The organism is Vibrio sp. J2-3(2022), from assembly GCF_021725735.1.
In the GTDB taxonomy this organism is placed as follows: domain Bacteria; phylum Pseudomonadota; class Gammaproteobacteria; order Enterobacterales; family Vibrionaceae; genus Vibrio; species Vibrio diabolicus.
In genome coordinates, this window is record NZ_JAKKCK010000003.1 from 498,556 (window position 1) to 556,226 (window position 57,671).

The following is a 57,671-nucleotide window of genomic DNA, read 5'->3' on the forward strand; positions in this document are numbered from 1 at the left end:
CGCTTTGATTGGGCCCCTTCCCGTGCCGAAATGGCACGAAAAGGACCAATACTCCACCTAACTAGCCATTTCTTCGACGTAGCTATCCGCTAGTTTCATTTTCTGCTGATCGGTCATCACCTTACCGGCCAATTGGAAAAAACGCTGCTCTTCTTCTTCGAGGTGGTGCAATACTTTGTGACGCAAAGTTTTCATGAGGTTGAGCCATGCTGGCGAGCTCATGTCGGTTGCATCAAGCTGTGCAATCACTTTATCAATCTCGTGGTGCTCTGCGATGCCATGACGAGTAAGATCGATGGTTTTATCGCTCTCGATTAAAGGCGCGTAGAAAAAACGCTCTTCTGCGGCGGCGTGCTGTTCGAGTTCATCCTTCAGATTGTGGTAAAACTCTTCGCGTGCAGGGGAATCTCCAGACGTTTCCATCAGAGCATCGAGTAAAAGGCGTTGCTTTTCATGACTCTCTTTTAGTACATCAAATATGTTTTTCATCTTTGACTCCTCATCTGATTGTAAACACTTGGGATAAAAGGAAGGGCGGTGATTGACCGCCCTTCTCTTACATTGCTGTGAACAAAAAGCTGACCTGACTCGACTAACAATCTTGGTCTTCTGCGTTCAAGTTCTCTTTAATATTTTCACACTCATCTTCAATCGCATTTTGAGTTTCTTCGGCGGCTTCATCTATCTTCTTGCCTGCCTGTTCCATTGGCCCTTCTTCACTACAAGCAGCCAGTGCGAACACCAAACCAAATACTGCGGCGATACGGTAAATTAATGACGTAAGTCGCATGAAATCTCCTATCTATTTACGTTTTTTCTTCCTAGCAGAACAATCACTATTGATACAATTAATGACAATAGGAATAGGTAAAATATCACTTGCGCGATAGAGGCCGCCGCCCCTGCAATACCAGTAAAACCTAGTAGTGCAGAAACCAGTGCCAAAGCCAGAAAAATAAACATCCAACGAACCATAGTGTTACCTCCTAATAAAAGTGGGTTAGGTCACTCGGCTCGTTATTATTGAACCACTTCTAGCTTATCAATCACCTTATTTACATCATTGGTATTATTTGCAATTGAAAGTGCAAGATCATGCTCCGCATCTGAATTAACCTTACCTGCCAACGTTACCGTTTTACGTTCCGTCGTTACATCAATGTCCGTACCACTTACATTGGTATCCATCAGTAGGCGCGTTTTAACTATAGTCGTGATTTTAGAGTCGGTCAGTGTGGCTAATGCCTCTGAATCGGTTTCTTTCTTACCTTCATTCACCACTGACAATTCGTTGTTTACTTTTTTCACACCATCAAGACCTGTTACAAGCTCTTCGGCAAGCGATTTTTCAAGGTCATTGTTTACCGAACCAGAAAGGGTAACTACCTGATTTTCAACATCGGTGTTGATATCAAAAGAGTTAAGGTTACTGTTTAGCAGCAGCGTAGTTTCGGCTTTACCATCTAGCCAAGCGTCCATGGATTCTTTTTCCCATTTATCACTCGCTAAGACTGCTGTAGATGAAGTAGCAAGAACTGACGTAAGTACAATTTTAGCTGCGATGTTATTCATGGTAATTCTCCTTTATTGACGTTGTATTTCCATAGGAGCAAACCATGTGCCAAGTTTTTAACCAATTGTTTTTAAAGGAATAATAAAAACAAAAGATAAAAATAAGACAAACAAGAAAATATAAGCATGAATTATTTACACAGAAGAAATGTAATTTTTAATCGTTAATAATTTCGCAATCAATTACATAATACGCCAATAAAAGATGAGACATTATTTCTTCAACTTTACTTAATCGCAGAATTATTATTTAAAACGTGAGATACCCGAATAAAGAAGCAATATTTATCAGAATTATTACTGATATATACCAAGATAGGTTCAACAACATTAAAATAGCCTACAGACCCTTAAATCTCTGCTGACAATATTTTGTCTTGTGCACTTAGAATAATCCACGTACATTGTTTCTGTCATAGTAAAGAGGACATTTCTATGTCGTTGCCAAGCCTGTTTCTACGAATACAAGACCCGACACTTAAAGATGCTATCGCCTCTTGCCAGGAACTGAACAAATTTCGTCTGCATAATACCGATGCCGCAGATGGTTGGATTGAAGATTTCCTACAACTCAAACCGGAAGTTGCGATTGTTGAAGTCGCCCACTTTACTAGCGCAGATTACCAGCGCCTTTCTAATATCGAAGACATCTACGATATGGACTTGATCATCATTAGCTCTGGTGCTCCAAACGAAAATTTGGATAAGCTAATGAACTTAGGTGCAATTTTTCACTACAGAAAACCCGTCGATATTGCCATTTTGACGGACACCCTAAGCGAAGTCAGCCAGTACTATCAGCAAAAACAAGATCAAGGACGTAAAGTGTCCACTAGCGATCTCGACCAATTTGGCCTTTTGGTGGGGTCCTCATCGCCAATGCATCAGCTCTATCGCATGATCCGACGCGTCGCAAAAACAGAAGCCAACGTCCTCATTGTCGGTGAAAGCGGCTCAGGTAAAGAGTTAGTCGCACAGACCATTCATTTAGCCAGTGATCGCAAGCAACAACCCTTTATCGCGATTAACTGTGGTGCGATTAGCCCAGAATTGGTCGATAGTGAACTGTTTGGCCATGAAAAAGGCGCCTTTACCGGAGCGAATAAAACTCACCAAGGTGTATTTAAACAGGCAGAAGGCGGCACGCTGTTTTTAGATGAAATCACCGAGATGCCTATCGAGCATCAAGTGAAGCTATTGCGTGTGTTGGAAACCGGAGAATATCGCCCAGTGGGCAGTAATACGGTACATATCGCCAACACTCGCATCATTGCCGCCACCAACCGTGATCCTAAAGTCGCCATTGAAGAGCAGTTCCTGCGTGAAGATCTGTTTTTCCGCTTATCGCACTTTCCATTAACGATACCGCCGCTGCGAGAGCGAGGCGGTGACATCGTCGGTCTGGCTAAGCACTTTATCGCGCACCGCAACGCAAATGAGGCTAAAACCAAAACCATTCTTGATTCTGCCATCCAAAAAATCGCCGTGCACGATTGGCCAGGTAATGTCCGTGAGCTCAAACACACGATCGAGCGTGCATTTATTTTGGCTGATGACACCATCCGAGATGAACACCTGATATTCGATACACCGCCATTGGAAACAGGCACCAGCATCGAAGACCTTGTTCCAGCGGGCGTTTCGCTAGAAGAGCTAGAAAAAGCCGCCATTCTCAATACGCTTGAAGAGAATCAAGGCAATAAAACGGAATCTGCGCAAGAGTTAGGCATTAGCGTTAAAACGCTCTACAACAAACTCGAAAAGTATCAAGACGAGTAACTCGCAGTGGGAATACAAAAAAGAGCACGGAATACGATTCAGTGCTCTTTTTTTATCTTATCTTTTATGCGGATGTGTAGCGTTTGATTACACCCACTGACCCGCGACAAAGCCGCTCGACCAGCACCACTGAAAATTGTAGCCCCCTAACCAGCCAGTCACGTCCATGACTTCGCCAATGAAGTACAGCCCTTTGATGTCTTTGCATTCCATGGTTTTCGAAGATAAGTGATCGGTATCCACACCGCCTAGTGTCACTTCCGCGGTTCGGTAGCCTTCAGTGCCATTCGGGGCGATATCCCAATGCTCTAAACGATCCACAATCGCCGCAAGCTCCTTTTGATTGAACTGCTTTAGCGGTTTATCGACCAGCTCTTTACGTTCAATCAAGACTTCAACCAAGCGCTTTGGTAGCACTTTAGCGAGCGTATTTTTGAGCGACTGATTCGGATGCTTTTCACGGCTGCGTTCTAATAACTCGGCAACATCATCGTTTGGCACCAGATTAATCGACACCTTTTGCCCCGCTCGCCAGAATGATGAAATCTGTAAAACGGCTGGGCCAGATAAACCACGATGTGTGAACAACAGGGCTTCTTTGAACATGGTGCCATCTTCAGCTGTAATTTCCGCAGGTACCGCGATACCAGATAACTCAGCAAAATCTTCTTTGTCTTCTTTATGCAACGTAAATGGTACAAGCCCTGCCGTAGTTGGGATAACTCGAAGACCAAATTGTTCCGCGACTTTATAACCAAATGGTGTCGCCCCCAGTTTTGGCATCGACAAGCCACCGGTTGCGATAACTAAAGACTCACACTCGACAATCTCAGTGCCAGCATGAAAACGAAAGCCTTCATCGATTTTCTCAATTGAGTGAACATCGCATTGGTACCGCTGCTCGATATTCGGCATATCACATTCAGTCAACAGCATCTTCACGATGTCTTTCGCCGTAAACGCATCGACACAAAACAGCTGACCGTGATCGCGCTCTTCAAATTCAATACCATGCTTACACACCATCGAGATAAAATCCCAGTTAGTGTATTGGGAAAGCGCCGACTTAACGAAATGCGGGTTTTGGCATAGGTAGTTGCTGGCTGAGACGTCGTAATTAGTGAAGTTACAACGGCCACCGCCTGAGATAAGGATTTTACGTCCTGGCTTTTTAGCATGATCGAGCACCAAAACACTGCGGCCTCGCTTGCCGGCTTCTGCAGCACACATCAAACCCGCTGCGCCTGCGCCAATTACAACAACATCAAATTTCTTACTCATCGGTAGCTCTTAGACTGATTGGTATCGAATCGAAATAAAAAAGGATGTGCACATTGCACATCCTTGCTTTCTAGGCGCGACATTCTACCGACAAATCTCGAAGGGGAAAAGCGCTTAAACGGTAAGCGCTATACATGCCCGTGCAGTCCTAGGAGATTAACTCGCTAGATTATTGTTCGTTAAAGAATGAAGGCCGCGAGTAGGGTAACACCGAGCAAAGCGGTCGATAAAACAAATAGCTCACGCACCCTTTCGCACTTACCAGTAAAAATCTCATCGTGGTGATGGTGATATTCTTTACTCTTGATGTAGTGGAACAAACGCACCTGTTTGGTGACATTTCCATGGGTGGTAAAAAAGCCATTGCCATCAACTTGCTGATATAACAACGGATGCGCTTCACGCATGATGTAAATTAGAGAACGAAGAGCGGTAAGATACCGGATCATGTTGACTCCAGTTACCACCATTAGCGCAAATAAGATTGTGTCTCCACTGATCATCTTTTCCTCCCTACATCTTCAACAATGCTCAAGAGAAAAAGACGATCAATGCTTCGTCTTTACCCGCTACTTATAGCGTCAAAAAACGCGCTTACGCAGCTGGAGCATCCATGATTGAAGATGAACCTTCTTTCGCCATTTGTGCTAGATCTTTGTCGATGAAGAACAATGCTTTACCATCTTCACCTACTAATTCGATCTTATCTAAAATCCCTTTAAACAACTTCTCTTCTTCGTGCTGTTCAGACACGTACCACTGTAGGAAGTTAAACGTTGAGTAGTCTTGGCTAGTAAATGCAACATGTGCCAATTTATTGATTTTTTCCGTGATCATTTGCTCATGTTCGAAGGTCTCGCGGAAAACATCACCTAAGCTAGCAAAATCATGCTTTGGTGCATCAATAGCGCCCAAAATTGGCATTGAGCCAGTTTCACTTACGTAGGTGAATAGGCGTTGCATGTGCTCCATTTCTTCTACGGCGTGAGCGCGTAAAAATTCAGCCGCACCTTCAAAACCTTTGTCTTCACACCAAGCACTCATTTGTAAGTATAGATTGGATGAGAAAAATTCTAGGTTAATTTGCTCATTCAATTGTTCGACCATAGTTTGAGACAGCATGTTAACTCCTATTAATGTGCATGCAATATACCCAAGTAACCTCGAGATAAACGACGCCGCGAGATTGACTTGCTCTACATCAGAGGCAAGGTTTTACTTGAACTATAGTCAGTAACGGAGCGCTGAACTCCGCATCTCAAAGTCACTTGGGTATAACGCCACTATAACATGATTACTGAGACAAGACTTTGTACCTACGACACTGATATGAGATCACTTCAGCAAATTTTTTTGGGGGTTAGTGCTAATCTAAAACTATGACCTTACAAGGAGATAGCAATATGAGTTACAAACACATACTTGTGGCAGTCGACCTGTCAGACGACAGTAAAGTGTTGATTAAAAAAGCCGTATCACTGGCTAAACCTCTGGATGCGAAAGTCTCTTTTATTCACATCGACGTGAACTACGCAGAGCTCTACACCGGGCTTATCGACATCAATATGGCAGAAGCGCAACATCAAGCAATGGAAGCGTCGCGCACACAATTGGCGAATTTCGCAGAATATGCGCAATACCCAATAGCCCATACGTTGGTCGGTAGTGGCGATTTGAGTAATGAGCTGTGCGATACCATTCAAGATTACAGTATCGACTTGGTGGTTTGTGGTCATCACCAAGATTTCTGGAGCAAGATTCTGTCTTCGACTCGACAACTGATTAACTGCTCTCCAGTCGATATGCTGGTCGTACCGCTAAAAGACTGATTGGCGCGACGTTAAAACTTGGTTAGACTGCGGGCACATTTGTTGTTGATAAAGATTCTCATCCATGGCTTATCTATCCGCAGTTACCCTACTTTGGGCATTCTCATTTAGCCTGATCGGCGTTTACCTCGCTGGTCAGGTTGATTCTTGGTTCTCGGTGTTCATGCGCGTGGCACTGGCGAGTCTGGTTTTCATTCCCTTTTTAAAATTCCGCGGCGTTAGCAAATCCCTAATCGCGAAACTGATGACGGTCGGTGGCTTTCAGCTCGGTCTGATGTACTGCTTCTACTACCAATCTTTTTTGCTCCTTTCCGTGCCAGAAGTATTGCTGTTCACCGTATTCACACCCATTTACGTCACGCTGATCTATGACTTCTTGAAAGGTCGCTTTTCACCTTGGTATTTGGTTACCGCGGCAATTGCTGTATTTGGCGCAGCCTGGATTAAGTTTGCAGGCATTAATGAAGACTTCCTGCTGGGCTTTTTGGTCGTACAAGGAGCAAACCTCTGTTTTGCCATTGGTCAGGTAGGCTACAAATACATCATGGAAAGTGAGCCGGTTGATTTGCCACAACACACCGTGTTTGGTTACTTCTACTTAGGTGCGCTTTGTGTAGCAACCGTGGCTTTCGCTCTGATGGGCAACCTCGACAAACTACCCACCACCGCAACGCAATGGGGCATTCTGACGTACCTTGGTTTAATTGCTTCTGGTTTTGGTTACTTCGCGTGGAACAAAGGCGCAACCATGGTGAACGCAGGAGCACTTGCAGTAATGAACAACGCATTGGTTCCGGCGGGTTTGATTGTGAACATTGTGATTTGGAACCGCGATGTTGATGTCATGCGACTCGCCATTGGCGGTGCGATCATCATGCTATCGCTATGGATTAACGAAACCTGGGTGAAAAAGCGCGTCGAAATGAGCTACGCCAAGAAGTAAAGCGACCGCTCCCAACACACATACTGACAATAAAAAACGCTCTCCAACTGGAGAGCGTTTTTTTGGATTAGATTAATGCACTTTGACTTGCGAGCTTGTGCTCATCAACGCATTAGGTGGCGTTGATAGCAACACCTCTAGCTTCGCATTGCGCGCTTCAAGCTTGCGCTGACGCTTAAGTAACTTTTGTTGTTTTTTCGCTACTTTTAACAACTTCTTCTGCTGCTTATAATACTTTTTCAGTGCTTTTTTCGCTTTCTTAAGCGATTTTTTATCCGCTAAATCAAACCATACTGGTGCGTCGGTTCTTACTGGCTCCAGGGATTTTTCGGCTTGCTTTTTCTCTTTCACGCGCTCAACAACACGCTTCACAATCGCTGCTTTTTCGTTGCTTTGTTTTGTTGTCATAGGAATCGGTTGTACTGGCAGCGCTTCAGCCAATAAGCCACATGATTGTTGCTCGTTCAATGGCTTGTCTTGGCATTTTTGCGGCGGAATAGCGGCTGGCTTACACAGGGTATCTTTGGCCGCTGAAGAGCGTGCGCAAGAGCGACAAACAAACTTTGGTGCGACAACTAAACGATGGATATCGCCAAGCTCCGCCGCGATCTGTTTACGACTCATTTTACATAAGCGTTTAGCCATTCTACTACTCCAGCTTCCCAATTATCAACCGCATCACAACAAGTGAAATAATAATAATTCTTAGTTAGATATACAGTCAGGGAGGAGAATTAGCAAGAGAAAACTATCAGTAACGATTCAGAAAGAGAGGCTTGATCACAGCACGATACACCGTACTGTGACAAGAAAAGTTGAGCGGTCAGGAAGTTATGCCATTGAGGCTTTAACATAGACGTCAAAGCGATTTTTTTTGGTTTCAATCGCCATAGTCGGCTTTTGCTCGTTCAGCCAGTTTGCATAGTCTGGGCGCTTCACCACCACGCGTTTTGTGGCTAACGCCATGGCAGGATCTAGCAAACCATCGGCGTCCAAATCGGCGCCAACCAACGATTGGAAAACGCGCATCTCTTTTTTTACGAGCGCCGATTTCTTCTTGTTTTCTGGGTGCGGATACATAGGGTCGAGATACACCACATCTGGCTGAACAAAGTCTTCATCTTGTGCCAGCTGTTCCAATGCATCATGACTGGAGGCATGGATCAGCGACATACGCTCTGATACCCAAGTTCCAATTTCAGGGTCTTGTTTCGCACGCGCTAAGCCGTCATCCAGCAACGCTGCGACTACCGGGTGTCGCTCCACCATCTGTACCTTACAGCCGAGCGAGGCGAGCACGAACGCATCACGTCCCAGCCCCGCCGTGCCGTCTAGAACGGTTGGCGTTGCCCCTTTGTTCAAGCCTGCGGCTTTTGCGATGGCTTGGCCCTTACCACCACCAAATTTTCGGCGATGTCCCACTGCGCCACCAATTAAATCGACAAAAATAGCGCCCAACTTTGGCTCATCCACTTTACGCAGCTCTAAACGCTCGGTGGTCAGCACCAAAGCAAAATCGCTCTCGTCAGTGTGAGAAAGCTGCCAGCGCGCAGCCAGTTCATCCAGATGAGGTTGTTGAGACGGGTCTTCACAGATCAATTGCAGTTGCAAAAGGAGGCTCCAATAAAAAATCGCGGTAACTGGCGCTGAGTGTATACCTAAGTTACCTCTCAATGCTAGGTTGAGCTTGATATGACAGGACTACTCAGCCGTCAGTCGCTCAACTAACTCAGAAAGCGGTTGAGGATGCCCAATACCGTAGCCTTGGCCATAATCCACACCAAGATCGATCAAATGCTGCATGACTTGTTCGTTTTCGACAAACTCCGCCACCGTCACTTTGCCTAGCTGTTTTGCCAGATCATTGATCGAGCGAACCATCACACGGTCCATTTCATTTACGTTGATATCTCGCACGAAAAGACCATCAATTTTCACGATATCAACGGGAAGTTTCTTTAAGTAACCAAATGAAGACAAGCCCGAGCCGAAATCATCCAATGCAATCATGCAACCCAACGCTTTGAGCTTGGTGAAGAGCTCAATGGCTTGCTCAAGATTACTCATCGCTGCTGTCTCGGTGATTTCTAGACAGATTTTTTCACACGGCATGGACGAACGTTCCAGTCGTTCCAATAAGAAATCGATAAATTCTTGATTCCCCATAGATTGACCTGAAAGGTTTATCGAACAACGGCCGAGTTTTTCAACCACCTCCGGGCGTTGCTCAAACCATTCTAGCGTTTGAGTAATGACCTGTTTATCAATCCAATGCGCAATGTTGTAGCGCTCGGAAGCCGGAATAAACAGTGCAGGAGAAACATAATCACCATATCCATTGCGAATGCGCACTAAAATCTCAAAATACATCTGAGCATCGTGCTGTTGTAAGCTTTTGATCGGTTGAGCAAACAACTCTAAACGCTGATTCGACAATGCCTCATGCACCAAATTGACGCTCTGCATTTCCATCTGGCGACGTTGTAGCTCTTCGTTATCTAAGCTGAACAGATTGTAGCGGTTACGGCCTTGCTCCTTGGCGGCATGACACGCAGAGTCTGCTTGAGCGTGCACCATTTGCGGCGTCTCTGCCGTATGGTCGATGATACGAATACCAATAGAACAACTGATGAACAAGCGTGTATCTTCCCAAATAAAGAGATGTTCACTCAACGTCGAGATGATCAGTTTGGCGATATTAATGGCGCCGTATTCGTCGCAATCTTTGAGTAGTACCGCAAACTCATCGCCTCCCATTCGAGCCAAGATGGAATTGTATGGCAGCACTTCCTCTAACATGCTGGCGCAAAATTGAATCGCCGCGTCACCCGCATCATGCCCAACCGTATCATTGAGGACTTTTAGCTGATCTAAGTCGAGGTATAGCATGGCGTGGACGCGACGATGGCTGTCCACCTCACGCAGTGCAGTCTTGAGCTCTAGTTCAAAGTGGTTTCGGTTATAAGTCCCTGTCAGTAAGTCATAGCGCGCTTGATATTCCAATTTCTCGGAAAGCTGTTTGGTTTCTGTAATATCTTCACCCACAATCAAGAGCTGATCAGATTCACTCAGTGGACGAATGTTCTCACGTACCCAAACACGATGACCATTTGCATGGCGATACTCGACTTCACGTCGCCAGACCCCATGCACCTGTTGATTGGGTTGCAATAGCACTTGGCGAGGAAACAGTACCTTGTCATCAAAATAAAACTCCCTTAGGCGGTGTCCGAGCATGTCCATCGGTTTGTAGCCGAGGAGTAGCTGAGCAAATCGATTCACTTCTTGAATGCGGTTATTGCTGTCGAGTGTCACCATCATGACAGGCTGTTGTTCATAATAGTTACGCAGGGTTGATTCACGTTGATAGAGCTTATCTTCCATCAACTTACGACTAGTGATATCGCGCGCTTCAAACAAGTATTGCTTTTGATTTCCTACTTGCTGAGAAAAAGGCTTGAGTGAAATTTCCAACACCAATGTACCGTGCTCTTTACTCCAAATTTCAGCCTCAAACGTCGACACTTGATGGTGAGGCGCGTGGAAATACGCCTCAAGCAACGCTTGCGCTTTCTCACTCCAATTGGGATGAAACCAAAGTGGTCGGTCTAAACGCAGCCCTTGGTGATACAGCAAAGATTGCAGGTGATCGTTGCCCGATTTAAGTACACCGTTGGCATCCAGAATGCCCATATACTGCATGCTCTGATCAAAAATCGACTCTAAGATGGCTTGGCTTTCTCGCGCGGCACTCTCGCTGCGACGCATCCGCTGTAAATAGTAACCCATCAACAAAATGACCACCGACATCACCACAAACAGGCTACCAAACAAGCGAATTTCTTTGGCAAAACGCTCAGAAAACTTCATCGGTTTATTAAAAAATACCGCAGAGACCTCTTGCTCAGCACCCAACCCCCAGCGCACTACAGCTTGATAATCGAGCTTGATTTCAGAATCACTTTTCTTCACGGCTGGCAGAGATTGGTCAGGGTTATCCAATACAAACTCAAGTATCTCAGCACTCTCTATGCCATGCCGATAACCACTTTGGATCACGCCACCAACCGCACCGTGCCCTAAGCCAATGTCGTGCACCATAAACAGCGGCGCATTTGAGGCTCTGTTAACGCCAATCCAGTCACGTTCACTGCCAACCACACCCTGTTTATCTCGGTAATAAGTCCAAAACAGGACGACTTTATCTTTATTCAGCTTCGCCACTTGTTGCTTTAAGTCAATGATACTATCGGGAATAACTTGCACAATTTTGTCGCGATATTGCGGATGTTCATGTACAAAATCGTCGATTTGATAGCGTAATACCTCTCCCGTTACGGAATGGTCACTGACAATAAGAATTTGGGTGTAATCAGGGTGTAGGCGCTCTATGAGGGCTAAATTTGCCTCCAAATCGACATCTTCTGTTACTCCTGTTGCGTTCAGAGATTGGTGCAAAGAAGGATGATAATTATTGATGCCATTAAATATAACCGGGGTGTCTTTGATGATTGGCGCCAAACGCTGCATCAGTTCAAGCGCGTTGTTATCACTCACTAAAATGGCATCGAATCGTTCTTTGCTTAATTTCGTACGATATAAGGATTCAAGCTGAGCGAAAAACTGCTCACTCTGGTTACGTTTCGAGTCTAAATAGAGCACGCGCATATCCAGCGATCGATCACCCAATTGCTGCTCGATACCTCGCTGTATGGAATCCGTCCAGAAAAAACCTTGATGATAGGAGTGCACGACCAAAACTTTCGGATCTGAGGCCGCGGCAAACGCGCTCCAACATAGCGCGACAATAACCAGAAAACGCTGCACATTATCTCCATAGCTCGGAGTTAACCCGCAGTTACTCCTGCCAAACCTTGTGAATCCTATCCGCTATGAGTATAAAAGGGAGGTAAAACTCTATCCCTAACGGAAATAATAGTATGAATGCGAGCCTGCCGAAACTCGACGACCTTGACCGCGCAATATTAAAAACACTGATGGCTGACGCCAGAACGCCCTACGCAGAAATGGCAAAGCAGTTCGATGTCAGCCCTGCCACTATCCATGTGCGTATTGAGAAGATGAAATCGGCTGACATCATCGAAGGAACGGAGGTGATCGTAAATACCAAAAAGCTCGGCTACGATGTGTGCTGCTTCATTGGTATTAACCTAAACGCAGCTCGTGATTACCATTCCGCGCTAGAAAAACTCAACGCGCTCGACGAAGTCGTTGAAGCTTACTACACCACGGGCGCGTATAACATATTCGTCAAATTGATGTGCAAATCGATTGAAGAACTGCAATTTGTGCTGATTGATAAGCTGCAAGCCATTGATGAGGTTCAGTCTACGGAGACATTGATATCGCTGCAGAACCCAATTAACCGCAGTGTGAATCCGTGAATTTTTTATAAAAAATGGATAAAAAAAGGCCAACCGAATGGTTGGCCTTAGTATTTTTGGAAAGACAGCGTACGCTTACGCTGCAATACCAGAATGGCGCAAGAGCGCATCAATTTGTGGTTCACGACCACGGAAGCGCTTAAACAGCTCCATTGGCTCTTCACTGCCACCCATTTCTAAGATGTTGTTCAGGAAGCTTTGACCCGTTTCTTTGTTGAAGATACCTTCTTCTTCAAAGCGAGAATACGCATCTGACGACAGCACTTCCGCCCACAGATAGCTGTAGTAACCCGCGCTGTAACCACCAGCAAAGATGTGACCAAAGCTGTGCGAGAAGCGCGCCCACTCAACGGCTGGAACCACCGCGACTTTCTCTTTCACTTTCGCCAGCGTTTCCAAAACGCGTGCACCCACTTCTGGGTCGTATTCGGTGTGCAGAGTAAAGTCGAACAAACCGAATTCTAGCTGACGCAAAATACCCATCGCCGACTGGAAGTTTTTCGCCGCGAGCATCTTATCTAGCATCGCTTTTGGCAACGGCTCGCCTGTCTCATAGTGACCAGAAATGAACGCCAGTGCGTCTTCTTCCCAACACCAGTTTTCCAGGAACTGACTTGGTAGCTCAACCGCATCCCAAGGTACGCCATTAATCCCTGATACCGCGCCAGTTTCTACTTGCGTCAGCATGTGGTGGATACCGTGACCAAATTCATGGAAAAGTGTCACAACTTCATCGTGCGTAAACAGTGCTGGCTTGTCGCCCACTGGACGGTTGAAGTTACACGTTAGGTACGCCACCGGCGTTTGCAGTTCGCCAGAGAGCGTAATACGACGACCACGACAGTCATCCATCCACGCGCCACCACGTTTGTGCTCACGTGCGTAGAGATCTAAGTAGAAACTGCCACGCAGTGCGCCTTCAGCGTCAAAGATATCGAAGAAACGCACAGATTCGTGCCAAGTGTCCACGCCTTCGCGCTCAGTAACTGTCATGCCAAACACGCGGTTTAGCACTTCAAACAGACCACTGACAACCTTTGACTCTGGGAAGTACGGGCGCAGTTCTTCATCCGAAATTTGGAACAAGTGCTGCTTTTGTTTCTCGCTGTAGTAAGCGATATCCCACACATGCAATTCTTCAACGCCAAACTCACTTTTCGCAAACTGACGCAACTCTTCCACTTCACGTTCACCTTGCGGTTTCGCACGTGTCGCTAGGTCATTCAAGAAGCCCAACACTTGATCTGGCGTTTCGGCCATTTTCGTTGCTAACGATTTCTCGCTGTAAGTATTGAAACCCAACATGCGTGAAATTTCGTGACGCAGTCTCAGTTGCTCAGTAATGATTTCTGAGTTGTCCCACTTACCAGCATTTGGACCGCGATCAGAAGCGCGCGTCACATACGCTTCGTACACTTCTTTACGCAACTCTTGGTTGTCGCAGTACGTCATGACAGGTAGGTAAGATGGGATATCCAGCGTAATGAGGTAACCATCTAGCTCTTTTGCTTCTGCCGCGGCTTTCGCTGCTGCCAGCGCCGATTCTGGCATGCCAGCAAGGTCTTTCTCATCCGTGATGTACTTGGTCCAACCCATGGTGGCATCCAGTACATTGTTAGAGAATTTAGAGCTGAGCTCAGACATGCGCTTGCTGATTTCGCCGTAACGGTGCTGCTCATCGGATGGTAAACCAATACCCGATAGCTCAAAGTCTCGTAACGCATCGGTGATGGTTTTTTGTTGAGCGCGAGTCAGCGTTGCGAATGCATCACTGGCTTTAATCGCTTTGTACGCTTCGTACAGGCCTTTGTGCTGACCAACCCAAGTGCCGTACTCTGACAAAATTGGCAAACAACTTTCGTACGCTTCACGCAGATCTTCGCTGTTCACCACGGAGTTCATGTGACCCACTGGCGACCAAATACGGCTTAAGCGGTCATCCGCTTCTTCAATTGGCGCAATCACACTGTCCCAAGTTGGGTGAGCATTATCTTTTAGAACTTCATCGATTTTCGCTCGGCATTCAGCAATCGCTTGTTCAACGGCAGGCTTGATGTGTTCTGGTTTAATTTGAGAAAACGGAGGTAAGTCCGTAAACGTCAGAAGAGGATTAGACATGAATAATTCCTTTTGTGTTTTGACTCTGTGATTGCCTGTCTATTTTGTGTAGATAGGCCAACTCAATGTACAGACGAGCCAGCAACATGGATTGGGGGAGCTCCGTTCCCTTTCTCTATGCTGCGATGACCATATAGTCAACGAGCGCTACTCTGTCCTTGAGTCTTGTTATACCTAAATGAGATTTCACACTCTTTGAGCACGAGAAACTCACCTAGTTCAATTCGATTACCAATAGTAAGTGTGGGTGACTTAAAGAAATTTCAATAGTGAGCCCCTAGTTAGAGGAACGGATTTGATTGGAAGTTCTACATCTTTAAGTTACTTGAGTATAATACCGCCATAGAGTGAAAATCACAGACCACACTCAACCAAAGAGTGTTTCGAGAGTTTAATTTGTTAAGTTACCGCCACAGCTTCCACGCTGGCAACCATGCCGACGTGGTCAAACACATCGTTCAAAGCCTCATTCTTGATGCGCTGAAACAAAAAGATAAAGCGTTCGTTTATCACGATACCCACTCGGGTGTGGGCCGTTACGATCTGACTCACGAATGGTCTGAAAAAACGGGCGAATACAAACAAGGCATCGCACGTATTTGGGATAACCCAAATATTCCTGAAGACATCAAAAGCTACATCGATGCCATCAAAGTACTCAACAACGGCGAAAAACTGCGTTACTACCCAGGTTCACCACGTGTGGCACGTGCGCAAATCCGCCCACAAGATCGCATGGTGCTGACGGAGCTGCACCCAGCCGATCACCCGCTGTTGGAGCAAGAATTCCATCGCGATCGCCAAGTGAGCATCTTCAAAGAGGACGGGTTCCAGCGTCTAAAAGCAAGCTTACCACCACAAGAGCGTCGTGGTTTGGTGCTGATTGACCCACCATACGAGCTCGCGAAAGAGTACCGCGATGTAGTGCGAGCGATTCATCAGAGCCATAAGCGTTGGGCAACCGGTATCTACGCGATTTGGTACCCAGTGGTAAACCGTCACGACATCGAAGATATGATCGAAGGCCTGGAAGCACTGGGCATTCGTAAAATTCTGCAAATCGAGTTAGGTGTCGCACCCGATACCAACGAGCGCGGCATGACGGCATCCGGCATGATTGTGATTAACCCGCCGTGGAAACTGGAAAGCCAGATGAAAGAGATTCTGCCATTCCTGCAAGACGCGATCGCACCAGCCACCGGCCACTGGAAAGTGGACTGGATTGTGCCAGAGTAAGCTCATCTGCACCGAAACCTTCTAGCGCAACGACATTTTCGTTGCGCTTTTTTATACTCTCAACTTTGCCCTCTCATCGCGCTTATTCTTCTTTTTGTGCCTCTCATCGCTATTTGTCATAAGTAATGTCGCTTTTTCCCATTTAGGAATTCGTTACATTCGATTTATGATAGTGGGATAACGGTGGCATTGAGTTCAGGCAAGGTCATCCCAATCTATCTATGTACCAGATAAAATTTATAAGCTCTTGGAGAAAGTAATGGCGACTCATTTTGACTATATCTGTATCGGTGGCGGCAGTGGCGGCATCGCATCTGCAAACCGTGCGGCGATGTACGGCGCGAAAGTTGCGCTAATCGAAGCTCAAGACCTTGGTGGCACCTGTGTCAACGTAGGTTGTGTACCGAAAAAAGTGATGTGGCATGGCGCGCAAATCGCAGAAGCAATGAACCTGTACGCAGAAGATTACGGTTTTGATGTCGACGTGAAAGGTTTCGACTGGAGCAAACTGGTTGAGAGCCGTCAGGCATACATTGGTCGTATTCACCAATCTTACGATCGCGTTCTTGGCAACAACAAAGTAAACGTGATTAAAGGCTTTGCTAAGTTTGTTGACGAAAAAACTGTCGAAGTAAACGGTGAACATTACACAGCAGATCACATCCTGATCGCGGTTGGTGGTCGTCCTACTATTCCAAACATTCCAGGCGCTGAATACGGCATCGATTCAAACGGCTTCTTCGACCTAGCAGAACAACCAAAACGCGTTGCGGTTGTGGGCGCTGGCTACATCGCAGTTGAAATTGCTGGCGTACTGCACGCGCTAGGTACAGAAACGCACCTGTTCGTACGTAAAGAGTCACCACTACGTAGCTTCGATCCAATGATCATCGATACGTTGGTTGAAGTGATGGACGCAGAAGGCCCAACACTGCACACCCATTCTGTACCAAAAGAAGTGGTAAAAGAAGCCGATGGCAGCCTAACTCTGCACCTAGAAAACGGTGAGAGCCAAAACGTTGACCAACTAATCTGGGCAATCGGCCGTCACCCAGCGACAGACGCAATCAACCTAGCGTCAACCGGCGTGGCAACGAACGAAAAAGGCTACATCAAGGTAGACGAATACCAAGAAACCAACGTGAAAGGCATCTACTGTGTGGGTGACATCATGGAAGGCGGTATCGAGCTAACACCAGTAGCAGTGAAAGCGGGTCGTCAACTTTCTGAGCGTTTGTTCAACAATAAACCAAACGCGAAGATGGACTACGATTTGGTTCCAACTGTGGTATTTAGCCACCCACCAATCGGCACTATCGGTCTTACAACGCAAGAAGCGGAAGAGAAGTACGGCAAAGACAACATCAAAGTCTACACATCTGGCTTTACTGCGATGTACACCGCCGTTACTAAGCACCGTCAACCATGTAAGATGAAGCTTGTATGTGCGGGCGAAGAAGAAACGGTTGTTGGTCTGCACGGCATCGGTTTCACGGTAGATGAAATGATCCAAGGCTTCGGCGTAGCAATGAAGATGGGCGCAACCAAAGCAGACTTCGACTCTGTTGTGGCTATCCACCCAACGGGCTCAGAAGAATTCGTTACTATGACAGGTTAGTGTAGGAAACCCACCTACACACCTTTCTACCTCTGGAAAATGCTTAATTAGGTCAGGTTTTTATCTGGCCTTTTTCATGCTTGAGCACCTACCCCTGAACCTCTTCATTATTCTGACTTTCACATGTGAAAGTTGAGCCTCTAAACACAGGAGTAGACTAACTGCACATTGTAGCCTTGCTTGCAATCACTCAAGTTGCCCAAATCAGTACATACCAGCCCTTACCGCCTGAATAACCGACAACCGATAATAGTCACTATGCTATAGAAAAGAATGGGTTAAACATGTGGCTTATTTAGTTGATTCTGATGACGTAAGAATTGGTTGCGAGATAACAATTGATACAGACCCGATAGAATTTCACGGGGGGCGAGTCATAGGAAAACTGCCAACGCTGTATGACTCCTCGGGTAAATACGTCGAGCCAGTCAACCAATGGTTTATTCACCTGATTGGAGTAAAGCGGCATGAAAATATTAGCTCATACTCTCGCGCACTACTAAGTTACTGGCGTTTTCTAGAAGAAAATCGACTGACATGGAATGTATTCCCTGTCATTAAATCATTAAAGCCAACATACCGATTTAGAAATCAGCATCTATTAAAGAAAGCGAAGGAAGGAGATCTGGCCTTTTCAACAGCCAATACTTACATACGGCATGTTGTGCAATTTTATAAATGGGCAGCACATGAACAGTTAATTACTATAACCGACCAAAACAAGCCATTTGAAATCGAGATCGTAGACATAAAAAATGAAAGTATGTTAGCCCATATGATGCCGAAATTCACTGTTCAGACAAGTGACTTACGTATTCGAGTTCCTAGAAGTTCTCAAAGCAACAGAATACGCTCAATGAATCCATTATCACAAAAAAAACTAGCTATATTAAAAAGAGAACTACCGAAAGCATCAACTGAAACGGGCTTAATAATATTACTTGGACTCTTATGTGGTTTGCGCAAAGAAGAGGCAAGCAGTCTAACTATCGAGGCTCTAAGTCAAGCTTATACATGTGGGGAAGCAGACACTCGATTCAATATACCAATTGGACCAGACAACGGTGTTCAAACAAAGAACAACAAAAAAAGAACGATCGAAATATCTTCTTCTTTAATAAACATACTAAATGAGTACGCTATCAGCGACAGGAGAATGATTAGATTAAAAAAGCTGCATGACAAAACTGAAAGTGATTCAAATTCGATTCAAAAGTGGGAACCACTATTTATAAGTCAACAAGGTAATCCCATGTCACCAGAAAGTGTTGGGAGTAGGTTTTGTGAGCTGCGTATGGAAATAAAAAAAACAAACGCAGACTTTAATCATGAGTTCCATGATCTTAGAAGAACATACGCCACTTATCGACTACAAAGCCTATTGGATATCGGCATTCCTGCGTCGCAAGCTCTTTCACTAATCATGTCTTGGATGGGACATGAAGACGAAAGAACAACATGGAAATATCTCAGCTATTTAAAACGCAACGAGGCATTAGTATACAAAATATCCATGCTTGACCAAATCATGCATGATTCTTTAAAGGGGTATGCATAATGTCAAGAAACATTGTTAACACGGTAGCTTGGGAGAAAGCCTTAACTCAAAAAGTAATTGATGGTGTAAATGGTGTAGTAACTCTTGATTTCAACAGGTTCCGTTACTTCGACATTCCCATAACTAAAAAAATATTAGCTAATAATAGTAAATATGCAAACAGAGATATAGTGGCTTATAAATTATTTGAAGCCATTATGGAGAATCAAGATTATTCAGATCCCACAAAATATGACTTGTTTATTACTGCCAGATTACACTTCCGATTTTGCGATAGCAATGGCTTACTACCTTTAACGAAAGACCCAGTGTTAAAAGAAATAGAATTTTATAAATCAAGACAACGAAGAGGAGAAATTATAGACTCAACGTTAACACAGCGAATATCAGGGTTGAAGAATTTGCTCAAAATAATGGAAGTGGAATATCAGAAATGGATGCCAAATTTTTCATTCTCAGGAAAATCTCAAAGTAAACCAACAGCTGCATATAGTGATAATGATCTAAGAAAGCTACTAGCATTACTACATGAGATTTTTAAACAACTTCACCAGCAATTTATCAGCAGCCCACAATTTCATATTGATGCTGGGCACAAAAAGCAGACAATGGTAATAAACCTAGCTGATAAAAACCTTTCCGTACGGGCAGGTATTACCAAGCTTATGTGCTGCGCTACTTTCTTACTAAGTTTCTATACTTGGAGCAATAGTTCGATATTGTTTCAGCTAAAACGTCCAGAAAAACTCCGAGATCAAATATCTCCTTGGTATAAAATGTCAGCATTTAAGAGAAGAGCATTTAAAAATATAAGTGTTGAATTAGGTGATAATCAACAACTAGAGCTACCAAAATATGCTAGAGATTTTTTCACTGACCTTATAGATATTTCAACTCTGATTGATCCAAGTTCTGACGCATTACTTTTTCAATATATCAATAACGGAAAACCAAAGCCTATTACGGGACATATATTAAATGACTTCATTCGAAGCTGGCTATCAAAAAACTTTCCCTTGGTAGATGACTCAGGTCAAAAACTGATTCCCGTGATCAGGAGATTTAGAGTCACTGGTAGTTATTTAACACTTGCACGAGGAAGAGAAATTGAGGCCGCACTATTACTAGATAATACTCCAGAAGTAATAAAGCGTTCTTACAGTTCAGGGAACCCATTAGAAAACAACCTAATGAACAGGGACACTTGTTTGATACTTGAGCAAACAGTTCGGGATGGAAATGGCGTTGAAGCAGCCAAAAAAGTTGTTAAGGATACATATAAAATTGAAGTTCTCACTTACGAATCTTACTTGAACAGCTCTACCCCACCAATCAAAAGCGCAAATGGAAGTTATTGCAAAGGTAACAATGCTCAAAAAAATAGAAAGTTTACTCGTCGAGCCAATTCTCATGGTTTAATCGGAGATGGCGTAAAGCTAGCCTGTGCCGAGCTAAAGCAGTGCTGGGAATGTTCAAGCCAAGTCTTAGTAGAATCAGTAACAGATATATGGTGTATATTAAGTTACAGAGAAAACTTAGAGGAATCGCACTATTTACATATAGATAAGAATCATCATTCTGATAATTTTTCTGAAATTATTGAAAGCATTGATAAAAAACTAAAGAAAATTAATCCAAAGGTTTTACGCCAAGCTCAGAGGAAACTCGATGAAGATGGGCGACATCCTCTTTGGCCCGACGCAGCCAGCGAATTATAATACTGGAATTTCACTATGGAGTTACAAATAAATCTACCGAATGACTTCCTAGATCAGGATATCCCAAAATGCAATATAAAGGTTAGTGAACTTTTTATTAAAAAGGATTTCAAATCTTTAAACAATACACCAATAAGTGTTGATAATGAAGGAAATATCGTATCAAGATTTGGTGACACCATCTGGGATTGTTCGACCTTTAGAAGTGATATAGGGGGAACTAGAAATCAGAGTGAGTTTAATTTTTCATTTTTAATCGAACACCCTACATTACTTATACAAACTAAACTCATAGCATATGGCTGGTTGTATGCTATAGGAAACAAATCAGGAAAAGCCTGCAAGATAACCACACTTACATCAAGATTTAACATTCCGCTCAAAAAAGTCATTTTATCTCTAATCGCTCAGGAGAAGTTTGACATTACAGAATTAAATAATGACGAAGTATGGTCTAAGCTTGAAGAGCATTTGGAAGGACTTAGCAGAAATTATATTATACAAATATTTTCCTCCCTAAAATCAATCGTACGACTAAATTACTTTCTACCATTTAAAATTACATTACCTGAAATAAATTTTTCCACAAGAGCAAAAAAGCTATCTTGCACTACTAAAAGGGATACAAAACAGTATTTAGCCATCCCTCAAGACATAGTCGATAAAATCTATAGTGAAGCGGTGCTGCTTGTTGAGTCAGCATGGAAGTACCGTAAAGAAATCTCTCAACTAGAGCAAAGCCTTCAATCTAACTATGAAGCAGGCCGTACTGTTGTTGACGATTTAATAGCAACAGGTAAATGGAAGTGGCTACATGATGAATATGGAAATCTGGATCGAAGGAATTACGGACATGAAGTAAACAATTTTCTACCAGAGCCTTATCGTGACATCATTCATAGAAACCTTTCAAAAACAGGATTACTCCCCGGATGTAACGAAGACGGTAACTGGTACGCAGCTTGGCGTGGACAACTACAAGCAGCATGCTTTATTTGTTGTGCCGCTTTCACTGGCATGAGGGTGAGCGAGCTATTCGAATTACGGAGAAATAGCTTCCATTCATATCAACTTGATGGGCAAGACTTTCACGTAGTTAAAGCTAGTACTCATAAGATGGCCGCAGGCAAAAAGGCCGAGGAATGGCTATGTAGCCCTATTGTATCAAAGGCGATAGATCTAGCTTCGGCTTTGAGCGAAGGGTTACGTAATCAGCTCTACGACAAAGCTATAAATTCATCAAGTAGTAGTGTTCGAAAACAGCTATCAGAAACAGCTGAATGTCTCTGGTTGACTCAAAAAGAACGTATGAATGCGCCAAAAATAATCGCTCGAGACAGTTGGAATGAACGGCTAAGACGATTCTCTAGGAATGCAAAAGCAGTGATTACAGCCGATTCTATAAATGAATGTATACAACTAAATCCAAATAATAACGGCACAATTGTTGAAAAAATTATATTAGGGAAAATTTGGCCTCTATCCACCCATCAGTTCAGAAGAACTTTTGCTGTATTTTCGGTCAGGAATAATTTGGGTCACTCCATTGCGATTAAGCAACAATTCAAGCATCTCTATTTGAGAATGAGTGATTGGTATAGCTCAGGAGCAGTTCAAACTAGGCTACATGATATCCATTCAGACCATGATCTAATAAACATTTTAAATGAAGTGTCGTTGATTCAAACCACAGCTCAATTTGATAAATGGTTTAATGGTGATGAAAAACTGTCTGGTAGTTTCGGAAAGATGATTATGGCGATGAGGGATAGGAAACCTGAGACATATAGCAGTTGGGATAACCTTTACAGGCTAGTTAAGGCAGGCCGAATGACATTGCACGGTACATTACATAGCTACTGTAAAAACGGTTATGACTGCGATATGGAAGGCATATCTAATCCATCTTTCTGTGTGGATTGTAAATCCAGCGGCAGTGTAATTGACGGAGAAAAAGCACAATGGTGGAAAAAACGCCATACATCTCTTGTTGCATACCTAGTTAAACAAAATGATGTCAGTCTAGGTGAATATTCTCATTGTATAACTCAAATCAGGGCCGCAGAAAATGTTATGCGTGATTTCGATATACCATTTGAAGAGTATGAACATCCCATCGAGGTTGCCAATTTATGAAAAAATCAGAAAATACTTTGCTTCAACTTGAAGCCGCACTTCAACGAATCCTGATTGGAAAAACAAAACGAATACCAGAGCACCGGAAATTGTCAGTTCGTGCTGTCGAAGAAGAAGCAGGGCTTGGAAATGGAAGCTGCTATTACTACAAAGAATTTAAGCTTAAAGTGCAATCGGAAGCAGCAAGGATTAAAGCTTCATTATCCATTACACCAGTCGAATCCGATCTTGTAAAATTAAGATTAAAACGTAATGAAGAAAGACGGATTAAAATTCAGTACCGTGAGCAAGTTGATGAACTTAAAGCGATGGTCGCACAAATGGCGGCCGAACACCATCAGCTATCTCATGCCTTGCGAAAAGCTCATCTCAAAATTACACAACTTGAGCATGAGCTGATTGAACAACAGAGAAAACAAATTGTTAGGATAAAATAATTTAACTTTTTGGAATCTCAAGAGCTGAAGTCGTTTTATAAAAAGGAGCCGAATAACTTAGAAATATATTATTGTAGTGCTCTTGGCTATCTAACAAAAAAGTCACTCTGACGTGATCCACGCAATAAGTAGTAAGAAGAGAACGGAGCCAGCCAGCTCGCGAAATGTCCAAAAGTGCCTCGCTATTGATAAACCAGATCCAAGTGGGTTGTTCGTGGTTACGGATGATATTAGATAGCTGAGACTCGTTCTTTTCACTTTCACTTAATGACAGAAGATCGATATAAACGGTTTGAACTCCTATTTCATGATTGATGTGGTTGTACCTATCCCTAATAGCATCTCCGCATTCGTCGGTGAACGCATGGAATCTCATCATTCTCAATTGCCAACTCCAGTGTATAAAACGCTCCAACGAACCAATTGGGAAACTATTAAAATTTAGGGGAAACCGATTTTTAGGTACATTGTGAGTCAACGATATCACCTATCTCTTCTAGCTACAGTCTAGGACATGACAAGAGCATAGATCACTGTAGGCGTATCATCCTCTCTTGACTATCATCAGGTAAAAAACCAACTTATCCAGTTTTTAAGCTTAAAGTGAGTAAATTAACAATAAGCGTTCATGTCATTCGGACTAAATTTCCTGATATTAAGCTTAGAAACTAAAATAGCCGCATTTGCGGCTTTTTTAGCGGCCTCATATGTCTAAAGGTGGGAGATTAAGCTCGCGTTTCCTTTAGCCCGAGACCGTATGTTAGAACTATCATTTTCCATGTGTCAATAAGGTCAATAATTGATACTCCATCTGCACAATCACTAAAATGCCATTGAAAAATTGTCCAATTTTACTCAATATACGAAGATGTATGCATACTTTTGTAAGCAGTATTAAGGACAAAAATGTTGGCCGAATCAAACAAGATTGATGTTCTGATCGTTTGTGCTTTGAAGGACGAGTACGATCAATTACTAAGATTCAGTGATGCCATTGATGCGGGCTGTTGGAACGAAAAAGCTCTTCCAAATGGTAGGCTTGTAGCTGACGCTATTTTCAATACTCAGAATAACCGAACGCTTTCTGTGAGAGCTACATGGTGCTCTTTTATGGGTAGAGAAGAAGCTAGCGCTTTAGTTAATCAAATGATGAGTGAAACATCTTTCAGGTGCTTGGCTATGACAGGTATTTGTGCTGGCCGAAGGGGGAAGGTCGAACTTGGTGACGTCATATTTGCCGATCGCTTATGGTCTTACGATGCAGGTAAAATAATCCGAGAAAATGGCAAAGAAGTCTTTCAAGGAGACATGCTGCAATATCGTCCCCGAAACACTATTGTTCAGCGGATGCAGAATACAATCCCAGATATAAATTCTTGGCCAATTCAAAAACCACTTTTAAGCCTTGAACAGCAAGAACTTTGGGTAATGCAATGTATTTATGACGATATTATCCCTCATGAACAACCGGACTTTGATACGTGTTGTCCAGATTGGCCTGATGTCATTAAGAGACTCCTCAAAAAAGAATTAGCCACAAAATCGCTATCTTTGACTGTTAGCGGTAGAGAGCACGTTGAAGACTACCGACTCATGAACCCCAAGGGAGTGAATAAAACCGAAAGTTTTAGTCTTCATATCGCCCCGATAGCGACGGGAGCGGCAGTCGTTGAGGATTCTACCATCTTTGACAAACTGTCTAGCTCAATGAGAAAAGTAATAGGTATAGACATGGAAGCTAGCGCACTAGGTGCAATCGGAGAAGTAAACGATATCCCAGTGATCATTGCAAAAGCAGTTTGCGATTTTGGCGATGAGTTCAAAGATGACAGATATAGACACTTTGCTTCGCAGGCATCAGCGAGAACGATGATGCAGTTTCTACTAGAAAACGCTGACTTATTTGCACAAGACCAACACATAGTCACTGATGATTACTTCCAAGACGACTTACTTGAATTACTTGCTGAAGAATACCCTGAGATCACCCAAGCAAGAGCACTCTGGAAAAGAGCGGGAGGAAAAAACAACGAACTAGCAAGTAACCCTTACCCCAGAGACATGTGGTTAAATATCTGGAACCGCTCTTTGAATGGTGCATCCGTAACACCAACTTCGCTATTGTTAGAGGTTAAGAAGGACTATCCAGAAAATAAAGTTGTAATCGCAGCGCTCAAAAAACATTCGGATAGTTAAAAACTTTTACTTACAGGATTAAACATGAGCAACATATTAGAAGCATTTTTAGTTCAAGAACTAATAGAAGGTCACGATGAGCGTTACGAAAAAGTGGAGTCCGCTGCAACTTTACTCTCTGACAAATTTAAAGACTCTCCAACTCTTCTTATAAATGCTATCCAAGTTGGAATATCACCTTCTTCATCACTATCTTCGAACGCCATAACCTTGGCAAAAGAATGTCTCGTTGAGCATTGGAAATCTTTTAGTTCTGCATATACAAATGAGCCTATAAATCTGTATCGCGGAATCATTTTAAGAGCTTGCGAGTTAGTATCAGAAGAAAGCCATAATGCAGCGATTATGTGGTTAACAGCTTGCGACACTCTTCCTTTGTTATCGCTAGGTAAAGAGGAAGAGCCAATAAAGAACCTTCTAATCTCTTTCTCTAAGATTGCTGAGACCAAAGCGGTTGCCTCTGAAAATGTAGCATCAATACCAAAAGAGAAACCTATCAGAATTAGTGCTTCTGATGAAGTTGAACTGGTAAGCTATCCCTCAACTGATAAAGTCAAATACTTAAAAAAAGTAGGTAGTGCCTCTGGTCCGAACTTTCAGAATTTTGAGGATACTCCAGAAACATCACCTACTCCACATAACACGGTTTGGCCTAACAGTGGACAAAGCTGGTCTCATCAGCACGCAAAGCTAATGGCTGACTTCCTATCCACAGAACTTGGAAGTATTGTGAGTGCAGTACAAAGAAACGATACGGCATTACAAGAAAGCTTTAATAGAACGTTAACTGCATTCGGGGATTCAATAGAAAAGACTCTAAATCAACAACGTTTGACTATTCAACGTTATCAAAAAGAACAAAATAGGATTTATAACCAAGAAAGAGCCAAAGTGAACACCTTATGGTGGTCAGAGGCTCTATACTCAGATTCGCATAACTGCTCATATCGCTCCATCGAACCTGAACTTGCAAGTGTAGTAATGCCTTTTGACCTTCTAAAACAAGTGACTATACCAACCGTAGCTAGTGTACCTTTCGCGCTCTCAGAAACAGTCAACAAGCTACCAGAGGCGAGTTTTGTCAGAGATTATAATTTCTACGAACTTCTAACCGCAGTTAGACAAAAAAGAGACTTCTTCAATCAAAATTTGATTAGCGACTTTGCTGTTTTGACATCAAATGAAAAGCTGAGCATTTGTGAGCTTGTGTTAACAGCTCTAAGTAATGAGCAGGTTGATTTACAGAAGCTTTTGGTTAACTCCCTAGTCCCTGCTGATTGGAAGAGCAGTTTGCCCCATATATCCAGAGCCCTATTCCGTCAACTGCAAGCATATGAGTTAGCTAAAGGAGCTAAATAATGGGAAGTTGCTCCAACCCGCATTGCTTTGTGGCTGATGGCGAGCAATGCGCTCTAGGTGAAATGTCTGAAGCCAACTGTAAATGCTGGACAGAACAAAAAAACATTGAGAATGAAACACTCTCAAATGACACAGTTAAAAATTCGGCACGTGTACCTTGGTCTTCTGCCTCATTTGGTAGCACAGATTTAGTACGTTTGTATCAACAAGGCCCATCCATTCTTGTCGGTTTAATCGGTGCGGAAAATTCTGGTAAAACCACATTTTTGGCTTCTATTTACTTACTACTCATATCTGGGAGTAGACTATCCAAGTTCAGCTTTTGTGGCTCAGAAACATTAGGCGCGTGGGAAGCAATTGCTGCCTACTGTAGATTCAACAATACAGACCTTCCTTCATTCCCTCCTCATACGCCAAGGGGCGTTGAAAGAACGCCAGGAGTCTTACATTTTACACTTCGAGATGAAAACAATATTACAAAAAACATACTGCTAACAGACTCTCCTGGCGAGTGGTTTAATCAATGGTCTATTACTCCTGATTCAATTGAAGCGCAAGGTGCAAAGTGGACTGCACAGCATAGTGATGCGTTCTTAATCTTTGCTGACTGTGAAAAATTATCTGGTACAGAGCGAGGTGTAGCTCGTAAAGAGTTAAGAATGATAATACAACGCCTTGCAGAAACAGTCTGTCGACGTCCCGTACTATTAGTATGGGCAAAAAGTGATAAATCACCTAGCGAGAACATTAGACAGGCGATTCAAACAACTCTAAACGAAAGCATACCTCATGCGTTAGAAGTCGAAGTAAGTGTGGATGATCCGAGTAGCATGATCACTGCTACAGGACATATGTTAGATCATGCTTGGAGCCCTGAAAAAGCGAAACCAATTTCAGAACCAGTAGTTAAAAACGATGCTTTTCTTGCTTATCGAGGTCACTATGAGCTCTCCTAATTTTCTAATTTTTGGCGGTCCGAATAGCGGCAAAACACATTATGCAGGTCAATTGGTCGGAAGACTCAAGCACAAGCCAAATGATTTCAAAATAAGGATTGGGGATGGAGCCTCATCAGATATAGCCGCTTTAACACAAGTACTGACCAAATTAGAAGAAGGCAACTCAGCCGACCACACTCCAATAGATCAGTACTCCAAAATATACTTACCTTTAGTCAGTAAGGCAGGTCAACACATAGACTTAAATTGGCCTGATTATGGCGGAGAACAAATATCAGAGATATTTAAGCAAAGAGAGGTACCAATAGATTGGCAAAATCGGATTGAAAGCTCTGATGGGTGGATATTGTTTATCCGGCTTTCATCTGAAACAACCTATCCGGACGCACTTAAAAAGTTAACTTCGGTACAATCCAAAAATAATGCACAAAAAGAAAAAAGACCTGATATATGGGATGCGAATGCTCACTATATTGAGTTAATTCAAATACTATGTCATGTGGGTGGCATTCACTTAAATTCGAACCCAAATAAACCGCCACTAGTGATCGCATTGTCTTGTTACGACGAGATTAATGTAGAAGATAAAACACCTGATGAGGTTTTCTGCGAAAAGCTCCCTCTTTTTAGTAAATTTATTAACAATGTGTGGCCCCAAAATAAGATCAGTATCTGGGGGGTTTCTGCACTAGGAAAATCTTTATCGGCTGAAAGCAATGATGAGGATTTTATTGACTGTGGGCCTGAAAACAATGGCTGGGTTATAGCTCCAAAGCAGCATTGCAAAGATAGTGACCTAGCCGCTCCACTATCTTGGATTTTGGATAGAATATGATTAACTTCCCGATAGAAGCTTTGTATGGATTTGTAAAGCATGGACATGGGTTGATATCGTGTGAGGGCGAACTGCATCCGCCTTCGGTTCTTTCTGGACTAACTGACAAGCCTAGTGGTCATGTTAACCCAGTGAATAAGTGGTGGCCAGCTATAAACTGCGGTCCTATTGATAACGAGTGGTGGGCTATTTGGAGTATAGAGCCAGATCAAGAGGCCCCTCGCGGGGGTATGGTGAAGACAAAGGTCTTGTTATGGCCACTCAGTGAAATAGGTGACCTTCATGATATCTCACCATTTGTTTCACAGTTAATAGGGACAAAAACTACAAGTAACACTCCGGACTCAGCACTAACAAACATTCTTAATGAGTTAAGTTCAGCTCATGAAGCAATTGTAGTGAATGAGCAGTTTTTGATACCTGATTTCATTTCAAGGTTGTGGCCAAAACTGTGGCAGAAAGCAAAGCAAGAGTTTTCTGTTCGAACGGCTTTTTTACCTCCGCAATCAATATTAACATCTACACACCCAACGATATACGTGACTCCCAATGAGCTCTCTAATCAATGGAAGAAAGATGGTTTAAAAATTGTTAATACGAGGATAACTAGAGATCGTACAAGAGTGGATAACTATCTACTCGATGGTGAAAAAGACTCATTCCTTAGTGATATAATTCAAAAATTGGATAATTTGCCTGGTTCACTGAAAATGTTATCCGGGTTGTCTCGGCTTGCTAACAATCTAGAAAAATACAGAAGCAATAGGTCATTTGACAACGCACTTTCCACATTAAGAACCGCAATTGCATACGCTCAAAAAGAAAATCAACTTATTGAAATAAAAGAAGAGTTACTAAGGACACTAAAAAAAGAATTACCAAATACGAGTAATTATCTCCATCCTTTATCATTGAGCAATATAAATGAAGAAAGTTTGCCTATAGAGCTATTGCCAAAACAGGAGTTAACGGGTTGGATTAAATCAAACATCCTAAACATAGATGTTGATAGTGTTGAGTCATTTTTATCCAGAACTTCTGGTAATTTTCAATCATGGTGGAAAAAATGTGTATTAGAAGCAATAGCCATTATATTGAATCAAGATAGAGTTAACAAACAAATTATATATTGGCTTAAGATAAACACACTAAACGATACAATTAAGACCTTAGGAATAAATGGGTCAACACTAGGAGAGAAAGTGTTTGACGCAGTTAATAATAATAAATTCACTAAAGATGAGTATATCCATTCACAAAATTGGGCTGAAAGATATAAATGCTCAAAGCTTCACGCATGGGCAATTTTAAATTCGGACCATAATTGCGACATATTCAAAGCTCACTACGAAGCAATAAGTAATGATGACTCCGGAATTATTTACTTAATCGAAAATATAGATGCAAGAATGCTTGGCGACGCGATATGTGATGAACGCTTAAAAAAATTCTCTAATGAAATAGCTAAAAGAGCACTGAAAACCCCAGATCTTCTAAACTTCATCGATCTTTCAAAGAGTCCGTGCTTAGAAATATGGAGTTTACAACTTGAGCAAGGAGGAACTTTCTATCCTCCTAAAATTAGCACTAGCGAATTTAATAAAACCATAAGCAACTTAATTAACGAAATAAAATCTAACATTGTTTTTGATATTGTAATCAACACAATCATAGATCACTATTTAACCTATGATAACAGAAGCAAAATATGGGAAAAACTGAGCTTAGATAGAAGAGAAAAACTAGCTAGAAAACTATCATCTCATATACTTAGTGGTAGAGACTATAGATTCGAAGTTATGATCCACGAAAAAGAAATAATAAGTGCTCTCGATGAAGAATTTAACAGCGCAAAAGTCATAGATGGAAATATACTGATAAATTATCTTTCAAAAAACATTATTTTCAATGAAAGTAATATCAGCTCTTGGATCCAGAAAGTGAATAGCAATGACTGGATAGAATGTGCGACTTCCCTTGGAGTAATTGTTAAGAAGAACTCATGGAGCAGTGTTGCGAATAATATTTTTGACTTGAGTTGTGGTTTTTTTGCAACAACACCAAAGCTAAAACCCGCTATCCAAGAATGTAGCGATTTATTACACTATTTCAATCAGGTTACTTATCGTTTTCTAAATGGAGCACCTTCGTCTGAAGATAGAAACGCAGTTATCGGACGATTTGCTGATGAATGTTCGGAAATTGCACACAATAAATTAGAGTACTACTGGAAAAAAGCTGGCGGAAATCTAAAAACTCTCAGCTTAACTAATAGCCCATCCCAGAATTGGTTGGATGCAGCACAAAAAGCTGAGTCAGGAATGCTTGCAGGTGGCCTTCTTACGCTTGTCGAAGTAGTACTATCCGAGTTTCCCAATAACCCAAAGTTAAACCATATCAAGATTATTCTCTCTAAGTGACTATAATGAAAGCAAAAGATTACGCTTTAAAACAAGCAAACCACTTTGAGCGCAAAGCTATTCATAATAAGAGAGAGTCACTCTTGTGCTTCAGGATTATCATGCTTTGCACACTAACAGCTCCCGTTCTAGTTGGTCTAGGGGAAGGGTTTTGGCTCGGAAAAGTTTCTCCTTCCGTTCTTTCGGCACTAGCGGCTTTTTCAACTGCTTGGGTTCAACTCCGGAAACCAAATGAGTTATGGTCTCTTTACAGACATACCCAAAGAAAAATCGAGACGCAAATCACCCATTTTGATTTTCGTGTAGGTGACTATAAAGGTTTAAATGATTTGGAGTGTGACCAGCTTTTAGCTTTCAATATCAGTCAAATCAATATAGAAACCAGCCAAACATGGACAGGAAAAGTTCCTGATGTAACATCTTTAAAATCGAATATAACCACCTGATTTTTAAACAAAAGCAAATAGAGCAGATGACACATGATAATTGCATTGTTAAATCAATCATTGTAATCGCGTCGAACAACCAAAAAAACTTGACAAGTCAAAACTATTGAAATGAAACTTGTCCATGGTTTGCAAATGGTGGACAACAGAAAAGGTTAGTAATTATGAAAAGTCAAGATATTTTATTGGTAATTAAACTTATCTGTCTAAGTGACTTGAATGTTGATGAAATAGTTGCTGAAAGAGCTAATTCTAATCTTACTGGTTGGCTTGATGAAAGTGAATTAGACGCGGAACTTAATCGCATTGATGCCATGTTCAAGTCTTCAGATTGTTACGATCGCTTGTTCACTCTTCGGGGTCTGTCAGAAGAGTTGGGAATTAGTAAGAGTGAGATCAGCAAGAGTTTAAAGCGATGCATCGATGTAAAACTGGCTAAAATCAATCGATTAACTGGTAGACCGGAAGCAAACAGAAGAGCATTTGACGAATTTATCACTTACGGTTTTAAATACGTTTTTCCTGTAAAACCTGCTCAGGTAACACGAGGTATACCGACTACTTTCTCTGCGCCTGTACTACAAAATAAACTCCTATCCGCAGGTGACTTAAAGATGGTTTGGCCAGACCCCAGAGGAAAAGATATGGGACAAGCTATTGAACCACTATACAAATCTGTGCCATTTGCCGTAAGAAGAGATAGTGAGCTATACGCATATTTAGCTCTTTTAGATGCAATTCGTATAGGAAATGCAAGAGAAAGTAATTTAGCCATTAAGATGTTAAAAGAGAAGCTATTTCAATGAATCAATCCACCTTTGATAAACTCAAAAACATGATAATCCAAGTAGCCGAAGCTCTTGGAACAGATATTCTAAGTCAAACGGCTTTTGTTGGCGGAGCAACTACAGGGCTTCTTCTTACAGATGAGCTAGCACAAGAATCGGTACGATCAACGGATGATGTCGATTTAATCGTTAGTGCACTTGGTTATGTTCAAAATGCAGAATTTGAGCAGAAATTACGTGAACGTGGCTTCATCGAGAAACCTGAGGACAATGTAATTTGTCGTAAATGGCTTGATGATATTCAAGTTGATTTTATGCCAACGGATGAAACCCTTGGATTCACGAATCGTTGGTATGCAGCTGCATTAGAACATGCCCAAGATTACGAATTGAAACCAGGCTTGGTGATACGCTTGCTTACTCCAGCCTATTTCCTAGCAACGAAGCTTGAAGCCTTCAAGGGGCGAGGTGCTGACTTTTTATGGGAAAGTAGAGATTTGGAAGACATCGTGAGCTTAATTGACGGTCGAGACACTCTTATTGAAGACATTCGAACTGCAAATAAGGAAATGCTCTCTTATATTTCTACTGAACTCGATTCCCTGCATAACCATACCGATTTTGATTACCTTCTACAAAGTGCAACAAATGGAGATGAAGGTCGTATGGAATATTTGCATGAGCAAATTGATGGCATAGTGAGGCTAGGAAGTGAACAGTAAATCAATAGCCCTGACGTTCCAAGGAACTGAACGCACTGTGAACCAAGATTTTACCACTTATTGTGAAAGCGATGATGGTAAGGAGTTTTGGATAATTGCCGATGGCTCAACTAATGCAAAAGATAGTGGTGATTTTGTTACTGCATTTTGTTCCCAATTGCGCGAACAATGGCTAGCAGCACAATCCCCCGTAACAGAATATGAAATTCAATCGCTCATAAAAGACGTCCATAGCCAGATCCAGCGTCATTTTATTTGTTCCAAAGGCAGTTTTTTGTTGCTAATCATTGAAGACAATATACAACACTGCTTTTATCTCGGTGACTGCCGGGTTGGCTCTATAGAGGGTAATGACATAAGGTGGCAAACCTATCCGCATAGTTTGACCTACAGGAATGTAGGTAATGATGAAAAGAAACTATCCACAGATCCCGACCGTCATACATTATTCAATGTTCTAAAAGGGGTCCGTTTCAGCAAACCAGCCTATAACGCTCTCCAACTTGATCTAAACAAACCATTGATTCTTGCTTCAGATGGATTTTGGAGCTGCTACCCAGCACAGCTTCCACAGCTTTTAACCAAGGAGGTTTTGAGCGAATACCTTCAAACCTTGGAATTCACGGACGATTGTACAGTACTCATTCGAATGGCAAACCAATAAGGTGATTGACAATAGAGATCAAGCTATTTCAATTAAAGCGATTCAAACCAATATTATCCTAATTAGATCCTAGTACACTACAATGATGTACTACTTGATAAAGGGCTCTCAAGTTCTGTCAAATATTCTGGAAAATATTTCTATCAGGGTTCAGAATTTAGGGAAAACTGTTGAGAATCACTGTTTTTCTGGGAAAGGCTCACATGCCTTTTCCTCTGTACCTTTCCAGATTTATTTCAGAAATAGCCTGTGACAGTAGATTCAAACGATGCGTTAATTGCGCGCTAATCGCATTGCTGATTTCAGCGAATCATTCGAAAAGGTCACCTTAGGGTGACCTTTTTTGTTTGCCCATGCTTAACTCGCATTCTCCAATAACGTGCGAATAAACTCGGCTTTGATAGCACTCTCCTGCTTACCGTCATGAATCAGACACAAGTCTGCACGCAGTGACTCTTTCAGCTTGATAAAACGAATTCCATGCCAATGATGCTGAGAAAACGTCGACGGCACCAACGTCACGGTGTTGCTGTTTGCTACATACGCCATCAAGGTGCTTGGCTCCACCACTTGTTTGCCAATATGGGGTGAAAAGCCTTCTTGCAGACAGGCATTGATGATGAAGTTTGCCGAGGCAGAATTCGCCAAACTCATAAACGCAAACTCACACGTCTTTAAATCTTGGAGCCGCAGCAAAGATTTGCTGGCTAACTCATGTTGCTCCGACACCGCCACCACAAACACATCTTTGCCCAAAGACACCGACTGATACGGATAAATGTTGAGTGCATCGGCAAAACGTACAATACCCACGTCAATTTTCTTCTCACTCAGATGCTTCTTTTGCGTCTCTGGGTTGAGGTCAAAAATGTCGGCATGATAACTGTCATGCTCAGCATGGAAGCGCTGTAACAGACGATCAAATCCGCCCCAAAATGCGCTACTTACCACACCAACTCGCAAGATGTTTCTCTGGTTCAAACCCACTTGCTGCACTTGATTGAGCGAGACATCTAAGGTCTGAAAAATCAGTTGGCATTTGGACTCCAACAATCGCCCGGCCTCCGTCAGCATGACGTTTCTTGAATCACGCTCAAACAGTTTGACGTTAAGCACTTCTTCCAACTCTTTGATGCGATTGCTCAACGGCGAATTGGTGATATTGAGGTTCTCGGCCGCCTTAGTGAAATGCTTGGTTTGTGCGACCTCGTAAAAGTAACGCAGCATCTTCAGCGTCACGCGCTCAAATGGTTCTGACTTCATGCATTGAGTCCTAGCGAATTTCATCATCCTCTTTTTAAGGATGATAGTAGCGAATAAAGCAAAGATAACTAGCGCAGAAAGTCACACAATGGAATCAACACACAACCAGAAGGTGACTAACATGAATCACGATCCAGTAATCGGCGCACTACAAACCATTCGCGAACGCAAACCAAACTTCCAACCTAAAGCGGCGTTTATTTTAGGCTCTGGCTTAGGCGTATTGGCAGACGAACTACAAGACAAAGTGGTCATTCCATACGAAGAGCTCGAAGGCTTTCCGGTTAGCACCGTGCAAGGTCATTCTGGTGAGTTGGTACTTGGTACCATGGGCGGCGTAGACGTAGTGTGCATGAAAGGTCGCGGTCACTACTACGAACACGGCTCAATGAAGGTCATGACAACACCCGTACGCACCTTTAAAAAGCTGGGTTGTGAGTTTCTGCTCGTCACCAACGCGGCAGGTTCACTTCGCCCTGAGCGTATTGATGTCGGTTCTCTGGTGGTATTTCATGATCACATCAATACCATGCCTGAGTCGCCAATGATCGGTCCGAATGATGAAGAGTACGGCCCGAGGTTCTTCAGCCTCGCCAATGCGTACGACAAAGACCTGCGTGCAGAAGCGTTTGAAGTCGGCAAAGCCAATGGCATTCACCTGAATGAAGGTGTGTTTGTCTCTTACACAGGCCCCAACTTTGAGACTGCAGCCGAAATCCGCATGATGCAAATCATCGGTGGTGACGTAGTGGGCATGTCGGTCGTGCCAGAGGTGATTTCTGCGGCGCATTGCGGCTTACCCGTATTGGCAGTGTGTGCGATCACCAACATGGCAGAAGGCTTGGGAGATGTAGAATTGTCTCACGCCCAAACATTGAAGTGCGCGAAGCTAGCCGAAGCAGATTTCATTCGCTTTATTAAGCGCTTTATGAAGCATCACTTCTAAAGCCGTTTCATTCCAAAAAGCAAAAGGGTCATCAAGTAACTTGATGACCCTTTTTCGTATCACGTTTTCTAACGTTCTGGGGTATTTCGGAGCCGTTTGTGCGTTTTACTTAACTGCGCGAACCAATTCAGCAATACCTTCCCAATCGCCGTTGTCCATCATTGCAGTTGGCACCATCCACGTACCGCCACAAGCTACAACCGATTTCAGCGCTAGGTAATCTTCCACGTTGGATGGGCTTACGCCACCTGTTGGCATGAATTCCACTGGGTAAACCGCCGTGAGTGCTTTCAGCATGCTTACGCCGCCTGATGGCTCAGCAGGGAAGAACTTCAACGTACGCAGACCCATTTCCATCGCTTGCTCAACCAAGCTTGGGTTGTTTACACCTGGTACGATAGTCACGCCACGTTGCTGACAGTATTTCACTGTGGTTGGGTTGAAACCTGGGCTAACGATAAAGTCCACGCCCGCTTCGATTGCGATATCCACTTGTTCTGTGGTCAGAACGGTGCCCGCGCCAATCAACAGTTCTGGGTACGCTTCACGCATGATGCGAATCGACTCCGCCGCCGCTTCGGTGCGGAATGTCACTTCCGCACATGGTAAACCGTTTTCTACCAACACTTTTGCCAGTGGCAGAGCGTGTGCTACGTCGTTGATTGCGATAACTGGGACGATTTTGATTTCTCTTAATCGTTGTTCAAGTGTTGTCATGGGGAACCTCTAAAGAATAAAGCTTAATGTTGCGACGATAATAAACGCGATACCGCCAAGTAACGTTTCCATTACCGTCCAAGTTTTTAATGTGGTTTTCTCATCCATCTCAAGCAGACGAGAGACCAACCAGAAACCAGAGTCATTGAAGTGAGACAGTACCGTTGCACCACCCGCAATCGCGATTACGATAAAGCAAAGGTCTAGTTCACTCAAACCTGTTGATGCTGCCACAACTGGCGCGATAAGAGCCGCCGTCGTGGTTAGCGCTACGGTTGCCGAGCCTTGAGCAACACGCAGACAGGTTGAAATCACAAACGCCGCCACAATCACAGGCATACCTGTGTCTGTAAGAACGTCAGCCAGTGCATCACCAATACCGCTTGAACGCAGTACGCCGCCAAACATGCCACCTGCACCCGTTACTAGGATAACACCACAGATAGGAGCCAATGACTCACCACACAATTTTTCTAGTTTTGCCATGCCGTAGTCTTTGGCAAACACAGCCAGACAGACAATCAAAGTAATCAGCAACGCGACTGGAGTTTTACCTAGCATACGTAGGAACTCAACCAGTGCCGTTTTGCCATCAATCAAACCTGCAACCGCCAGTGTGTTCAATACCGTATCCAAACAGATTAGCAGGACTGGCAGCACAAGGATGGTCATAACCGTGCCAAATTTTGGTGCGTTGCGCTCATCCACCATCGCTTCGCCATTAAAGAAGGCTTTAGATAGTGGGATATCGAATTTTTTGCCCGCGTACAAACCAAATAGGTAAGCGCCAAGGTACCAAGTTGGAATAGCAACCAAAATACCCACCACCAATAGCAGACCGATGTTTGCGCCAAGGAATTCTGCCGCTGCAACCGGACCTGGGTGTGGTGGAACAAACGCGTGCATAACCGCAAAAGCACCGGCAGCAGGCAACGCGTATTTAATTGGTGAGCCACCAAAACGAGCCGCAACACTTAGGATGATTGGCATCATCACTACAAGGCCAGCATCGAAGAAGATTGGGAAACCAAACAGTAATGAAGCGACGCCCAAAGCAAATGGTGCGCGCTCTTTACCAAAGCGACCAATCAAAGTGTCTGCCAGCACTTTCGCACCGCCAGTCACTTCAAGAATTTTACCGATCATCGCACCAAGACCAACCAGCAATGCCACGGAAGCGAGTGTGCCGCCGAAGCCGCCCATCATAGTCGATACGACTTTCTCAGAAGGAACGCCAGTGGCGATTGCTGTACCTAAACTCACCATAGTAAGGGAAGCAAAAGCATGGACTTTCAGTTTAATGATCAGAACGAGTAACGCTGCAATGGCAAGGCCTGCAATCGTCAGTAGGAACGTAGGATCTGGGGCTTGGGTTAATTGCTCCATAGGTTCACCTTTAAGAATTATTGTTTGTGTTATGGTTCACATTTATTTCAGTTACCGGTAACATGTTACCGATAACATGAATAAGATAAACCCATATTTTAAAGTGAATTCAAAAATTGAGATCACGCGCAAATTTGGTTATGAGGATAAGTTATGGCTGGTAGTAGTGTCATCGTTATGGGCGTTTGTGCTAGTGGTAAAAGCACAATTGGTGAGCATCTAGCGAAAAAGCTAGGGCGTAAATTCATTGATGGTGATGATCTTCATCCACGAGCGAACATTCAGAAAATGGCATCGGGCCAGCCTCTGAACGATGATGATCGCAAGCCATGGCTAGAACGCATTCGTGATGCGGCGTACAGCCTAGAAAGCAAGAACGAGCACGGCATTATTGTCTGTTCAGCACTGAAAAAGATTTACCGCGATCAGATCCGCGAAGGCAACGACAATGTGACCTTCCTGTTCCTTGATGGCGATATGGAGTTGATCCTTAATCGCATGCGTATGCGCAAAGGCCACTTCATGAAAGAAAACATGGTGAAGAGCCAATTCGAGACGCTAGAGCGCCCAGACAACGAGCCTCAAACTCTGATCGTCAGTATCGACGGAGACATCAGCGACGTGGTGGAACGCTCTGCCGCTGAGCTAATCAAAATGCAAGCGATCGAGGTGGCGTAATGACTCACTCTGTTGTTCTTGAGGTCACACAACGTTTGACCGAGCGCAGCCGTGAAGCGCGCGCTGCGTTTCTTGCTCGCACCGAAGTGCAAGCCGAAGCTGGCAAAGGCCGTGTTGGTTTATCTTGTGGTAACTTAGCCCATGCAGTCGCCGCTTCTTGCTCTTCTGAAAAGAAAAATATTCTCGATTTTACTCATGCCAATGTCGCGCTGATCAGCGCTTACAACGACATGTTGAGCGCCCACCAGCCGTACCAAGACTACCCAGAACAAATCAAAAAAGTGCTGGCGGACTACGGCCATACAGCGCAAGTCGCAGGTTGTGTGCCAGCGATGTGCGATGGGGTGACTCAAGGTCAAGCAGGCATGGATATGTCGCTGTTTTCGCGTGACTTAATTGCGCAATCAACGGCGTTGTCTTTGAGCCACAATGTCTTTGATGCCACATTACTGCTTGGCATCTGTGACAAAATTGCCCCGGGGCAACTGATGGGCGCACTGTCTTACGCGCACCTACCGACTGCGTTTGTACCAGCGGGTCTGATGGCAACGGGCATCAGCAACGAAGAGAAAGTCGACGTGCGCCAAAAATACGCAGCGGGTGAAGTCGGCAAAGACGCCCTGCTGGATATGGAGTGTCGCGCTTACCACTCTGCGGGGACGTGTACGTTTTACGGCACAGCCAACACCAACCAGTTGGTGTTCGAAGCCATGGGCTTGATGCTGCCAGGTTCGGCATTCATCCATCCCCATACCCAACTGCGTAAAGCGTTAACCGATCACGCGGCTCTGAAAATCGCCTCAATGACGGCGGGTTCTGCACACTTCCGTCCGTTGGCAGAAGTGGTCACAGAAAAGAGCTTGGTCAACGGCATCATCGCTCTACTTGCATCTGGCGGCAGCACCAATCACACCATTCATATGATCGCCGTGGCGCGTGCTGCTGGCATCTTGCTCACGTGGCAAGACATCAGCGATCTGTCGGATGTGGTTCCTTTGTTAGCTCGTGTTTACCCGAACGGCCCAGCCGATATGAACGCGTTCCAAGACGCGGGTGGCGTGCCTGCGTTATTGCACCGCTTGAACCAATCCGAGCTTTTGCATCGCGATGTGAAACCCGTGTTTGGTGAATTTGAAGACCAAATGACGCTGCCGAGCCTTGTCGATGGACAACTGACTTGGACACCGTGCCAAGGCAGCCAAGACGGTGACGTGATCGCCAAACCAGACGCCACGTTCCAAAACACTGGCGGCACTCGCGTGCTGACTGGCAACTTGGGCAAAGCCGTGGTGAAAGTGTCTGCGGTGAAAGAAGAGCAACGCGTGATTGTTGCACCAGCGATCGTATTCCAATGCCAACACGAAGTGGAAGCCGCGTACAAACGTGGTGAGCTGAACAAAGATTGCATCGTTGTGGTCACACACAACGGCCCAGCGGCAAACGGCATGCCTGAACTGCACAAGCTGATGCCAATTTTAGGTAACGTGCAAAAAGCGGGCTTTAAAGTGGCGCTGGTTACTGACGGTCGTTTATCTGGCGCGTCAGGTAAAATTCCGTCTGCGATTCATGTTTCTCCAGAAGCCATTCGTGGCGGCGCGATTGGTTTGGTGCGCAACGGCGATTTGATTCGCCTGGATTGCCAAACGGGCGAACTGAACAACTTAAGCGACACCACTGGTCGCGAGTTGATTCATTTCGATACCGAATCCACCCAACAAACATGGGGACGAGGCTTGTTTAGCGTGATCCGCCAAAACGTCTCTAGCGCAGAAGAAGGCGCAAGCTTCATTGTGTAAGCCAGAAAAACAAAAAGAGCGGAGTTTGATACTCTGCTCTTTGTATTTGTCTTTGTTGTTTTTGTTTGGCTTGATTAAGCGGTTTTCATCACCACGACCGCAGCAATCACCACAAAGATACCAAACCAGCCGATTGGCTTGAGTTTCTGCTTAAACAGCAAGGCACCACCCACTGCGGTACCCAAGATACCGATCGCGCCCCAAGAAGCATAAGCAATGGCTAAGTCGATCTCTTTCACCGCTTGCGCCAATAACGTGAATGCAGCCAGCACCAACACAATCGCTGTAATGCCCCAGCCTTTGTATTTAAAGCCGTGAGAACGTGTGAGCGCCATGTTAGCCACAATGTCGACCAAGGCAGCCATCACGACAAATCCAAATGACATCGTAAAAAATTGACTCATGATTCACACCTTACACTTGTAGAAAATGAACGTTCTTTTGCCAGTTTATCGGCGTTTTTCTTGGTGTTAGATTGACCGTGTGACTCACCTAAAGTCACACAAACGATGCCGATGACAGCTAACATCAAACCAAGCAGCTCTTGGGTATTTAAGTCAGAATCAAACAACACGATCGAAACGACCGTGATCAATGAGATACCCAATCCTTCCCAAACAGCGTATGCCACGCCGATAGAAATCTTTTTCGCAGCAATCGAGAGGAAGTAGTACGACACCGCAATCAATACGTACATCACGATGTAGCCCAACCATCCATGACCTTGTCCGATAAAAGACATGGTGCTGGTGCCTGCTACTTCGGCAACGATGGCGAGCAATAAAAATAGACGTGCAACTAGCATGATGAATCCTCCATCAGAAATTAAAAAACTGCATAACGGAGAATGGTGAATGTCACGCATCTGTATCGACATTCAAAAAGTTAAAAAGATAAAAATGAGCCACTTCTCCTGACTATTTGAGATAAGGTTAGCGCTGAGCTGGAAAAAGAGACAGGTAATTGAGATATTCATTTTTGAATATCTATAGGATCGAGTTGTCTATGTAATCACACATTTTTTCGTGGTTATCTTATGCAGAGAATCTCGGTGACGCGAGACAATAATCAGTCGTCACTGTGCGAAAATTAATGGCGTCTTCAGAGTTTGGCGAACCACTTTATGTAAGTGTCGGTGCAAAGGATGGTTGCGATTGGTTTGTAAGAAACCGCCAGAGACGACAAACTGGCTAAACTCACGGTTGACCAAAGGCATCGCGTAAGAGTCCAGCTCCGGCATCAATACTGCTGAGCTTTGGCTGGCATACATAATCGCGTCGGTTTCTTGCAACATTTGGCACGCCACACGCAAATTATAGGATTTAAGTAACACCACAGGCTCATAGCCCATACGACGATATTCGGACTCCACGGTACAAAGTGGTTTATACGAGGCGGGCGCAGGCAGAGACACCAGAGGCAGTTTGGAGACCGTGTCCCAATCATTGCTGACTTTCGACAAAGTCGGGTGGTTTTTACGTGCCAAAATCACCCGTTTTTCAACAAACAACGGACGCATATAAATGTCTTTCGACAGCTCGGTCTCTTGGTCGAGAATGCAGTAATCGTGCTCGCCCTCTAACATTTCATCGTGCGAGTAACTGTTCCAACTGGAAAAGGCAAAGTGCGCTTTGGGAAAGGCTCGATGGCAACCAGTTAGCAATCGCTGCCCTTGCTCATCCATCAAATAAGGGTCAGTCACAATCGCGATCTGCCCTTGGTATTGCAGTGGGTCGAACACTTCAAACTCTTGCACCACTTTTTCCAGTGGTGCAATCATGTTGTCGAACTCGGCGGCGAGGCGTATCGCCATCGGTGACGGCTCAACCCCATGCGCTTTACGCACAAACAGCGGGTCATCAAACACTTGTTTGAGCTTCATCACGCCGCGACTGGCGCTCGGTTGAGAAATGCCCAGCTGCATCGCGGCCAGCTTGATGCTGCGGTTTTCCACCACTGCCTTTAATAAACGCATTAAGTTGAGATCCAATGCATCCAGCTGATGTGCCATACCCTAACCTGCCAATACCATTGATGAGCGAATACAGAGAGCGGTTAACTGCGAGTTAAACACTCTCTCCTGAGGTAATTTGATACCCCATATCAACCACTTTTTCTTCTTGCGCTTCACCTTTCAGACGCCCGATCAAAAGCTCTGCGCTCTTTTCACCGATTTTGAAACGCGGCGTATCGACACTAGTCAGTTTCGGGCTGATGGTTTGACCGATATCCAGCGCGTTATAGCCCACAACCGCCAGCTGCTGCGGAACTTGAATGCCACGTTGTTGCGCGCTCAGCATGGTCCCTATCGCGATGTCGTCGTTGGTACAGAATACGCCATCAAGCGTTGGGTGAGTTTCTAGCGCGCGTTCAAGCAAATCATGCGCTAAAGAGAAGCTAGAGTGATCACCCGTTAATACGTGCTTAGGTTCTAGCCCTGCTTCCGTCATCGCGCGATCATAACCTTGCATACGCAGCTTGGTTCGCGTATCCAAACGCGCCCCAAAATAAACGATTGTACGCTTACCTGAATCTAGCATCTGCTTAACCGCCGTGTACGAGGCATCTTCATGATCTAGCCCAACCGCCATATCAATCGGCTCTGGTGGCAGCTCCATGGTTTCCACCACAGGGATCCCTGCATTTTTTATCATTTGCAATGTACGCGGCGTGTGATGGCTTTCAGTTAAAATAAGTCCATCGACCTGATAAGAGAGTAATGACGCGATCTTGCGTTCTTCTTCAAGCTCATCGTAGCTAAAATGCGCTAAAAGCGTCTCATAGCCATTGGCTTTGGTCACCATCTCGATGCCCTGAACAAAGGAAGCAAAAATTTGGTTGGACAATGAGGGCAGTAAAATACCAATGGCTTTACTGGACGACTTTGACAACATAGCGGGGGCGCGGTTTTCGATGTATCCCATCTCTTCAATCGCAGTCGCAATCTTGGCCCGAGTCTTTTCTGCCACCGATTCAGGGTTACGCATATAACGTGAAACCGTCATCTTCGTGACACCAACTTGGTCTGCGACATCCTGCAATGTCGTGCGAGTTTTCTTATTCTGTTGAGCCATAAATATGTGATTTATCAGTAATGTTACAAGTAACATTATGACGAATAGACTCTCTGCCGACAAGCTCAGTGAAAATAATTCGCAAAATCATGATGTTATTATTCTATTAGCCACCAAATTGCGTTTCATACATTGTGAGTCAAAGCCGAATAAATAAATGACATTTATATCAAAGTTCTTATAAAATGCCGTACCTAAAAGAATAAGACATTAGGCACAGTGCAGTTAGGCTCTAGCGAAACCCAGATTTACTATCACTTGCTTGATCTGGACGACTCCCAAAAGCAGCAATACCTCCAAGCATTGCAACAAAGTCAACCTGAGCTGTATCAACAACTCGTTCCTCTTTTAGCCCACGAGACACCTGAAGAACAACTAACGCAGTTACTTTACTTTGGTGCTCACCAGGCTACGAACCGAGACGTCGATCTAAGCGGAGAAGTCATCAGTAAGTATCGCCTAACTCATGAGTTGGGTCGCGGTGGCATGGGTGTCGTTTACGCCGCCCTACGTGCAGATGAAACGTTCGAACAAGATCTGGCCATCAAGTTTATTCAAAGCAATTTGAGTAATGTGCTGGGACAACGTGCACTCTTCGATGAGGCACAACTGCTCGCGCGCCTAAACCATCCGTACATAGCGAAAGTGTTTGATGGCGGCCTTCATCAAGATTCAGTTTACATCGTGATGGAGCGGGTATTTGGTCAAACCTTAGATGAATACCTGTCAGAAAATAAGCTGGAAAAGACGGAAAAACTGCTGCTGTTTAAGCAGATTTGTCAGGCGATGGAGCACGCCCACCAGCATCATGTTTTGCATGCCGATCTAAAACCAGAAAATATACTGATCGATCGTAGCAAACGACCCAAACTGCTCGACTTCAACTTAACTCAAAAAGCGCACTCCACCCGAGAGGGCTCACCCTCGGCACTGATTGCGTTTAGCCAAAATTTTGCCAGCCCTGAGCAGCAGGCAGGACAAGTACTGACAGAGCAAAGCGATGTTTATTCATTGGGCAAAATCCTCGCTTTGATGTTTCCGTCACCAGCGGTTTGGTCTGATGTGTATTGGGTGATAAGACGGGCGACGCGTCCAGCCACCCAAGTGCGATACCCAGATGTGCGAGCGCTACGCATTGATATCGAGCGAATTATCGAATGTCGCCCTATCGAGCAGAAAAAACACTGGCCTTTGTATAGCGCCTTTCGCTTGGTGCAACGGCGCCCTCTTGCTTCTGCATTGTCAGGCATCATCGTGCTATCAGGTGTGCTATTTGGCAGCGCCATGATGCAAAAGAATATCCAACTGCAACAAGAGAAGAAGATTGCAGAAGATATGATGTACGAAATGACTCGCCTTATCTTCCACGCGAAGGGGCAGAATGTCGAACACCTCTCAGTGAGCTCCATGATGGAGTTAACACGAAGGCGGATACTCTCTAATCCAGATATCCCCAAACACATAAAACAAAAAATGTTGTTGGCGATGATGACACCGGTGCCAAAGAAGCACCTAACTACTCCAATGAGTTGTCAGCCAAATTGTGCGTCTGAGGACAGCACCAACCAATAAGGCTTAAAACAAGATGTATACACGTTCAGTGGTATTTTGGCTGTCTGCACTGACGGCTACCTCCACGTTAGCAGCAGACACTTCTGCTACTACTTCACACCCGCCCACTTCAACCTTGAGGCAAGGCTACTTTATCGATGCGCCAGTGACTGGCTTGTATTACAAAACCAGTTCCAATATCACTGGCGTTACCCAACAAGGGGCATTTCACTACCAACCTGGTGATGTGATTAGCTTCTTCCTTGGCAACGATGATAAAGGTTATCTGCTGACAACCTTATCGAGCCAAGAAGTGCTTACACCGACGATGGCAACAACCAAACCCAGTCGTAGCATCAATATGACGCGCCTGCTGCTCTCTCTCGACAGCACGCCTGAGAATCGTAAGGAAATTGTCTTAGCCAACCGCGTGTTGTCTGATGCTCGCTTTCAAAACCAGCTCAAGGGCCTTGACCTCAATTATCTGGATGACGCCAAACGTCACCTCAATCTCGACTGGGTATCTGTCGATGAGGCAATCGAGCACCTAAACGAAAGCCAGCAGTACATTGAAAAAAACTTTGCCTCAGATGAGATCATCTTTGAACCTCGCGGCATGACGTTCAAAAACATCGTGATCAAAAAGAAAGATTGGCAAGGCCGAGCTTGTGCTTACGACTTACGTTATCAACATCATCCTAAATATCGCCCTCCGTTTGGTGAAACTCGATTCACCATCACCAAAGATTCATTGATTGAGCATCCAAGCATTGGCGATCATTTTCAAGGTTGCTTCCTCTCGATGAAGCGCCCTATCACGGAAGACATTGTCGAGCCGATAAGCAAATTTGCGGATTGGTTTAATATCGTCGGTTGCTCAATCACTGGGTGCACCCGCAACGACTTGAATGGTTTCTCTCTCGAAGACTTTGATGATGAAGGCGACTGGAAATACCGCTCCGTTGCACTCAACTTTGATCCAAGTACTGAGCTACTGATGGAAAAAGTACAAGGCCTTGGGCGTAAAAAAAACATCCACCACCACAATCGTACAGAAATGCTGTGGTTTACCTACCCCAACACGAACGAACACGACATCGACTACCTCGGGGTATGGCAGCAGACCCAATACCACCAGCAGTCCATGACACAATCGTGCCTATTGATGCGCCACCAACAAGTCATGCGACTGCCGCACAATGCAGACACCTGTCCAACCGACGCAAGCCTATACACCCAAGATGTCACCCAAGAGTATGCGGACATGTGGTGGGTCAACAATGACGAACCCAAAGCCGAGCTTGCGCAAATGAATGTCATGGTACGTTGGTCAACGACCCCTGCCGAAATCAATTACACCACTTGGGAATATCTGCCCGCTGGCGCAACTTGGGAACAAGGCATTTTATATCGCTATCAACAAGATGTTCTCCGCAACCGAGACGGCTCTGATCGCATTGAAACCCACACCATTTCTGAATTTGTCAAAGTGAGCGAGGATGTATAACCATGGCAACAGCAGTAGCACTGACACAAATCATTCAACAATGGCAATCTGGTGATAAACAAGCTGAGAGTGAGCTCTACCAATTTGCGTATTTGCAGTTACGTAAGATCGCCCAACACGAGCGTGAACGAAACGCGGAAAAGTACGGCACCGACAACAAGGTATTGGCCGATAGCGTCAACAGCACCACGGCATTAATTCATGATGCTTACCTGAAGATGTCCAACTGCGACATGAGTGAAATTGAAACAAAACGTGATTTCTTTTTGATGGCCGCCAAAGTGATGCGTCAAATCTTGATCGATAACGCACGCTCACACCAAGCGCAAAAGCGCCAACACATTACGTTGATGAGAGATGAAGAAGATCGCTTCGAACAATTGATCATCATGGATAAAGCTCTGGATAACTTTAGTAGCCGTTACCCACGCCAATCAAGTGCACTCAAACTCAAGTATTTAATGGGAATGAAAAACCAAGAAATCAGTGAACTACTTGAGTGCAGCGCGAGCTTAATAGAGAAAGACCTAAAATTCTCTCGCAGTTGGTTGCAATCACGAATGGCGCACGCGTAATGATAAGCAAAAAGTTTTGGATAATCGGCGCCATCTGCGTTGGTTTGCTCGGCGTATATTGCATGTCAGACGAATCCAGCTTAGCATCCGCGGCGAACTCATCAGACAGTACTAGCCAATCAACCACGCGAACACATCGTCAATATGAGCGCACATCTTTAGTTGAAGTAAAGCAAGCGTTGACAGGTTCTGCGTTGGAGAACGCCCACAAAAAAGACGGTGATGACGCCTTCAACTCTGCCATTTTAGGACAACCAGGGCCAATTACGAACCCATTTCATACTACAGAAGACGGCTCTTTTTACGACTCGTCATTGGGTTATGAAGACAGCCGTTCAAAAGAGGACCCATCAGAGAATAATAAACCCATCATCAACCTCACGGTGGAACAACAGCTACAAACCATTATTTATGCTTGGGAGCTCAACCAAAACTCTCCGATTAGCTATTCGCTCAATCTTAACCAACTGTTTGAAGACCCGGATGGCGATCTCCTCACCACTCGGATTTGGCTCGAAAACGCCAATGGATTAAGGGTGCTAAACCAAGGACAAATGATGGTACTAGGTGCACCAGAGAACATTAAAACCACCACATACCTGGCGGTAGCGGCGCGTGATGATTACCACGGCGACAGCGACCATGCGTGGGTCACAACACGTTTTGAGTTGCCTGTTGTCACTCCAGGTCACAATGACACGGAACACCCGCTAATTGGCGACATTGTCTATCGCTTGGAGACGACGCAAAATCTTGGCGATACCGCGTACGCGTATGAAGTGGTGTATTGCGAAGCGTTTCAGTTTGAGGATGACGAGGTACTTTATGCCGCCTCAAGCAACAAACACCAGTGTCCTGAAGAGGGAGACTTAAAAAAGGTGGGTGAGTACAAAATCAGTGATGACTCGTTGATTGTTTATGTCCACGGCGTACGCCAAATTTGGACCACCAAAAAGGTATACGCATCTCAGGTTCATAAAGAGACTCAGAACTATTTCACCACCGTATTTGATGGCAAACAATTCGAAAGCTACACCATGCAAAAAAACAAGCAATCGATGGAAAAACGCATCAATGTCCACACTGGTGAGTACGAATATCAAGGAACGTTGTTTGACTACCTCTTTCCCATTTCAGGAGGGGGTTACATAAACGGGACTGCTAGCAACTACATATTTGATAGAAGTGTTCAGGGTAACGAACCAGTGCACAAGCTGGACTCTGATCTCAATATGAAATCAAACCAACATGACCTATTTTGTCATGATTATTTATTTTACTGGTACAGCTCTATCGTAGCGGGGCGAGGAGAGTTTGCCGATATTATCTCTAGCTCAATGGATTTTGACGGCATAACTCCAATACATTGTGCTGAATGGCCAGATGATTACTGGCAACGAACATTTATGTTTTACAATCTTGAATACACAGATTACGACATATTCATTCCAGGCGAAGTCTACAGTTATGTGCTTAAACCTCATCCTCAATTTGCTGATCGCGTTGAGGAATTTAAGATCAACATGATTTATCACGCCCCTGTCCTTAGCGATACCCAATAAACCTTTCTTTACAGGTGGTTATTTTGACAAAACAATCATCCCCAAAATAAAACTGGAACCGTGATCAAATTATCAATTTTCCATCATAGACAAAAAATAGAAATAAATTTTACGGGTTTTGTGCGGTTTTTCGTGTCTTGAACCTAGGCTCAATAGTCATTAAAAAGACACCACTCTCTTCAATCTCACTAGTGAGATTGAAAGATAAAAACAATAAAAAAGCGACTTTCTCATTCGGAAACGAAACAAGGACAAATGAATAATGAATAAGGTGAGTTTATTAGCAGCGTCAGTGGCTATCGCTCTTACTGGCTGTGGCGGTTCAGATGGTGGTTCAAGCAGTGCTAACAACGGTGTTGTGATTACAGGCTTTGACGGCTACTTCAAACATGCAGTTGTTTTTGAAGATACGAACAACAACGGCCAATGGGACACTCAAGAAACATTCCTTGGTCTGACCGATGAGAAAGGTCAGCTTAAATTGGATGCAAAACCAGAAAACACTCTAGCACTGCAAACCATTACACCAAACGGTGCAAAGCAGAAACAGCTTATCGCTTTGGATGCTAAAGAGTACGCTGGCAAATACACGGTTGATATGGATCATCCAGGCCAAGCCATGGCCCACGAAATCGTGTTCCGTGCACCAACATCGTCAAACGTGATTTCACCTATCACAGACCTTGTTGCGATTGAAATGGCAAAAGATCCATCCATTAGTGAAGAGGACGCAAAAGCCAAGGTAAACCAAGCGCTAGGAGGCTCAGAAGAAGCACCAATTGATCTGTACAGTGATTTTGTTGAAGGTGCGACAAAAAACGCCGAACTACATAAAACCGCTCAGATTCTGACCGACTCAAAAGCGCAAAACCCAGCTAACTACGAGAAAAAGGCCACTGAATTTGCTCAAGCGGCAAACCAAGAAGTGGAACGTCTTGTTGCATCTGGCGAAAACATCAATGACCCAAGTCTACGTCCAATCATCACTGACACGACCCCAAATAGCGACAACTTAGCACCTGAAACGGCAATCAATAACAAGCTAACCGTAAACGAAACCGTCGAAGAAGCTGCTAAAGATAAGCTTGGCAAATTACCAAAAATCGTACAAGGCGCAGGCTTTGATGGCGTTGAACTAAACATCGAAGGTCTTTTCACAGACAAAGACCAAAACCTTGTGACAACCAAACTGACGCACAACTTAGCAGGCACAGGCATTGAAGTTGCGCAAACTGGAAATCTGATTGTTCTATATCCGACTGCTATCGTAGAAAAAGCTGGTGATTTTGAGATAGTCCTAACGGCGCAAGACATTGATTCTTCAGGTAAGGTTTTGGGTACGGTAAGCACCGTATTTAAGTTCGAAATCGAATCGGCAAACTTACCACCAACGGTTGTGGAAACAGAACAAGCGCGTCTACAGTCCATCGTTGATGGTTGGTACCTACAACAAGGTGAAGTATTTGAACAAACGCTCGATATTTCTAGCTTGTTCCAAGATAAAGACGGTCATATCACCGACTACTCAGCGGACTATGTGGACATTGAAGGTCTAACAGTATCTGAGGATGACAATGCGATTGTCACCATTAAAGGCACACCGACAAAAGCGAGCGAAGCTGGTGCAGCACTTGCGATTAGCGCAACAGATGGCCATACCGCGGTACAGATTGCGCTCAGCATGCCAACGGTTATTGAAGGCGTCACGCCACCACCAGTAGTACCGACTTTGGGCTTCACTCACGAGCACTTCAACGGTCAAGAGTGGAAAATGGGTAGCTTTGCACAAAAAGACGGTGAAATTGGCTATGCCATGTTGATGCAAGACTCTGAAGGCCTACTATTCTGCTGGGGCTCAAACCATGATGAGATGAATCAAGAGTACAAAGCGAGCATCAGCGACTTCCTAGAAAACACATGGGAACACGATGCCTACGCTATTCTTGCCGATCTGGACCAACAAACTGGTTACGCGGAATACCACAATAAAGACTGTGAAGACGTCGAGCTGAAAGACGGCAAGCTATACAACAGCTATGGCGAAGAGTATGAAATGCTGTACCAGCACACAACCGAGCATAACGGCACTCAGATGATCGTTAAAATCTCAGATGATGAGCTGTTCTGGATGGATTCAAGCAATACACCATTCGCAGAATCACTTTCGGTTGCAGAACACATCAAACACGGCACGGTAGAGCATGACTTGATGGTAGAAAGTAAAGGCTCGGGCGACGACAAAGTCCTGAAATACTCGTCAGGTACGTACGAGTACGACGCTGATACTTACAACTACACGTCGTTCATGCCAACAGGATTCCAAACTCCAGGTAATTGGGAAATCCAGGATGATGAAGGCCGTGAGCTGCTGATTCTAAAAGAAACAGGCTCAGAGTCAGATTACAAAACTCGTCATCGTTACATCAACCGTGATTTTGGTGACTTCTACATCGGTATTCGTTGGAGTAAAGAGCAAAACGGTCATGAATCCGCGCCGGAATATGGTCTGTACTCTCACAACAAAGAAGCCATGACAAGCATCGCGAGTTCACTCCCGATTTTGGAGCCTGGCGATGATGACTAAAGCAACCATCGTTAACCCTTGCTGTGATAGCGTGCATTTGCGTAGAAGACGCAGAACGCTTTGGGAACGCTTGGTCGGCATAAAAGAAGTGTATATCTGCTCTAACTGTCACAAAGAAACGCCACTCAAATAGCGATAATATTTGAGACCGCAAAAAAGCCCCGAACTCGGGGCTTTCTTCTATCTTTTGACCGCAATATTTGAGTCGTTATTTCACGCACACTAAGTTCAATAATGAGGTTCCGGTGAGCTGGTTTGGCTCACGATCTGCGAACAAACCTTTCTTATCTTTGCCCCAATACGGCAGTTGCAGTGGCCATTGATTTTTTTCCATCACACCAGACGCCCTCAACACTTTGAATTCTGCAGGGCTGGCTAAGCTCATACCCAGTTGCTGACATACTTTTTGCGAGTTTTCGTAGTTGAGACGATTCCACGGCTTGCCGTATTCCATGTAAAACTGATTGTGGTGATCGAGTAAATATGGCACCACGTACGTTTTGCCTTGTAAGGAGGTTCTCAACCGAACTTCAATGTCATCATTCCCGGTCACAACCGGCTTCGCTTTGGTCTTAGCAACAGGCTTGGAGGAAGAGTTATCACGTGTATTTTTTGCCTTGGTCTTTGACTTCTCTGCCGGCGCTGTAAAGGCGTCGGTATCAGCTCGCACGGCAGGAACTGGCGCGGATTTCGGGGTCACCGTCGGTGTTGGCTTAACCGAAGATGCGGCTGATTTCGACGGCACAGCGGGTTTAGATGGTGTCGTAGACTGTTTATTCTCTTTTCCAACCACGCGGATGAAAGCCTCTTTGTAATTCGACAAGGTTTTGACTCCTCGCAAATCCCCCCTCGCATCAGACAGATCTTTGTAAGGCCCAATCAAACAGCGATAACCTTGGGACTCCGGCTTCATCCACACGTCGGTCGTAATCTTGCTGTAAAGCGGCTTTGCTTTCGCGAGTGACATTGGCTTTGGTAGTAATCCGCATTGAATCCAGTAGAGGTAGTTGCCTCCTTGCGGCACTTTATTTCCCCATACTCCGTTACCAATTGGGCACGTTTTCTCAAGCATCGGCAGTTCTTTCTCGCTGGCTTGAGTAGCTTGGCAAAGGAACTCCTCCGCCGATACTGGGCTAGAAAACTGGGCGCATACCAGCAACAAGCCGAAAGCTAGGCTTGCTTGGAAGATACGAGATGGGTGTTGTGCCTTCTTCATTTCCATACACTTCACTCTAAATTAGTGGGTAAGGTCATTATGGCGGCAAAGCGCCAAAAAAATGTGAACAAAGAATAACTAGCAAAAAAAGAGCCGGAATTTGCATCCGGCTCTCAGTTTAGGAAGGAATTAAGCGAATTTACAACGCTTGGCGGGAAAATTCTTAGCCTTTGTACAATTTCGGGTTGAATACATCTCGTAACCAGTCACCCAATAAGTTGATAACCAGAACCAGTGTAACCAACACGATGCCTGGGAAGGCAGTAATCCACCACGCACCTGAGAAGATATAGTTAAAGCCGATGCTGATCAGCGCACCTAGTGATGGCTGATCGACAGGAAGACCCAAACCTAGGAATGACAGTGCCGCTTCCGACATGATCGCATTCGCTACCTGTACCGTCGAGATAACCAAGATTGGTGATAGACAGTTCGGCAGGATGTGACGGAACATGATGCGTGGCGCTTTAAAGCCCATCACGCGTGCCGCTTCTACGTATTCTTTCTTCTTCTCAGCCAGTACTGAAGCACGAATGGTACGTGCGTATTGCGGCCATTCAGCCACACCGATGATCACCACCAGCATCACCACCGCGTATTGGCTGTAAAAATCGCTGCCAAAGCTGGCTTTGAAAATGGCCGATACGATGATCGCCACCATCATGGTTGAGAACGATAGTTGAACATCCGCAAAGCGCATCAAGAAGCTATCGATACGACCACCGAAGTAACCCGCCGACAAACCAATGATGATACCCAAAATCAACTGAAGACCGACGGCTAAAAAGCCGATCGTCAAAGACAAACGAGAACCGTAAAGAATGGTCGATAAAATATCACGGCCTTGCTCATCAGTACCAAGAACAAAACGCTCATCGCCCTCTTCCATCCAAGACGGTGGTAGCTCTGAATCCATGATGTCGATAGACGTCAGATCATACGGGTCAGTCGGAGCTAGAATTGGCGCAGCTAATGCCAACACTAAGAACATCATAAAGACCGTAAAACTTGCCATCGCCACTTTGTCGCGCTTGAAGTAATACAAGAAGTCCGACTCTTTAAAACGCTGCCATGCAGATGGAGCGGCTTCAGGAGCTGGTGTTACATTTGATTGGCTCATGATTAAGCTCCTTTTCCAGTTAAGTTCACAGTTGGGTTGATGATGCCGTACAGCAAATCAACGATGGTATTGGTTACCACGAAAATCAGACCAACAAAGATAACGTAAGCTGTGATCAACGGTGTATCGACACGGTTGATTGCCTCTAGGAAAAGAAAGCCTGTACCCGGCCACTGGAATACGGTTTCGGTTAGGATGGTGTAAGCCACCATGGTACCAATCTGCACGCCACCTACCGTCAATACTGGCAGCATGGTGTTCTTAAGTGCATGTTGGTAATAAATCTTTTGTAAGTTCAGACCTTTTGCTTTGGCGAACTTAATGTATTCCGAGCTCAGTACTTCCAGCATTTCTGAACGTACCAGACGGATGAACAACGGCAGCATGATAGACGCTAGCGCAATACACGGCAGGATAAGGTGCTTAATACCATCGATGGTAAAGAAGCCAGATTCCCAACCAAGCAAGTTAGCGGTTTCACCTCGCCCGTAGGAAGGCAGCCAGCCGAGTTCGATGGAGAAGACGTACATCAGCATGATTGCGGTTAGGAACACCGGAATCGAGATGCCGACACTACTCATCGCCATAACAAATTTGGTAAAGACACTCTTCGGGTGAATCGCGGAATACACCCCGAGTGGTATAGAGAAAACGATAATGATGAGCGTCGCGCCAAACACGAGCTCTAATGTTGCCACCAGCTTATCGAGGATCACCTCAACCGCAGGTCGCTTGAAAAAGTATGATGTACCCAAATCACCTTGCAGTGCATTACCCACAAAGCGCGTGTACTTTGTGATAAAGGGATCGTTCAGGCCCAATTCGTCGCGTAGCGCTTGGCGCTCCGACTCCGAAACCGACTGACCTACAAGCTCACGCAGCGGATCACCCAGGTTGTCCTGAATGGCAAACGCCACCAAACTGATCACAAACATCACTATCAGTGCCTGAAACAGGCGCTTGACCAGAAACGAAAACATTCCTTGCCCCTTAACTATCCATAGATCTCTAAACTTAGAGAGAAAATTCAGTCTGTAAAACTGGCTCAATCCGACTGAAATAAAACCGAGCCAAGTGTCGAAAACAGAGAAGGACTGGCGCCCCTCTCTGTCATGACTAAGTATGATTACTCGACAACTAGGTCGCCAAAGTAAGGCATTACCATTGGGTTCACGATGTCTGCGGCTTTCACGTTAGACTTCGCACCCCACGCTTCACTTTGCCAGTGTAGCGGTACGAATGCAGCATCGTTGTATAGCGTCGCTTCGACACCTTTCAGCATTGCTGCACGTTTCGCAGGGTCCGTCTCTACGTTTGCAGCTTCAACCACTTTGTCCATTTCTGGGTTTGAGTAGTGACCACAGTTGTACTGACCACGACCGGTTTCTTCGTTACGAGTCATAGTTAGGAACTCGTTGAAGTTTGCCGAGTCCTCTGTATCCGAGTGCCAACCGATCATCAGCATGTCTGCCGCACACTTATCAAACTCAGGCCAGTATTGCGCTTTTGGCATAGTTTTCAGATCAACCTTGATGCCAATCTTAGACAACATTGCCGCCGCCGCTTGCGCTACTTTCGCATCGTTTACGTAGCGGTTGTTTGGCGCAATCATAGTTAGCGTCAGGCCGTCTTCGTAACCCGCTTCTTTCATCAGTTGTTTTGCTTTCTTCAGATCGTAGCGAGGTACTAGCTTGTCATCGTGACCAACGTAGCCAGTTGGACTCTGCTGACCAGCTGCTGTCGCGAAGCCTTTCATGATTTTCTTCACGATGCCTTCGTTGTTGATTGCGTGAACAATCGCTTGGCGAACGCGAACGTCTTTCAGTGCTTCGTTGCTGTTTTGGTTTAGTTGGAACGTGATGATACGAGTACCTGGTAGCGTTACTAGATCGATGCCGTCTGCGTCTTTCACACGTTTGTGATCGTTTGGTGCTACCGGGTGAATCATGTCAACGCCGCCAGAAAGTAGCGCAGCTACACGAGTCGCATCTTCTTTGATTGGAACAAGCGTTAGCTTATCAACGTTACCTTTCGACTCTTTGTCCCAGTAATCTTTAAAGCGTTCAAATTCCACTTTTACGCCCTGCTCACGTGATGTCACGATGAACGGACCCGTGCCAGAAACGTTAGTCGATGCGAATGAGTTACCGTGCTTCACTAGTTCAGACTTGTCTTTGCCGTCTGCGGTTTTACCCGTATAGAACTTGCTGTCCATAGGGAAAATGTACGTTGCAGTTTGCAGCACTAGTGGGTAAGGACCTTTGGTTACAAGATCGAACGTGTTGTCGTCCACTTTGACGATTTTCTCGTACGGGTCGAAAATGTTTTTAAAATCAGGAGAACTTTGTAGACGCTCAAACGTCCATACAACGTCGTCAGCCGTTAGGGTATTACCAGAGTGGAATTTCACACCTTCACGCAATTTAAAACGAACGGTAGTGTCGTTAATGCGCTCCCAGCTCTCTGCTAGACGAGGTTCGAAATCCATTTTTTGAGTAAAGCGAACTAACGGATCAAATACCATGTGTGACATTTGCAGTGTGCCACCTGATAGCTGCTCATGTGGGTCAAGCGATACTGGGTCAGCTGCGTAGCCAACTTTGATATCTGCTGCCAGTGCATTAAAGCTTAGGCCCGCCGCCATTAGCGCCACTGCTAATTTGCTTTTCATGGTTTTCATTTGCATAACTCCTTCATGCGGGGATACGGATCCCTTGTTGTTGTGTTTGCGTCTTTGTTATGACTAAAGGTTAGCCAAGCGAGGTGCTTGGTTTATGCCGTCTCGATCTCTTCTCGCAAGCCTGTAAATTCAGGCATCAGAGAAATCAATTTTTTGCTGTATTCGTGTTGGGGTGCCGTAAATAACTGTTCTGTTGGTGCCACTTCTAAAAGTGTACCCATTTGCATCACACCTACTCGGTCACACATCTGACGAATAACAGGTAAATCGTGGCTGATAAACAACATAGTCAAGTTCAGCTCACTTTGCAGATCTTTCAGCAAGTTTAGAATTTGTGCCTGTACCGATACGTCCAGTGCCGATGTCGGTTCATCACAAATCAAAAGTCGAGGACGAGTCGCCAACGCACGCGCAATAGAAATACGCTGACGCTGACCACCGGAGAATTCATGAGGGTACTTAAGCCCTGCCATACGACCCAAACCAACATGATCGAGAAGGTCATTCACGATTTGGCGAGTTTCCGACTCGTTTTTCGTCAGTTTATGAAAACGGATTGGCTCAGCAATAATATCGAATACCTTCATACGAGGGTTCATTGAGGTATACGGGTTTTGGAACACCATCTGCATCTGACGACGCATTGGGCGGCGTTCTTTCTCAGAGGTTAAAGCTGTCAGGTCAATACCCTCAAACTTCACCTGACCAGAGTTAGGTTGGTATAAACCAGCAATAACTCGCGCAATGGTTGATTTACCAGAGCCAGACTCACCCACCAAACCAAAGGTTTCGCCTTCATGCACTTCAAAGCTCACATTATTGGATGCCTGCACGTATTCGCGACGGCTTTCAAATAAAGAGTCTTTGGTGACAAAACGTAGATTAACGTTCTTCACGTCTAAAAGCGGGCCTGTGTACTCGCGCTCATCCTGGCTTTGTCCTAGCCAGTGATTCTTAATGTCGAGAGGCTCCATTTCTGCCGCTTCTTCGATGTAGC

General features: G+C 44.5%; 51 protein-coding genes (1 of these 51 running past the window's edge). 28 read left to right on the top strand and 23 right to left on the bottom strand.

The features are described 5' to 3' along the window. Positions 1-57: 57 nt before the first annotated feature. From L3V27_RS14760 to L3V27_RS14775, 4 genes are all read right to left on the bottom strand, one after another. Complete coding sequence (locus L3V27_RS14760; protein ID WP_005394414.1) at positions 58-489, bottom strand: hemerythrin domain-containing protein; 432 nt, start codon at positions 487-489, stop codon at positions 58-60. Positions 490-592: 103 nt separating this feature from the next. Further along, positions 593-790, bottom strand: a complete 198-nt coding sequence (locus tag L3V27_RS14765; protein WP_048624594.1) for a hypothetical protein — start codon at positions 788-790, stop codon at positions 593-595. Positions 791-798: 8 nt separating this feature from the next. Then, positions 799-975, bottom strand: coding sequence for a DUF1328 family protein (locus L3V27_RS14770; RefSeq protein WP_012841233.1), 177 nt, complete (start codon positions 973-975; stop codon positions 799-801). Between the two features lie 45 nt (positions 976-1,020). After that, positions 1,021-1,572 (bottom strand): BON domain-containing protein, encoded by a 552-nt coding sequence (locus L3V27_RS14775; RefSeq protein ID WP_012841234.1) that lies wholly within the window; start codon positions 1,570-1,572, stop codon positions 1,021-1,023. 435 nt (positions 1,573-2,007) lie between these two features. Here L3V27_RS14775 and L3V27_RS14780 point away from each other — a divergent pair, with 435 nt between their 5' ends. Next, the gene (locus L3V27_RS14780) at positions 2,008-3,351 is read left to right on the top strand and encodes a sigma-54 dependent transcriptional regulator (protein WP_012841235.1); all 1,344 of its coding nucleotides are present in this window, start codon (positions 2,008-2,010) and stop codon (positions 3,349-3,351) included. Between the two features lie 87 nt (positions 3,352-3,438). Here the strand turns inward: L3V27_RS14780 and L3V27_RS14785 are convergent, their stop codons facing one another. The 3 genes from L3V27_RS14785 to ftnA all read right to left on the bottom strand — a co-directional run bounded on the left by L3V27_RS14785 (position 3,439) and on the right by ftnA (position 5,754). Beyond that, positions 3,439-4,632, bottom strand: coding sequence for an NAD(P)/FAD-dependent oxidoreductase (locus tag L3V27_RS14785; RefSeq protein ID WP_237312166.1), 1,194 nt, complete (start codon positions 4,630-4,632; stop codon positions 3,439-3,441). 179 nt (positions 4,633-4,811) lie between these two features. Beyond that, a complete protein-coding gene (gene uspB / locus L3V27_RS14790; RefSeq protein ID WP_005394407.1) occupies positions 4,812-5,135 on the bottom strand; it encodes a universal stress protein UspB in 324 nt (107 codons plus the stop codon). Between the two features lie 91 nt (positions 5,136-5,226). Continuing rightward, complete coding sequence (gene ftnA, locus L3V27_RS14795; protein WP_005379167.1) at positions 5,227-5,754, bottom strand: non-heme ferritin; 528 nt, start codon at positions 5,752-5,754, stop codon at positions 5,227-5,229. Positions 5,755-6,035: 281 nt separating this feature from the next. Between ftnA and uspA the strand changes: the two genes are divergently transcribed. Together uspA and L3V27_RS14805 are read left to right on the top strand one after the other, a co-directional pair. After that, positions 6,036-6,461: a universal stress protein UspA gene (gene uspA / locus L3V27_RS14800; protein WP_005379165.1), complete on the top strand. Its 426-nt coding sequence runs from the start codon at positions 6,036-6,038 to the stop codon at positions 6,459-6,461. A 64-nt stretch (positions 6,462-6,525) separates the two neighbouring features. Further along, a complete protein-coding gene (locus tag L3V27_RS14805; protein ID WP_006741764.1) occupies positions 6,526-7,404 on the top strand; it encodes a carboxylate/amino acid/amine transporter in 879 nt (292 codons plus the stop codon). 72 nt (positions 7,405-7,476) lie between these two features. On the opposite strand, the gene L3V27_RS14810 is transcribed toward L3V27_RS14805, so the two are convergent. The 3 genes from L3V27_RS14810 to L3V27_RS14820 form a co-directional block, all read right to left on the bottom strand. Then, complete coding sequence (locus tag L3V27_RS14810) at positions 7,477-8,049, bottom strand: hypothetical protein (protein ID WP_237312168.1); 573 nt, start codon at positions 8,047-8,049, stop codon at positions 7,477-7,479. Positions 8,050-8,235: 186 nt separating this feature from the next. After that, positions 8,236-9,015 carry a class I SAM-dependent methyltransferase gene (locus tag L3V27_RS14815; RefSeq protein WP_005394395.1) on the bottom strand — a complete coding sequence of 260 codons (780 nt, stop codon included), beginning with the start codon at positions 9,013-9,015 and terminating at the stop codon, positions 8,236-8,238. Between the two features lie 90 nt (positions 9,016-9,105). Continuing rightward, positions 9,106-12,231 (bottom strand): EAL domain-containing protein, encoded by a 3,126-nt coding sequence (locus L3V27_RS14820; protein WP_237312170.1) that lies wholly within the window; start codon positions 12,229-12,231, stop codon positions 9,106-9,108. Between the two features lie 113 nt (positions 12,232-12,344). Between L3V27_RS14820 and asnC the strand changes: the two genes are divergently transcribed. Beyond that, positions 12,345-12,809, top strand: a complete 465-nt coding sequence (gene asnC, locus L3V27_RS14825; RefSeq protein WP_005394393.1) for a transcriptional regulator AsnC — start codon at positions 12,345-12,347, stop codon at positions 12,807-12,809. A gap of 75 nt (positions 12,810-12,884) precedes the next feature. Here the strand turns inward: asnC and prlC are convergent, their stop codons facing one another. Continuing rightward, a complete protein-coding gene (gene prlC / locus L3V27_RS14830) occupies positions 12,885-14,927 on the bottom strand; it encodes an oligopeptidase A (protein ID WP_170902488.1) in 2,043 nt (680 codons plus the stop codon). A gap of 396 nt (positions 14,928-15,323) precedes the next feature. Between prlC and L3V27_RS14835 the strand changes: the two genes are divergently transcribed. From L3V27_RS14835 to L3V27_RS14905, 15 genes are all read left to right on the top strand, one after another. After that, entirely contained in the window at positions 15,324-16,163 is an 840-nt protein-coding gene (locus tag L3V27_RS14835; RefSeq protein ID WP_054867837.1) for a 23S rRNA (adenine(2030)-N(6))-methyltransferase RlmJ, read from the top strand. A 259-nt stretch (positions 16,164-16,422) separates the two neighbouring features. Beyond that, a complete protein-coding gene (gene gorA / locus L3V27_RS14840; protein WP_237312171.1) occupies positions 16,423-17,781 on the top strand; it encodes a glutathione-disulfide reductase in 1,359 nt (452 codons plus the stop codon). 286 nt (positions 17,782-18,067) lie between these two features. Continuing rightward, on the top strand, positions 18,068-19,339 hold the full coding sequence (locus L3V27_RS23425; protein ID WP_052767621.1) for a site-specific integrase: 1,272 nt from the start codon (positions 18,068-18,070) through the stop codon (positions 19,337-19,339). Beyond that, positions 19,339-21,057: a hypothetical protein gene (locus L3V27_RS14850; RefSeq protein WP_047110439.1), complete on the top strand. Its 1,719-nt coding sequence runs from the start codon at positions 19,339-19,341 to the stop codon at positions 21,055-21,057. Before L3V27_RS23425 ends, L3V27_RS14850 begins: the two co-directional genes overlap by 1 nt. Positions 21,058-21,072: 15 nt before the next feature. Next, on the top strand, positions 21,073-23,193 hold the full coding sequence (locus tag L3V27_RS14855; RefSeq protein WP_047110440.1) for a hypothetical protein: 2,121 nt from the start codon (positions 21,073-21,075) through the stop codon (positions 23,191-23,193). Further along, the gene (locus tag L3V27_RS14860) at positions 23,190-23,630 is read left to right on the top strand and encodes a hypothetical protein (RefSeq protein ID WP_047110441.1); all 441 of its coding nucleotides are present in this window, start codon (positions 23,190-23,192) and stop codon (positions 23,628-23,630) included. The genes L3V27_RS14855 and L3V27_RS14860 overlap by 4 nt, the downstream gene beginning before the upstream one ends. A 906-nt stretch (positions 23,631-24,536) precedes the next feature. Beyond that, positions 24,537-25,826 carry a hypothetical protein gene (locus L3V27_RS14865; RefSeq protein ID WP_047110443.1) on the top strand — a complete coding sequence of 430 codons (1,290 nt, stop codon included), beginning with the start codon at positions 24,537-24,539 and terminating at the stop codon, positions 25,824-25,826. A gap of 24 nt (positions 25,827-25,850) precedes the next feature. Beyond that, positions 25,851-27,185 (top strand): GTPase-associated system all-helical protein GASH, encoded by a 1,335-nt coding sequence (locus L3V27_RS14870; protein WP_047110444.1) that lies wholly within the window; start codon positions 25,851-25,853, stop codon positions 27,183-27,185. 62 nt (positions 27,186-27,247) lie between these two features. Then, a complete protein-coding gene (locus L3V27_RS14875; protein WP_139123459.1) occupies positions 27,248-28,141 on the top strand; it encodes a hypothetical protein in 894 nt (297 codons plus the stop codon). Further along, positions 28,128-28,979, top strand: a complete 852-nt coding sequence (locus L3V27_RS14880) for a hypothetical protein (protein ID WP_047110446.1) — start codon at positions 28,128-28,130, stop codon at positions 28,977-28,979. The genes L3V27_RS14875 and L3V27_RS14880 overlap by 14 nt, the downstream gene beginning before the upstream one ends. Beyond that, positions 28,976-31,399 carry a hypothetical protein gene (locus tag L3V27_RS14885; RefSeq protein ID WP_237312173.1) on the top strand — a complete coding sequence of 808 codons (2,424 nt, stop codon included), beginning with the start codon at positions 28,976-28,978 and terminating at the stop codon, positions 31,397-31,399. The genes L3V27_RS14880 and L3V27_RS14885 overlap by 4 nt, the downstream gene beginning before the upstream one ends. 5 nt (positions 31,400-31,404) lie before the next feature. Further along, entirely contained in the window at positions 31,405-31,845 is a 441-nt protein-coding gene (locus tag L3V27_RS14890) for a DUF4231 domain-containing protein (protein ID WP_237312174.1), read from the top strand. A gap of 164 nt (positions 31,846-32,009) precedes the next feature. Then, positions 32,010-32,651, top strand: a complete 642-nt coding sequence (locus L3V27_RS14895) for a hypothetical protein (protein WP_047110449.1) — start codon at positions 32,010-32,012, stop codon at positions 32,649-32,651. Continuing rightward, positions 32,648-33,355 (top strand): hypothetical protein, encoded by a 708-nt coding sequence (locus L3V27_RS14900; protein WP_047110450.1) that lies wholly within the window; start codon positions 32,648-32,650, stop codon positions 33,353-33,355. The genes L3V27_RS14895 and L3V27_RS14900 overlap by 4 nt, the downstream gene beginning before the upstream one ends. 37 nt (positions 33,356-33,392) lie before the next feature. Then, positions 33,393-34,019: a hypothetical protein gene (locus L3V27_RS14905; RefSeq protein ID WP_161796387.1), complete on the top strand. Its 627-nt coding sequence runs from the start codon at positions 33,393-33,395 to the stop codon at positions 34,017-34,019. Between the two features lie 357 nt (positions 34,020-34,376). On the opposite strand, the gene L3V27_RS14910 is transcribed toward L3V27_RS14905, so the two are convergent. Further along, complete coding sequence (locus L3V27_RS14910) at positions 34,377-35,282, bottom strand: LysR family transcriptional regulator (protein WP_025509523.1); 906 nt, start codon at positions 35,280-35,282, stop codon at positions 34,377-34,379. Positions 35,283-35,403: 121 nt separating this feature from the next. Here L3V27_RS14910 and xapA point away from each other — a divergent pair, with 121 nt between their 5' ends. Then, positions 35,404-36,228: a xanthosine phosphorylase gene (gene xapA / locus L3V27_RS14915; RefSeq protein ID WP_005379149.1), complete on the top strand. Its 825-nt coding sequence runs from the start codon at positions 35,404-35,406 to the stop codon at positions 36,226-36,228. Between the two features lie 105 nt (positions 36,229-36,333). On the opposite strand, the gene L3V27_RS14920 is transcribed toward xapA, so the two are convergent. Both L3V27_RS14920 and L3V27_RS14925 read right to left on the bottom strand, forming a co-directional pair. Continuing rightward, entirely contained in the window at positions 36,334-36,945 is a 612-nt protein-coding gene (locus tag L3V27_RS14920; RefSeq protein ID WP_005379148.1) for a bifunctional 4-hydroxy-2-oxoglutarate aldolase/2-dehydro-3-deoxy-phosphogluconate aldolase, read from the bottom strand. Between the two features lie 9 nt (positions 36,946-36,954). Then, positions 36,955-38,331, bottom strand: coding sequence for a GntP family permease (locus L3V27_RS14925; RefSeq protein ID WP_005478622.1), 1,377 nt, complete (start codon positions 38,329-38,331; stop codon positions 36,955-36,957). 153 nt (positions 38,332-38,484) lie between these two features. Here L3V27_RS14925 and L3V27_RS14930 point away from each other — a divergent pair, with 153 nt between their 5' ends. Both L3V27_RS14930 and edd read left to right on the top strand, forming a co-directional pair. Then, a complete protein-coding gene (locus L3V27_RS14930) occupies positions 38,485-39,009 on the top strand; it encodes a gluconokinase (protein WP_005467756.1) in 525 nt (174 codons plus the stop codon). After that, entirely contained in the window at positions 39,009-40,805 is a 1,797-nt protein-coding gene (gene edd, locus L3V27_RS14935; protein ID WP_237312176.1) for a phosphogluconate dehydratase, read from the top strand. Before L3V27_RS14930 ends, edd begins: the two co-directional genes overlap by 1 nt. Before the next feature lie 74 nt (positions 40,806-40,879). Here the strand turns inward: edd and L3V27_RS14940 are convergent, their stop codons facing one another. The 4 genes from L3V27_RS14940 to L3V27_RS14955 form a co-directional block, all read right to left on the bottom strand. After that, positions 40,880-41,209, bottom strand: coding sequence for an SMR family transporter (locus L3V27_RS14940; RefSeq protein WP_053807555.1), 330 nt, complete (start codon positions 41,207-41,209; stop codon positions 40,880-40,882). Further along, a complete protein-coding gene (locus L3V27_RS14945) occupies positions 41,206-41,610 on the bottom strand; it encodes an SMR family transporter (RefSeq protein WP_012841241.1) in 405 nt (134 codons plus the stop codon). Before L3V27_RS14945 ends, L3V27_RS14940 begins: the two co-directional genes overlap by 4 nt. Positions 41,611-41,880: 270 nt before the next feature. Continuing rightward, positions 41,881-42,816, bottom strand: a complete 936-nt coding sequence (locus tag L3V27_RS14950; RefSeq protein ID WP_048624586.1) for a LysR family transcriptional regulator — start codon at positions 42,814-42,816, stop codon at positions 41,881-41,883. Positions 42,817-42,871: 55 nt separating this feature from the next. Beyond that, positions 42,872-43,879 carry a LacI family DNA-binding transcriptional regulator gene (locus L3V27_RS14955; RefSeq protein WP_237312178.1) on the bottom strand — a complete coding sequence of 336 codons (1,008 nt, stop codon included), beginning with the start codon at positions 43,877-43,879 and terminating at the stop codon, positions 42,872-42,874. 219 nt (positions 43,880-44,098) lie between these two features. Between L3V27_RS14955 and L3V27_RS14960 the strand changes: the two genes are divergently transcribed. The 6 genes from L3V27_RS14960 to L3V27_RS14985 all read left to right on the top strand — a co-directional run bounded on the left by L3V27_RS14960 (position 44,099) and on the right by L3V27_RS14985 (position 51,791). Then, complete coding sequence (locus L3V27_RS14960) at positions 44,099-45,451, top strand: serine/threonine-protein kinase (protein WP_237312180.1); 1,353 nt, start codon at positions 44,099-44,101, stop codon at positions 45,449-45,451. A gap of 13 nt (positions 45,452-45,464) precedes the next feature. Further along, positions 45,465-46,937 (top strand): chromosome partitioning protein ParA, encoded by a 1,473-nt coding sequence (locus tag L3V27_RS14965; protein ID WP_237312181.1) that lies wholly within the window; start codon positions 45,465-45,467, stop codon positions 46,935-46,937. Positions 46,938-46,939: 2 nt separating this feature from the next. Next, on the top strand, positions 46,940-47,512 hold the full coding sequence (locus L3V27_RS14970; RefSeq protein ID WP_005394366.1) for a sigma-70 family RNA polymerase sigma factor: 573 nt from the start codon (positions 46,940-46,942) through the stop codon (positions 47,510-47,512). A gap of 2 nt (positions 47,513-47,514) precedes the next feature. Beyond that, positions 47,515-49,074 (top strand): hypothetical protein, encoded by a 1,560-nt coding sequence (locus L3V27_RS14975; protein ID WP_237312193.1) that lies wholly within the window; start codon positions 47,515-47,517, stop codon positions 49,072-49,074. 262 nt (positions 49,075-49,336) lie between these two features. Then, positions 49,337-51,658 (top strand): acid phosphatase, encoded by a 2,322-nt coding sequence (locus L3V27_RS14980; RefSeq protein WP_237312183.1) that lies wholly within the window; start codon positions 49,337-49,339, stop codon positions 51,656-51,658. Beyond that, positions 51,648-51,791, top strand: coding sequence for a hypothetical protein (locus L3V27_RS14985; protein WP_012841245.1), 144 nt, complete (start codon positions 51,648-51,650; stop codon positions 51,789-51,791). Before L3V27_RS14980 ends, L3V27_RS14985 begins: the two co-directional genes overlap by 11 nt. 75 nt (positions 51,792-51,866) lie before the next feature. Here the strand turns inward: L3V27_RS14985 and L3V27_RS14990 are convergent, their stop codons facing one another. From L3V27_RS14990 to L3V27_RS15010, 5 genes are all read right to left on the bottom strand, one after another. Next, positions 51,867-52,880, bottom strand: coding sequence for an SPOR domain-containing protein (locus tag L3V27_RS14990; protein ID WP_237312184.1), 1,014 nt, complete (start codon positions 52,878-52,880; stop codon positions 51,867-51,869). Between the two features lie 157 nt (positions 52,881-53,037). After that, positions 53,038-53,994, bottom strand: coding sequence for an ABC transporter permease (locus L3V27_RS14995; protein ID WP_005394358.1), 957 nt, complete (start codon positions 53,992-53,994; stop codon positions 53,038-53,040). A gap of 2 nt (positions 53,995-53,996) precedes the next feature. Next, on the bottom strand, positions 53,997-54,974 hold the full coding sequence (locus L3V27_RS15000; RefSeq protein ID WP_069549306.1) for an ABC transporter permease: 978 nt from the start codon (positions 54,972-54,974) through the stop codon (positions 53,997-53,999). 146 nt (positions 54,975-55,120) lie between these two features. Next, positions 55,121-56,674 carry an ABC transporter substrate-binding protein gene (locus tag L3V27_RS15005; protein WP_046874194.1) on the bottom strand — a complete coding sequence of 518 codons (1,554 nt, stop codon included), beginning with the start codon at positions 56,672-56,674 and terminating at the stop codon, positions 55,121-55,123. Between the two features lie 92 nt (positions 56,675-56,766). After that, on the bottom strand, positions 56,767-57,671 hold the 3' portion of the coding sequence (locus L3V27_RS15010; RefSeq protein ID WP_005379108.1) for an ABC transporter ATP-binding protein. Its footprint extends 811 nt past the window's final position; only the last 905 of its 1,716 coding nucleotides appear in the window; the start codon falls outside the window, past its right edge; the stop codon is at positions 56,767-56,769.

Excerpts from the sequence above, each read along its gene's own strand:
- L3V27_RS14925 (WP_005478622.1), bottom strand. The coding sequence starts at position 38,331 with ATGGAGCAATTAACCCAAGCCCCAGATCCTACGTTCCTACTGACGATT.
- L3V27_RS14885 (WP_237312173.1), top strand. The coding sequence starts at position 28,976 with ATGATTAACTTCCCGATAGAAGCTTTGTATGGATTTGTAAAGCATGGA.
- L3V27_RS14945 (WP_012841241.1), bottom strand. The coding sequence starts at position 41,610 with ATGCTAGTTGCACGTCTATTTTTATTGCTCGCCATCGTTGCCGAAGTA.
- L3V27_RS15000 (WP_069549306.1), bottom strand. The coding sequence starts at position 54,974 with ATGTTTTCGTTTCTGGTCAAGCGCCTGTTTCAGGCACTGATAGTGATG.
- L3V27_RS14995 (WP_005394358.1), bottom strand. The coding sequence starts at position 53,994 with ATGAGCCAATCAAATGTAACACCAGCTCCTGAAGCCGCTCCATCTGCA.
- L3V27_RS14985 (WP_012841245.1), top strand. The coding sequence starts at position 51,648 with ATGATGACTAAAGCAACCATCGTTAACCCTTGCTGTGATAGCGTGCAT.
- L3V27_RS14965 (WP_237312181.1), top strand. The coding sequence starts at position 45,465 with ATGTATACACGTTCAGTGGTATTTTGGCTGTCTGCACTGACGGCTACC.
- edd (WP_237312176.1), top strand. The coding sequence starts at position 39,009 with ATGACTCACTCTGTTGTTCTTGAGGTCACACAACGTTTGACCGAGCGC.
- L3V27_RS14765 (WP_048624594.1), bottom strand. The coding sequence starts at position 790 with ATGCGACTTACGTCATTAATTTACCGTATCGCCGCAGTATTTGGTTTG.
- L3V27_RS14770 (WP_012841233.1), bottom strand. The coding sequence starts at position 975 with ATGGTTCGTTGGATGTTTATTTTTCTGGCTTTGGCACTGGTTTCTGCA.
- uspB (WP_005394407.1), bottom strand. The coding sequence starts at position 5,135 with ATGATCAGTGGAGACACAATCTTATTTGCGCTAATGGTGGTAACTGGA.
- L3V27_RS14895 (WP_047110449.1), top strand. The coding sequence starts at position 32,010 with ATGAAAAGTCAAGATATTTTATTGGTAATTAAACTTATCTGTCTAAGT.
- gorA (WP_237312171.1), top strand. The coding sequence starts at position 16,423 with ATGGCGACTCATTTTGACTATATCTGTATCGGTGGCGGCAGTGGCGGC.
- L3V27_RS14950 (WP_048624586.1), bottom strand. The coding sequence starts at position 42,816 with ATGGCACATCAGCTGGATGCATTGGATCTCAACTTAATGCGTTTATTA.
- L3V27_RS14860 (WP_047110441.1), top strand. The coding sequence starts at position 23,190 with ATGAAAAAATCAGAAAATACTTTGCTTCAACTTGAAGCCGCACTTCAA.
- L3V27_RS14805 (WP_006741764.1), top strand. The coding sequence starts at position 6,526 with ATGGCTTATCTATCCGCAGTTACCCTACTTTGGGCATTCTCATTTAGC.
- L3V27_RS14990 (WP_237312184.1), bottom strand. The coding sequence starts at position 52,880 with ATGGAAATGAAGAAGGCACAACACCCATCTCGTATCTTCCAAGCAAGC.
- L3V27_RS14930 (WP_005467756.1), top strand. The coding sequence starts at position 38,485 with ATGGCTGGTAGTAGTGTCATCGTTATGGGCGTTTGTGCTAGTGGTAAA.
- L3V27_RS14940 (WP_053807555.1), bottom strand. The coding sequence starts at position 41,209 with ATGAGTCAATTTTTTACGATGTCATTTGGATTTGTCGTGATGGCTGCC.
- L3V27_RS14880 (WP_047110446.1), top strand. The coding sequence starts at position 28,128 with ATGAGCTCTCCTAATTTTCTAATTTTTGGCGGTCCGAATAGCGGCAAA.
- L3V27_RS15005 (WP_046874194.1), bottom strand. The coding sequence starts at position 56,674 with ATGAAAACCATGAAAAGCAAATTAGCAGTGGCGCTAATGGCGGCGGGC.
- L3V27_RS14870 (WP_047110444.1), top strand. The coding sequence starts at position 25,851 with ATGAGCAACATATTAGAAGCATTTTTAGTTCAAGAACTAATAGAAGGT.
- L3V27_RS14910 (WP_025509523.1), bottom strand. The coding sequence starts at position 35,282 with ATGAAGTCAGAACCATTTGAGCGCGTGACGCTGAAGATGCTGCGTTAC.
- L3V27_RS14785 (WP_237312166.1), bottom strand. The coding sequence starts at position 4,632 with ATGAGTAAGAAATTTGATGTTGTTGTAATTGGCGCAGGCGCAGCGGGT.
- L3V27_RS14875 (WP_139123459.1), top strand. The coding sequence starts at position 27,248 with ATGTCTGAAGCCAACTGTAAATGCTGGACAGAACAAAAAAACATTGAG.
- asnC (WP_005394393.1), top strand. The coding sequence starts at position 12,345 with ATGAATGCGAGCCTGCCGAAACTCGACGACCTTGACCGCGCAATATTA.
- L3V27_RS14780 (WP_012841235.1), top strand. The coding sequence starts at position 2,008 with ATGTCGTTGCCAAGCCTGTTTCTACGAATACAAGACCCGACACTTAAA.
- L3V27_RS14865 (WP_047110443.1), top strand. The coding sequence starts at position 24,537 with ATGTTGGCCGAATCAAACAAGATTGATGTTCTGATCGTTTGTGCTTTG.
- L3V27_RS14970 (WP_005394366.1), top strand. The coding sequence starts at position 46,940 with ATGGCAACAGCAGTAGCACTGACACAAATCATTCAACAATGGCAATCT.
- L3V27_RS14890 (WP_237312174.1), top strand. The coding sequence starts at position 31,405 with ATGAAAGCAAAAGATTACGCTTTAAAACAAGCAAACCACTTTGAGCGC.
- L3V27_RS14850 (WP_047110439.1), top strand. The coding sequence starts at position 19,339 with ATGTCAAGAAACATTGTTAACACGGTAGCTTGGGAGAAAGCCTTAACT.
- L3V27_RS14855 (WP_047110440.1), top strand. The coding sequence starts at position 21,073 with ATGGAGTTACAAATAAATCTACCGAATGACTTCCTAGATCAGGATATC.
- L3V27_RS14900 (WP_047110450.1), top strand. The coding sequence starts at position 32,648 with ATGAATCAATCCACCTTTGATAAACTCAAAAACATGATAATCCAAGTA.
- L3V27_RS14810 (WP_237312168.1), bottom strand. The coding sequence starts at position 8,049 with ATGGCTAAACGCTTATGTAAAATGAGTCGTAAACAGATCGCGGCGGAG.
- L3V27_RS14775 (WP_012841234.1), bottom strand. The coding sequence starts at position 1,572 with ATGAATAACATCGCAGCTAAAATTGTACTTACGTCAGTTCTTGCTACT.
- L3V27_RS14955 (WP_237312178.1), bottom strand. The coding sequence starts at position 43,879 with ATGGCTCAACAGAATAAGAAAACTCGCACGACATTGCAGGATGTCGCA.
- L3V27_RS14980 (WP_237312183.1), top strand. The coding sequence starts at position 49,337 with ATGAATAAGGTGAGTTTATTAGCAGCGTCAGTGGCTATCGCTCTTACT.
- L3V27_RS14760 (WP_005394414.1), bottom strand. The coding sequence starts at position 489 with ATGAAAAACATATTTGATGTACTAAAAGAGAGTCATGAAAAGCAACGC.
- uspA (WP_005379165.1), top strand. The coding sequence starts at position 6,036 with ATGAGTTACAAACACATACTTGTGGCAGTCGACCTGTCAGACGACAGT.
- L3V27_RS14920 (WP_005379148.1), bottom strand. The coding sequence starts at position 36,945 with ATGACAACACTTGAACAACGATTAAGAGAAATCAAAATCGTCCCAGTT.
- xapA (WP_005379149.1), top strand. The coding sequence starts at position 35,404 with ATGAATCACGATCCAGTAATCGGCGCACTACAAACCATTCGCGAACGC.
- prlC (WP_170902488.1), bottom strand. The coding sequence starts at position 14,927 with ATGTCTAATCCTCTTCTGACGTTTACGGACTTACCTCCGTTTTCTCAA.
- ftnA (WP_005379167.1), bottom strand. The coding sequence starts at position 5,754 with ATGCTGTCTCAAACTATGGTCGAACAATTGAATGAGCAAATTAACCTA.